General features: G+C 57.0%; 48 protein-coding genes and 3 tRNA genes (2 of these 51 only partly in view). 39 read left to right on the top strand and 12 right to left on the bottom strand.

Translation table 11 applies throughout. The features are described 5' to 3' along the window. The 9 genes from flgJ to secF form a co-directional block, all read left to right on the top strand. On the top strand, positions 1 to 772 hold the 3' portion of the coding sequence (gene flgJ / locus ACESMK_RS05045) for a flagellar assembly peptidoglycan hydrolase FlgJ (RefSeq protein ID WP_372995885.1). Its footprint begins 215 nt before the window's first position; only the last 772 of its 987 coding nucleotides appear in the window; its start codon lies beyond the left edge, outside the window; its stop codon occupies positions 770 to 772. Between the two features lie 5 nt (positions 773 to 777). Further along, a complete protein-coding gene (flgK, locus tag ACESMK_RS05040; RefSeq protein WP_372995883.1) occupies positions 778 to 2,808 on the top strand; it encodes a flagellar hook-associated protein FlgK in 2,031 nt (676 codons plus the stop codon). A gap of 18 nt (positions 2,809 to 2,826) precedes the next feature. Next, positions 2,827 to 4,050, top strand: coding sequence for a flagellar hook-associated protein FlgL (gene flgL, locus ACESMK_RS05035; protein ID WP_372995881.1), 1,224 nt, complete (start codon positions 2,827 to 2,829; stop codon positions 4,048 to 4,050). A gap of 82 nt (positions 4,051 to 4,132) precedes the next feature. Next, positions 4,133 to 4,219: transfer RNA gene (locus tag ACESMK_RS05030), tRNA-Leu, on the top strand. A gap of 35 nt (positions 4,220 to 4,254) precedes the next feature. Further along, the gene (queA, locus tag ACESMK_RS05025; protein ID WP_372995879.1) at positions 4,255 to 5,358 is read left to right on the top strand and encodes a tRNA preQ1(34) S-adenosylmethionine ribosyltransferase-isomerase QueA; all 1,104 of its coding nucleotides are present in this window, start codon (positions 4,255 to 4,257) and stop codon (positions 5,356 to 5,358) included. 14 nt (positions 5,359 to 5,372) lie between these two features. Then, positions 5,373 to 6,494: a tRNA guanosine(34) transglycosylase Tgt gene (gene tgt / locus ACESMK_RS05020; RefSeq protein ID WP_372996064.1), complete on the top strand. Its 1,122-nt coding sequence runs from the start codon at positions 5,373 to 5,375 to the stop codon at positions 6,492 to 6,494. An 86-nt stretch (positions 6,495 to 6,580) separates the two neighbouring features. Further along, positions 6,581 to 6,886, top strand: a complete 306-nt coding sequence (gene yajC / locus ACESMK_RS05015; RefSeq protein WP_241956430.1) for a preprotein translocase subunit YajC — start codon at positions 6,581 to 6,583, stop codon at positions 6,884 to 6,886. Between the two features lie 95 nt (positions 6,887 to 6,981). Continuing rightward, positions 6,982 to 8,856, top strand: coding sequence for a protein translocase subunit SecD (secD, locus tag ACESMK_RS05010; protein ID WP_372995877.1), 1,875 nt, complete (start codon positions 6,982 to 6,984; stop codon positions 8,854 to 8,856). Continuing rightward, positions 8,849 to 9,802: a protein translocase subunit SecF gene (gene secF / locus ACESMK_RS05005; protein ID WP_372995875.1), complete on the top strand. Its 954-nt coding sequence runs from the start codon at positions 8,849 to 8,851 to the stop codon at positions 9,800 to 9,802. The genes secD and secF overlap by 8 nt, the downstream gene beginning before the upstream one ends. Positions 9,803 to 9,884: 82 nt before the next feature. On the opposite strand, the gene ACESMK_RS05000 is transcribed toward secF, so the two are convergent. Then, a complete protein-coding gene (locus tag ACESMK_RS05000) occupies positions 9,885 to 10,685 on the bottom strand; it encodes an inositol monophosphatase family protein (protein ID WP_372995873.1) in 801 nt (266 codons plus the stop codon). A gap of 183 nt (positions 10,686 to 10,868) precedes the next feature. On the opposite strand from ACESMK_RS05000, the gene trmJ reads away from it, so the two are divergent. The 13 genes from trmJ to der all read left to right on the top strand — a co-directional run bounded on the left by trmJ (position 10,869) and on the right by der (position 23,583). After that, positions 10,869 to 11,732: a tRNA (cytosine(32)/uridine(32)-2'-O)-methyltransferase TrmJ gene (gene trmJ / locus ACESMK_RS04995; protein ID WP_372995871.1), complete on the top strand. Its 864-nt coding sequence runs from the start codon at positions 10,869 to 10,871 to the stop codon at positions 11,730 to 11,732. Beyond that, complete coding sequence (gene cysE, locus ACESMK_RS04990; RefSeq protein WP_372995869.1) at positions 11,725 to 12,498, top strand: serine O-acetyltransferase; 774 nt, start codon at positions 11,725 to 11,727, stop codon at positions 12,496 to 12,498. The genes trmJ and cysE overlap by 8 nt, the downstream gene beginning before the upstream one ends. Before the next feature lie 78 nt (positions 12,499 to 12,576). After that, positions 12,577 to 13,074, top strand: a complete 498-nt coding sequence (gene iscR, locus ACESMK_RS04985) for a Fe-S cluster assembly transcriptional regulator IscR (protein WP_372995867.1) — start codon at positions 12,577 to 12,579, stop codon at positions 13,072 to 13,074. 22 nt (positions 13,075 to 13,096) lie between these two features. Beyond that, positions 13,097 to 14,245 carry an IscS subfamily cysteine desulfurase gene (locus ACESMK_RS04980; RefSeq protein ID WP_372995865.1) on the top strand — a complete coding sequence of 383 codons (1,149 nt, stop codon included), beginning with the start codon at positions 13,097 to 13,099 and terminating at the stop codon, positions 14,243 to 14,245. Between the two features lie 68 nt (positions 14,246 to 14,313). After that, entirely contained in the window at positions 14,314 to 14,742 is a 429-nt protein-coding gene (ndk, locus tag ACESMK_RS04975; protein ID WP_069184985.1) for a nucleoside-diphosphate kinase, read from the top strand. 62 nt (positions 14,743 to 14,804) lie between these two features. Continuing rightward, on the top strand, positions 14,805 to 15,917 hold the full coding sequence (gene rlmN / locus ACESMK_RS04970) for a 23S rRNA (adenine(2503)-C(2))-methyltransferase RlmN (protein WP_372995863.1): 1,113 nt from the start codon (positions 14,805 to 14,807) through the stop codon (positions 15,915 to 15,917). A gap of 74 nt (positions 15,918 to 15,991) precedes the next feature. After that, positions 15,992 to 16,765: a type IV pilus biogenesis/stability protein PilW gene (gene pilW, locus ACESMK_RS04965; protein WP_372996062.1), complete on the top strand. Its 774-nt coding sequence runs from the start codon at positions 15,992 to 15,994 to the stop codon at positions 16,763 to 16,765. Continuing rightward, the gene (locus ACESMK_RS04960; protein ID WP_372995861.1) at positions 16,755 to 17,786 is read left to right on the top strand and encodes a RodZ domain-containing protein; all 1,032 of its coding nucleotides are present in this window, start codon (positions 16,755 to 16,757) and stop codon (positions 17,784 to 17,786) included. Before pilW ends, ACESMK_RS04960 begins: the two co-directional genes overlap by 11 nt. 35 nt (positions 17,787 to 17,821) lie before the next feature. Further along, positions 17,822 to 18,940 carry a flavodoxin-dependent (E)-4-hydroxy-3-methylbut-2-enyl-diphosphate synthase gene (ispG, locus tag ACESMK_RS04955; protein ID WP_372995859.1) on the top strand — a complete coding sequence of 373 codons (1,119 nt, stop codon included), beginning with the start codon at positions 17,822 to 17,824 and terminating at the stop codon, positions 18,938 to 18,940. A gap of 50 nt (positions 18,941 to 18,990) precedes the next feature. After that, on the top strand, positions 18,991 to 20,271 hold the full coding sequence (hisS, locus tag ACESMK_RS04950; protein ID WP_372995857.1) for a histidine--tRNA ligase: 1,281 nt from the start codon (positions 18,991 to 18,993) through the stop codon (positions 20,269 to 20,271). A 52-nt stretch (positions 20,272 to 20,323) separates the two neighbouring features. Next, a complete protein-coding gene (locus ACESMK_RS04945; protein WP_372995856.1) occupies positions 20,324 to 20,980 on the top strand; it encodes a YfgM family protein in 657 nt (218 codons plus the stop codon). Further along, positions 20,980 to 22,152, top strand: coding sequence for an outer membrane protein assembly factor BamB (gene bamB, locus ACESMK_RS04940; RefSeq protein ID WP_372995854.1), 1,173 nt, complete (start codon positions 20,980 to 20,982; stop codon positions 22,150 to 22,152). Before ACESMK_RS04945 ends, bamB begins: the two co-directional genes overlap by 1 nt. 9 nt (positions 22,153 to 22,161) lie before the next feature. Beyond that, positions 22,162 to 23,583: a ribosome biogenesis GTPase Der gene (gene der, locus ACESMK_RS04935; protein ID WP_372995852.1), complete on the top strand. Its 1,422-nt coding sequence runs from the start codon at positions 22,162 to 22,164 to the stop codon at positions 23,581 to 23,583. Positions 23,584 to 23,603: 20 nt separating this feature from the next. Here der and pta read toward each other — a convergent pair whose 3' ends face one another. From pta to ACESMK_RS04920, 3 genes are read right to left on the bottom strand one after another with little or no spacing between them, the layout of a single operon-like run. Beyond that, positions 23,604 to 25,760, bottom strand: coding sequence for a phosphate acetyltransferase (pta, locus tag ACESMK_RS04930; RefSeq protein ID WP_372995850.1), 2,157 nt, complete (start codon positions 25,758 to 25,760; stop codon positions 23,604 to 23,606). Between the two features lie 27 nt (positions 25,761 to 25,787). Beyond that, positions 25,788 to 26,984, bottom strand: coding sequence for an acetate/propionate family kinase (locus ACESMK_RS04925; protein ID WP_372995848.1), 1,197 nt, complete (start codon positions 26,982 to 26,984; stop codon positions 25,788 to 25,790). A gap of 27 nt (positions 26,985 to 27,011) precedes the next feature. Continuing rightward, positions 27,012 to 29,423 carry an EAL domain-containing protein gene (locus tag ACESMK_RS04920; RefSeq protein WP_372995846.1) on the bottom strand — a complete coding sequence of 804 codons (2,412 nt, stop codon included), beginning with the start codon at positions 29,421 to 29,423 and terminating at the stop codon, positions 27,012 to 27,014. Positions 29,424 to 29,668: 245 nt separating this feature from the next. Between ACESMK_RS04920 and ccoM the strand changes: the two genes are divergently transcribed. Further along, positions 29,669 to 29,815: a cytochrome c oxidase subunit CcoM gene (gene ccoM, locus ACESMK_RS04915; RefSeq protein ID WP_372995844.1), complete on the top strand. Its 147-nt coding sequence runs from the start codon at positions 29,669 to 29,671 to the stop codon at positions 29,813 to 29,815. A 46-nt stretch (positions 29,816 to 29,861) separates the two neighbouring features. On the opposite strand, the gene ACESMK_RS04910 is transcribed toward ccoM, so the two are convergent. The 4 genes from ACESMK_RS04910 to ACESMK_RS04895 all read right to left on the bottom strand — a co-directional run bounded on the left by ACESMK_RS04910 (position 29,862) and on the right by ACESMK_RS04895 (position 31,924). Then, a tRNA-Glu gene (locus tag ACESMK_RS04910) sits at positions 29,862 to 29,937 on the bottom strand. Between the two features lie 86 nt (positions 29,938 to 30,023). Further along, positions 30,024 to 30,581 (bottom strand): hypothetical protein, encoded by a 558-nt coding sequence (locus ACESMK_RS04905; protein ID WP_372995842.1) that lies wholly within the window; start codon positions 30,579 to 30,581, stop codon positions 30,024 to 30,026. Continuing rightward, complete coding sequence (locus ACESMK_RS04900; RefSeq protein ID WP_372995840.1) at positions 30,578 to 31,495, bottom strand: TIGR01777 family oxidoreductase; 918 nt, start codon at positions 31,493 to 31,495, stop codon at positions 30,578 to 30,580. Before ACESMK_RS04900 ends, ACESMK_RS04905 begins: the two co-directional genes overlap by 4 nt. A 54-nt stretch (positions 31,496 to 31,549) precedes the next feature. Then, entirely contained in the window at positions 31,550 to 31,924 is a 375-nt protein-coding gene (locus ACESMK_RS04895) for a sirohydrochlorin chelatase (protein ID WP_372995838.1), read from the bottom strand. Between the two features lie 101 nt (positions 31,925 to 32,025). On the opposite strand from ACESMK_RS04895, the gene ACESMK_RS04890 reads away from it, so the two are divergent. The 5 genes from ACESMK_RS04890 to ACESMK_RS04870 all read left to right on the top strand — a co-directional run bounded on the left by ACESMK_RS04890 (position 32,026) and on the right by ACESMK_RS04870 (position 36,423). Beyond that, a complete protein-coding gene (locus tag ACESMK_RS04890; protein ID WP_372995836.1) occupies positions 32,026 to 32,628 on the top strand; it encodes a DUF924 family protein in 603 nt (200 codons plus the stop codon). A gap of 163 nt (positions 32,629 to 32,791) precedes the next feature. Then, positions 32,792 to 32,867: transfer RNA gene (locus ACESMK_RS04885), tRNA-Gly, on the top strand. 135 nt (positions 32,868 to 33,002) lie between these two features. Beyond that, positions 33,003 to 33,797 carry an MOSC domain-containing protein gene (locus ACESMK_RS04880; protein ID WP_372995834.1) on the top strand — a complete coding sequence of 265 codons (795 nt, stop codon included), beginning with the start codon at positions 33,003 to 33,005 and terminating at the stop codon, positions 33,795 to 33,797. A gap of 8 nt (positions 33,798 to 33,805) precedes the next feature. Next, positions 33,806 to 35,758, top strand: a complete 1,953-nt coding sequence (locus ACESMK_RS04875; protein ID WP_372995832.1) for an ATP-binding cassette domain-containing protein — start codon at positions 33,806 to 33,808, stop codon at positions 35,756 to 35,758. Then, a complete protein-coding gene (locus ACESMK_RS04870; RefSeq protein WP_372995830.1) occupies positions 35,755 to 36,423 on the top strand; it encodes a DUF6901 family protein in 669 nt (222 codons plus the stop codon). The genes ACESMK_RS04875 and ACESMK_RS04870 overlap by 4 nt, the downstream gene beginning before the upstream one ends. 56 nt (positions 36,424 to 36,479) lie before the next feature. On the opposite strand, the gene ACESMK_RS04865 is transcribed toward ACESMK_RS04870, so the two are convergent. Together ACESMK_RS04865 and ACESMK_RS04860 are read right to left on the bottom strand one after the other, a co-directional pair. Next, complete coding sequence (locus ACESMK_RS04865; RefSeq protein WP_372995828.1) at positions 36,480 to 36,911, bottom strand: universal stress protein; 432 nt, start codon at positions 36,909 to 36,911, stop codon at positions 36,480 to 36,482. Between the two features lie 156 nt (positions 36,912 to 37,067). Continuing rightward, positions 37,068 to 37,886, bottom strand: a complete 819-nt coding sequence (locus tag ACESMK_RS04860) for a hypothetical protein (protein WP_372995826.1) — start codon at positions 37,884 to 37,886, stop codon at positions 37,068 to 37,070. 436 nt (positions 37,887 to 38,322) lie between these two features. Between ACESMK_RS04860 and fadB the strand changes: the two genes are divergently transcribed. The 3 genes from fadB to topA all read left to right on the top strand — a co-directional run bounded on the left by fadB (position 38,323) and on the right by topA (position 44,594). Further along, positions 38,323 to 40,470 (top strand): fatty acid oxidation complex subunit alpha FadB, encoded by a 2,148-nt coding sequence (gene fadB / locus ACESMK_RS04855; RefSeq protein ID WP_372995824.1) that lies wholly within the window; start codon positions 38,323 to 38,325, stop codon positions 40,468 to 40,470. A 33-nt stretch (positions 40,471 to 40,503) separates the two neighbouring features. Continuing rightward, a complete protein-coding gene (gene fadA, locus ACESMK_RS04850; RefSeq protein ID WP_372995822.1) occupies positions 40,504 to 41,679 on the top strand; it encodes an acetyl-CoA C-acyltransferase FadA in 1,176 nt (391 codons plus the stop codon). Positions 41,680 to 41,951: 272 nt separating this feature from the next. After that, on the top strand, positions 41,952 to 44,594 hold the full coding sequence (gene topA, locus ACESMK_RS04845; protein WP_372995820.1) for a type I DNA topoisomerase: 2,643 nt from the start codon (positions 41,952 to 41,954) through the stop codon (positions 44,592 to 44,594). 55 nt (positions 44,595 to 44,649) lie between these two features. Here the strand turns inward: topA and ACESMK_RS04840 are convergent, their stop codons facing one another. Together ACESMK_RS04840 and gltA are read right to left on the bottom strand one after the other, a co-directional pair. Then, positions 44,650 to 45,522, bottom strand: coding sequence for an NAD(P)-dependent oxidoreductase (locus tag ACESMK_RS04840; protein ID WP_372995818.1), 873 nt, complete (start codon positions 45,520 to 45,522; stop codon positions 44,650 to 44,652). Between the two features lie 118 nt (positions 45,523 to 45,640). Next, positions 45,641 to 46,915 (bottom strand): citrate synthase, encoded by a 1,275-nt coding sequence (gltA, locus tag ACESMK_RS04835; RefSeq protein ID WP_372995816.1) that lies wholly within the window; start codon positions 46,913 to 46,915, stop codon positions 45,641 to 45,643. Between the two features lie 477 nt (positions 46,916 to 47,392). Here gltA and sdhC point away from each other — a divergent pair, with 477 nt between their 5' ends. The 8 genes from sdhC to sucC all read left to right on the top strand — a co-directional run. After that, positions 47,393 to 47,767 carry a succinate dehydrogenase, cytochrome b556 subunit gene (sdhC, locus tag ACESMK_RS04830; RefSeq protein ID WP_148606774.1) on the top strand — a complete coding sequence of 125 codons (375 nt, stop codon included), beginning with the start codon at positions 47,393 to 47,395 and terminating at the stop codon, positions 47,765 to 47,767. Next, entirely contained in the window at positions 47,761 to 48,105 is a 345-nt protein-coding gene (gene sdhD, locus ACESMK_RS04825) for a succinate dehydrogenase, hydrophobic membrane anchor protein (RefSeq protein WP_008174380.1), read from the top strand. Before sdhC ends, sdhD begins: the two co-directional genes overlap by 7 nt. 3 nt (positions 48,106 to 48,108) lie before the next feature. Continuing rightward, positions 48,109 to 49,881: a succinate dehydrogenase flavoprotein subunit gene (sdhA, locus tag ACESMK_RS04820; protein WP_372995813.1), complete on the top strand. Its 1,773-nt coding sequence runs from the start codon at positions 48,109 to 48,111 to the stop codon at positions 49,879 to 49,881. A gap of 14 nt (positions 49,882 to 49,895) precedes the next feature. Beyond that, positions 49,896 to 50,600: a succinate dehydrogenase iron-sulfur subunit gene (locus ACESMK_RS04815; protein ID WP_372995811.1), complete on the top strand. Its 705-nt coding sequence runs from the start codon at positions 49,896 to 49,898 to the stop codon at positions 50,598 to 50,600. A 311-nt stretch (positions 50,601 to 50,911) separates the two neighbouring features. Then, entirely contained in the window at positions 50,912 to 53,749 is a 2,838-nt protein-coding gene (locus tag ACESMK_RS04810; protein WP_372995809.1) for a 2-oxoglutarate dehydrogenase E1 component, read from the top strand. A 25-nt stretch (positions 53,750 to 53,774) separates the two neighbouring features. Further along, positions 53,775 to 55,004: a 2-oxoglutarate dehydrogenase complex dihydrolipoyllysine-residue succinyltransferase gene (odhB, locus tag ACESMK_RS04805; protein ID WP_372995807.1), complete on the top strand. Its 1,230-nt coding sequence runs from the start codon at positions 53,775 to 53,777 to the stop codon at positions 55,002 to 55,004. Between the two features lie 35 nt (positions 55,005 to 55,039). Next, positions 55,040 to 56,482 (top strand): dihydrolipoyl dehydrogenase, encoded by a 1,443-nt coding sequence (gene lpdA, locus ACESMK_RS04800; protein ID WP_372995805.1) that lies wholly within the window; start codon positions 55,040 to 55,042, stop codon positions 56,480 to 56,482. A gap of 36 nt (positions 56,483 to 56,518) precedes the next feature. Further along, a protein-coding gene (gene sucC, locus ACESMK_RS04795; RefSeq protein ID WP_372995803.1) for an ADP-forming succinate--CoA ligase subunit beta crosses the window boundary here: on the top strand, positions 56,519 to 57,671 show its 5' portion. 14 nt of this gene lie beyond the right edge of the window; 1,153 of the gene's 1,167 nt are visible here — the first part of the coding sequence; its start codon is at positions 56,519 to 56,521; its stop codon lies beyond the right edge, outside the window.

Genomic DNA, 57,671 nt, shown 5'->3' with positions numbered 1-57,671 from the left:
GTACCGGGACATGTTCGACAGCCAGATAAGTCTGACCATGGCCGGCGGAAAAGGCAGTGGTCTTGCCGAGGCTCTTGTCCGGCAACTGGGCCAGAAGACTCCGGGAATGAACAGTGAAGGTGGCCGGCTGGCCGGCCACAAGGCGAGCCTGGCGGATTACGATCGGAGCCTGCCTGCCCTTAGTGCCCAGTTGCCTGAAGGGGTGCAGAAGGTGACTTCCGTGGCAGAGAAATCGGCTAACGCCGCCACTGCGACTCCGTCGGACTTGCCGGACCGGTTCGAATCTCCGGAGCATTTCGTGACGGAACTGTTGCCGGTGGCGGAGCGGATTGCGCGGGACTCGGGCATTGATCCGAAACTCATGGTGGCCCAGGCGGCCCTGGAAACCGGCTGGGGGCGGCATATGATCCGTGGAGAGCAGGGCGAACCCAGCTTTAATCTGTTCGGGATCAAGGCAGACAGCCGTTGGCAGGGCGATGCGGTTTCCATCACTACGACAGAATACCGGGAAGGGTTGCCCATGAAAGAACAGGCCAATTTCCGGGCGTACCGGGATTACGAATCCAGCTTCCGGGACTATGTCTCCTTCCTGGAATCCAACCCCCGTTACCGGGAGGTGTTGTCGGTAGCAGACCAGCCTGAAGTCTTTGCAGAGAAACTACAGGAGGCCGGCTATGCGACCGACCCGAATTATGGCAGCAAGATCCGCCAGATTATGAACCGTGACTCACTGATGACGCTGTCCATGGGCAGTGACGGGATGAAGGAGTAAACCTTATGGCAGGGCTCATAGGTATTGGTCTGACCGGCATCCTGAGTCATCAGACGGCACTGAACACCACTGGCAACAACATCACTAACGCCAACACCCCGGGCTACAGCCGGCAGGAAGTCCTGTTTGAGACCCAGGAAGGCCAGCGCACCGGCGCCGGAACCATTGGCAGCGGCGTGAATGTTTCGGACATCCGGCGCCTGGCGAACGAATACCTCGTCCAGCAGGTGCGGGAAGACAGCACACTTTACGGTGAGCAGGAAGCACTGAATTCCGAGCTCTCCCGGCTGGATAACCTGCTTGGTGGTGAATCCACCGGACTCAGCAATGCCCTGAACAACTTCTTTGCCAGTCTTCAGAATGCCGCCGAGGACCCAACCTCGTTGCCGCAGCGACAGTTGGTTCTGAGTGAGGCTCAGCAGGTGGTGAACCGGTTCCAGGCCCTGAATCAGGAATTCATTCAGCAGCGTGAATCCATCAAGACCCAGATGCAGCAGGGTGTGAAGGATGCCAACACACTGGTGAAAAGCATTGCGGAACTGAATCTGGCGATTTCCGAATCACCGGGTATTGCCCAGGGCAAAATGCCCAATGAGCTCCTGGACAAGCGCGACGAGAAACTGCGCGAGCTTTCCGAGTTGGTGAGCATCAAGGTGACTCCGACCGACGGAAGCCAGGTCAACGTGTCATTGTCCAACGGCCTTTCCCTGGTGGTTGGCAGCAATGCCTCCACCCTTGGTACTCGGGAGAACGCGGAGGATCCGACTCGCCTGGAATTCACCCTGAACAACGGCGGTCGCACGCTGAACATTGATGAGCAGATTACCGGCGGCAAACTGGGTGGGCTTCTGCGTTTCGATACCGAGGGGCTGAAGCCAGCTTTTGATGAACTGGGCCGGATTGCCATCGCCCTGTCCGACACCATGAACCATCAACATGAAATCGGGATGGATCTGGAGGGAGAGCTTGGCGGGCTGTTCTTTACCGATATCAATTCGCTTGAGGCGCAGCGCAGCCGGGTGGTCCCCAATGGCAACAATGCAACCGCCACGACCGGTCAGTTGGCGGTTGAAATAACCGACAGCTCCGCCCTTCCTGCAGGCCGCTGGACGCTGCAATTCAGTGGTGACGGCCGGAGTTACGAGTTAATTGATCAGGCCACCGGCAAAACCGTGAACCAGGGCCGGCTACCGGATCCGGCGCAGTCTGAAATTACCATGCCGGGTTTCAACATCCGGGTTGAAGGGGGCACTTTCAACGCCGGTGACAAATACCTGATTCAGCCCAGTCGTAACGCTGCAGAAGGCATTGGAATGGTGGTCAACCGCGAGGAGGATCTGGCCTTCGCCAGCCCGGTGCGGGCGTCAACCGGGGACGGCAACATCGGAACCGGCAAGATTGATCAGGGAACCATGTTGAATGTGAGGAATCCGTTCACTAATTCCCTGCTGCCAGGGTTCCAGTCTTCCGGGCAGTTGGCGAATGGCCCGATAACCGTGACCTTCGACGATCCGGGTACCGGGCTTGTTTTCACTGTCACAGACGGCAGTGGTAACACCATAGGCCCGGCCAATCGGCCTTACACGCCTGGCGTTGCCAATGAGTTGTTCAGCGACAATCCCGCCGACGGTGCGGAATACCAGGGCTTTCAGTTCAAGATAACCGGCCAGCCCGCCGACGGAGATACCTTCGAGATTGATTACAACACCAATGGCGTTTCGGACAACCGCAATGCGGAGCTTTTGGCGGCCCTGGGAACTGCCAACACCCTGAACGGCGGCAGCCAGAACTTTTCCGAGGGTTATGCCGGTCTCGTGGAAGACATAGGTGTGAAAACCCGCCAGAGCCAACTGGATGTGGATGCCGGCAAAACGCTGCTGGAGCAGTCCACCAATCAGCGGGAATCGGTATCCGGTGTCAATCTGGATGAGGAAGCCGGGCGGCTGATCCAGTACCAGGCGGCCTACAATGCCTCAGCCCAGGTGATGTCCGTGGCTCAGGATCTGTTCAATACCCTGTTACAGAGTTTCCGGTAACGGTTGAGGTGATGTGACATGATCAGAATTTCATCACAGCAGATTTTCTCGGGTGGTATAAATCGGCTCCAGGAGCTGAATACTAACCTGAACAACACCCAGCAACAGATTTCAACCGGCAAGCGGGTGAACAAACCGTCTGACGACCCTGTTGCTGCGGCCCGGATTCTGAAGCTGGACCAGGAATTGTCGCGAGTCGATACCTATCAGCGCAATGTCGACCTGGCAGAGAATCGCCTGAAGCAGGAAGAGAGCGCTCTGCAAAGTTCTGTTGACGTTATTCAGCGCATCCGCGAACTGACGGTTCAGGCGGGGAATGGCTCGCTTTCTGCCAATGATCGGCGTTCCATTTCCTCGGAGCTGGAAGAGCGCATTGGCCAACTGGCCAACATTGCCAACACCCGGGATGCCTCGGGTGAATACATCTTCAGTGGATTTCAGGGTTCGGTGAAAGCCTTTGAGCAGGATGCTTCGGGTAGCTGGAAGTATCAGGGCGATGAAGGCCAGAGAGTGCTCGAGATAGACGATGGCGTTACCGTGCCCATCAGCGATAACGGCAAGGATATCTTTGTAAGGGTTCCGGCTGCCATTACCGGCGAGCACAGCACCGTGAATACACCGGCCGCCTCCATTTCCGGGGTCAGCCTGGTAAACGAAGCCGATCTCGCTGCGGCCTATCCGAATGCCTTCCCCGATGACATCACGGTTGAGATTGATGCCGGTGGCACGATCATCGCCACGGACAGTCAGGGCAATGCGCTGCCGGTTGATCCTGCAACCTATCAGAGTGGCGAGCCGTTTGTTGTCGCCGGCGTCGAGGCCACCCTGACGGACGCGGTGCCGGGCGCCGGCGATGTATTTACCCTCAAGATCAACGAAAAACAGTCTGTATTCGGGACCATCGAAAACCTGATATTCGGCCTGAACAACATCGACAAGAGCAGCCCCGGCGGACAGGCCGAGTACGATGACCTGATTGCCAATTCCCTGATCAACCTGGACAACGCCCAGGAAAGTATCATCCTGAAGCAGACCGAGCTGGGCGGGCGGATGAATGCGGTTGAGTCCACCAAGACCTTTCTTGAGGATTCATCCGTTTATTCCAATGAAATCCGGTCCCAGTTACAGGATGTGGACTACGCAGAAGCGATCAGTAATCTGAGTTTTCAGAGCTTCGTGCTCCAGGCGGCCCAGCAGTCATTTGCGCAGGTTTCGCAGCTGTCCCTGTTCGACAGATTGTAAATATCAGAAGCTGCGGGCCATTGTGTCCGCTGGCTTATTGCTTTCGCGATTAAGCTCAGTATAATCCCCCACACTCTCCGATGGCGGCGTGGTGAAATTGGTAGACACGACGGATTCAAAATCCGTTGGGGTAAAACCCGTGGCGGTTCGAGTCCGCCCGCCGCTACCATCCTCTTTCCTTCGGCGTCGTTAACAGTCCACTCCATGAATGTCTCTGATTTTCATTTTGACCTGCCGGACGAGCTGATCGCCCGCTATCCGCTCAAAGAGCGAAGCGCGTCCCGTTTACTCTGTCTCGATGGCCCTTCCGGCAAGCTTGACCACCGGATTTTCAGTGAACTTCCCGATTTGCTTCAGCCTGGCGACCTGCTGGTGTTCAACAACACCCGGGTGATTCCTGCTCGCCTGTTTGGCAAGAAGGAAACCGGCGGCCAGGTGGAGGTGCTGGTTGAACGTGTGACCGGAGAGCACGAGATCATTGCCCACGTTCGCGCCTCGAAGGCGTTGAAAGATGGGCAGAGAGTCATCCTGGAGGACGGCACTTCGATGCGGATGTCCGGTCGGGATGAAGCTCTGTTTCACCTGGTGTGCGAGTCCGATGAGCCGGTGCTGGAGGTACTTGAACGTATTGGCCATATGCCGTTGCCGCCTTATGTCGACCGGCCGGACGAATCCACCGACCGGGAGCGATACCAGACTGTCTACGCCCGGGAGGCTGGGGCGGTTGCTGCACCAACCGCCGGCCTGCATTTCGATGAGGAACTGCTGGAAAGGCTGGCGGCCTGTGGTATTGAAAGTACCTTTGTAACCCTGCATGTAGGGGCGGGTACTTTCCAGCCCGTCAGGGTGGACAAGATTGAAGATCACACCATGCACAGCGAGGTTGTGCATGTTCCCCAGGACGCCGTGGATGCTGTCGAGCGTGCGCGTGCCAGGGGAGGGCGGGTAGTTGCCGTTGGCACCACCTCGGTCCGATCCCTCGAGTCTGCAAGCCGTGGTGGCCGTCTGAAGGCGTTCACCGGTGAAACCGACATTTTTATTTACCCCGGGTATCGTTTCCAGACGGTTGATGCCCTGGTTACCAATTTCCATTTGCCGGAATCCACGCTGATCATGTTGGTTAGCGCCTTTGCCGGATATGACAATGTAATGGCGGCCTATCGTGAGGCGGTGAAGCAACGCTACCGTTTTTTCAGTTATGGTGACGCCATGTTTATTACCGGACAGGAACCCAGTCGGGGCATGTGGCTGGGCTCTTCCGTGGAATCCAATGACACCGGTAACGAAAGCGCCGGGGAGGCTTTGTGACACAAACCTGTTTCATGTCGTTCGAAAAGCTGGGCGAGGACGGCCGAGCCCGTCGTGGCCGGCTGTCATTCCCGCGCGGCACCGTTGAAACCCCGGCGTTCATGCCCGTGGGCACCTACGGCACCGTCAAGGGCATGTTGCCCAGGGATATTCATGAGATCGGCGCCGAAATTATTCTGGGTAATACCTTTCACCTGATGCTGCGGCCGGGTACGGAAGTGGTAAAAGCCCATGGTGACCTTCATGACTTCACCCAGTGGCACGGGCCGATCCTGACCGATTCCGGTGGTTTCCAGGTTTTCAGCCTGGGCGAAATGCGCAAAATTACCGAAGAGGGTGTTACTTTCCGTTCACCGGTGGACGGTTCACCGGTGGAGCTTTCGCCGGAGATTGCGATTCAGGTCCAGCGTGATCTCGGCTCCGACATTGTCATGATTTTTGACGAGTGCACGCCGTATCCTGCTACGGAGCGTCAGGCCAGTGATTCCATGGAGTTGTCACTGCGCTGGGCCAAGCGAAGCAAGGATGCCCACACGGGGAATCCGGCGGCACTTTTCGGTATTGTTCAGGGCGGAATGTATGAGAGCCTGCGCGACCGTTCTCTGGAGGGGCTGACGGACATTGGCTTCGATGGTTATGCCATTGGCGGTCTTTCGGTTGGTGAGCCCAAGGAAGACATGATCCGGATTCTGGATCACCTTCCGCCGAAGATGCCGGAGGACAAGCCGCGGTACCTGATGGGTGTGGGGCGCCCAGAGGATATCGTTGAGGCCGTCCGGCGCGGTGTGGATATGTTTGACTGCGTGATGCCGACCCGGAACGCGAGGAACGGCTACCTTTTCACCTCGGGCGGGATCGTGAAAATCCGCAATGCCAGGCACCGCCATGACACGTCACCCCTGGATGAACGTTGTGACTGTTACACATGCAAGAACTTTTCGAGAAGTTACCTGCATCATCTCGATAAATGTGGAGAAATGCTCGGCTCCCAGTTGAATACCATCCACAACCTCCGGTTCTACCAGAACCTGATGGCTGGATTGCGTGGGGCCATTGAAGCAGGTACATTGTCGGACTTTGTAACCGACTTCTATGCTCTGCGCGGAGAGACAGTTCCGCCCCTGGGCAATGTTTGATCTATTCGCTAAACCAACGGAGATATTCAATGAAATCTATTAAAATGCTCGTTGCCGGCCTTTTGGCTCTGATGCCCGCTCTGGCCATGGCTCAGGACCCGGGTGCTCAGGGAATGGGTGTTATGGGCCAGGTGATCTTTTTCGCAGGCTTCATTCTGATTTTCTATTTCCTGATCTGGCGTCCGCAGTCCAAGCGCGCGAAAGAGCACAAGGCATTGATGTCCGGCCTGAACAAGGGTGACGAAGTTGTGACCTCCGGTGGTGTTGCCGGCAGGATCACCAAGGTAACCGACGATTTTATCGTTGTGGAAGTCGCCGATAATGTTGAGATCAAGGTCCAGAAAGTAGCCGTTGCTGCGGCCCTGCCGAAGGGCACGCTCAAGGACATCTGAGCGGGGGCCATTTAGCCGGCCATTCCTGGTGGCCGGTCTGAATCTTCCTGGCTGAAACACCAAGGCCGGCCACCAGGCTGGCTACAAGGGATCCCATGCTGAACAAGTATCCGCTTTGGAAAAACCTGGTTATCCTGGTCGCGCTTGTGATCGGGTTTATCTACGCTTTGCCGAACCTCTTTCCCGACGACTACGCCATCCAGATCACCGGCGCCCGCAGCAGCACCGAAGTCAATGCCGGTGTGCTCGACCGGGCGGTTGATCTTCTGGAGAACGAGGGTATTGAGGTTAAAAGCAGTACTCTTCAGGATCGGGACGCCCTGATCCGTCTCACTGACTCCGATGACCAGTTACGGGCGCGCCCCCTTGTGCAGGCCGCCTTGGGTAACGACTACCTCGTTGCGCTGAACATGGCTGCCTCAACGCCCGGCTGGCTGAAAAGTCTTGGCGCCGGCCCCATGAAGCTGGGTCTGGATCTTCGCGGCGGTGTTCATTTCCTGCTGGAAGTGGACATGGAAACTGCGGTCAGCCAGCGCCTGGAGGCTATGTCCGGCCAGGTCAAACGCGAACTTCGGGACGAGCGGATTCGCTACCGTGGCGGGGACGTGCGGGATAACCGGGAGATAGTCCTCAGCTTCCGGGATGAGGAATCCCGGACCGAAGCTTTCAATCTGGTTCGCGACCAGTACAACGAGTTCCTGCTGGATGAGCGTACCGACGGCGATGAGTTCCTGCTCGTGCTGACGCTCTCGGAAGCCGAAGTGACGTCTATTCAGGACTATGCCCTTGAACAGAACCTGACGACCATTCGCAACCGGGTGAACGAACTGGGTGTGGCAGAACCGCTGGTTCAGCAGCAGGGCGCCGACCGGATTATCGTTGAGCTGCCCGGTGTTCAGGACACCGCTCAGGCCAAGCGGGTTCTCGGTGCCACCGCGAACCTGGAGTTCCGGATGGAAGCCCGTCAGGATGCGCCGAAGAGTGAAACCGAGGAGTTTGAGTTCCGGGATCAAGCCCAGCGTACCGCACGCCTCGAGCAGGAGGTGATTGCCACCGGTAATAATGTAGCCAATGCCCAGCAGGCGTTCGACGAGAATGGTCAACCCCAGGTCAATATCACCATGGACTCTGTTGGTGGTGACTTGATGAATCGCGCCACCCGCAACGCTATTGGTCGCCGGATGGCGGTGCTCTTTATCGAGTATCGCACCGAAACCGAAACCAAAGTGGTTGATGGTGAGCCCGAGGAAGTCGAGAACCGCGTTGTTGAGAAGGGCATTATCAGTCTGGCCACCGTGCAATCAGCCCTGGGTAGCAGTTTCCGGATTACCGGGCTGGATTCCATCCCTGAAGCTGCCGAACTCGCGTTGTTGCTGCGCGCTGGCGCCCTGGCAGCGCCGATGTACTTTGTTCAGGAGAGGACCATCGGGCCAAGCCTTGGCCAGAAGAACATCGATGCCGGCATGATGTCCGTTGCGCTTGGCTTTGGTCTGGTTCTGATTTACATGCTGGTTTACTACCGTGGATTCGGGGTGGTGGCGAATATCGCACTGACTCTGAACCTGATGCTGCTTGTGGCCTGCATGTCGATCCTGTCGGCGACACTTACCCTGCCAGGCATTGCAGGTATCGTCCTGACGGTTGGTATGGCGGTGGATGCCAACGTGCTTATATTCGAGCGAATAAAGGAAGAGCTCAGAGCGGGTGTGCAGCCACAGACGGCCATCAACTCGGGCTATTCCCGGGCCTTCGTATCCATTTTTGATGCCAACATCACCACCTTGCTCGTTGCCGTGATCCTGTTTGCCATGGGCTCTGGTCCTGTGAAAGGGTTTGCAGTGACGCTGTGCATCGGGATCCTGACGTCGATGTTCTCTGGCCTGATGGTCAGCCGCAGCATCGTTAATCTTGTATACGGCGGCCGCAGGGTCGAGAAACTGTCGATCGGAGGAAAGCTCGCCAATGTCTGAAGATCAGAAGCAACCGTTTGATTTTATGGGATTGCGGAAGATTGCTTCCGTGATCTCCATTTCCCTGATCGTCGTGTCCATCGCGCTTCTGGCCACTCGAGGTCTGAACCTGGGCATGGATTTCACCGGGGGTACCTCGGTCGAGTTCGAGTATGCCGAGGCCCCGGAGCTGGATGATATCCGGTCCAGGTTGACCGCAGCCGGGTACGATCAGTTCTCGGTCCAGAATTTCGGAGCCGATACCACGGTGCTGGTGCGGATGGCCGAGGCTGATAACGACCAGTTGGCGCCGGAAGTCACCCGAGCCCTCAGAGAGGGGGGCGCAGAGTTGGAGCTGGTGAGTTCTGAGTTTGTTGGCTCCCAGGTCGGTAAGGAGCTCAAGGAAGATAGCGGTCTGGGTCTGCTGATTGCCCTGGCGGTAGTGCTGATTTACGTGGGCATGCGCTTCCAGTTCAAGTTCGGTATCGCTTCGGTGGTACCGCTGGCCCACGATGTCACTATCGTGCTCGGCGTATTTTCTCTGTTCCAGTGGACCTTCGATCTGACCGTGCTCGCGGCGTTGCTTGCGGTTATCGGTTACTCACTGAACGACACCATCGTCGTTGCTGACCGTATCCGGGAAAATTTCCGCAAGATGCGCGTGGGTGAACCCTGGGACATTATCAACGAGTCGATTCACCAGACCATTGCCCGTACGATCAACACATCTGGTACCACGTTGGTGGTGTTGTTTGCGCTGTATTTTCTGGGTGGGGAGGCCATCAACAACTTCGCCCTGGCGTTGATTATCGGTGTTATTGTCGGTACCTACTCGTCCATTTACGTGTCTGCCAATCTGCTGATGGTGATGGGGGTGTCCCGTGATGATCTGATTGTGCCGCCGAAAGAGGGCGCGGAGAACGCGGATGAGGAAGAGCAGCCGCCGGAATGGCTGAACAGGATGTAAAGCCCGTTGCTCCGCTTCGACGGACATAAAAAAAACCGCCATCCTGTGGCGGTTTTTTTTATGTCCGGAAGAACCGGAAGCCTCAACGAGGCAGGCGGCCCCGGAACGGGTGCAGTACTTTCAGGACTTCACGGAACAGCTTCGGATTTGCCACTACCAGCTGACGGGCGTTACCGGTAGACGGATTGCCGGAGAAGTCGCCGGTCAGTGCGCCGGATTCCATGGCCAGTGTGACACCAAGGTCCAGCTCGGCCGCTTCAGGGCGGAAAATGATCGCTGCATCCATCAGACCGGCGGAAACTCGTGCAATATCCAGGACCACACAGCCGGATGTCCGGAACATGCCGGAATCCCGTGCCAGCACGGCGGCCATTTCGCCCCAGAGCATCGGATCTTCGCTCTTGCGGGCCTGGTCGAGCAGGTTGGTGGCGATGGCTGCTTTCTCTGGCAGTTTGATTTCTGAAGCGCGAACCCGGCGGCTGTTCAGCGCTGCGCCGTGGCCACGGCTGGCGGAGTATTCCTCACCGGTCACAGGGTTTACCAGAAGAAGGTTTTCAGTGCGGTTATTTTTCTTCTGGGACAGCGCCAGGGCAAACTCCGGAATGCCCCGGAGGAAGTTCTCTCGGCCCAGTACAGGAAAAATGTGCCAGCTTTTCTCGCTGGTTCCGGCATTCGCTTCGTTCAGAGGGGCGATGCTGTGGTCCTTATAGGCCTTTTCGAGCTGTTCGGCAAAGTTGTCATAGATGGACTGCTCGACCCGTTCCAGCTGACGTCGACGCTCTGAGTCGTCTTTGCCGGTGGGTTCCTGGCGCTCGAAATGGGCTTTCAGATAATCGGACCCCTGACGCGCGACGCGCAGGGCCATTTTAATAGCTGGTTGCATCTGAGTGTTCATTATCCGGGTGTGTGAAGGCCGGGTATGATAGCAAAAGATCACCCCGCTTGTATGTTTTTTGACTCAGCAATAGCACGGATAACCAGAGGTTACGGGTTCTCCGGAGGGGCAGGGCGTTGGTGGTTTCTGCTATCATTGCCGGCCTGATCAATAACCTTGGGCCTGCTGACAATGCACAAAAGCGCACTTCCTCAGGAAGGGACGGAAACATTCCAGGATCAGATCCGGATTGTTCTGGTTGAGACCTCTCATTCTGGCAACATCGGAGCGGTTGCCCGTGCCATGAAAAACATGGGGCTGGGCAATCTCTGGCTGGTCAATCCCTGTTCCTTTCCGGATGAGGCTTCTTACGCGCGCGCCGCCGGTGCCTCGGACGTGCTGGATAGCGCGCAGGTGGTTTCTTCGCTGGATGAGGCTCTGGCCGATTGTGTGCTGGTTATGGGTACCAGCGCCAGGGGGCGAAAAGTGCCCTGGCCGGTCTGTGCGCCACCTGAGGCTGCCGCCGCGGCTGCAGGCCACGCTGAAAACGGCCCCGTAGCGCTGGTGTTCGGGCGAGAGAATCATGGTCTCAGCAACGATGAATTGCAGCGTTGCCATTACCACATCCACATTCCGTCCAATCCGGATTATAGCTCGCTCAACCTGGCCATGGCGGTGCAGGTCATGTGCTATGAATTGCGGATGTATTATCTGCGAAGCCTTGAAGGTGGCGAAGGAAGCCCATACCTAAAGTCGATGACCAGGCCGGGGGATGAAGGCTGGGATGTGCCGCCGGCCAAAGTGCAGGATGTGGAAGGATTTTTCGGGCATCTGGAGCAGGTGCTGATTGATGTCGATTTCCACCGGCGGGAGAACCCGAGGCAGCTGATGACGCGGTTGCGAAGGCTGTTCCAGAGAGCCAGACTGGATCAGATGGAAATCAACATTCTCCGGGGTATTCTTACTGCCGTACAGAAGGCGGCAGGCGCACGGAACAACAGCAAATCAACCGAGGCCGATACTGCGGCGACGGAACAGGACAATGGCCATGTTTGAGCGTTTGCGGGAAGACATTAACAGCGTGTTCCATCGGGACCCCGCCGCCAGGAACACCTTTGAGGTTCTCACCAACTACCCGGGTTTGCATGCACTGCTCTTCCATCGGTTTTCCCACTGGTTATGGAGTCTTGGCCTGAAGTGGCTGGCGCGTACTATTTCCACCATCGCCCGTTGGCTGACCGGCATTGAGATTCATCCAGGCGCGACCATCGGTCGTCGGTTCTTTATTGATCACGGTATGGGGGTGGTTATTGGCGAGACCACCATCATCGGCGATGACGTGACCCTGTACCAGGGCGTTACCCTTGGCGGAACCAGCTGGAACAAGGGTAAGCGCCACCCCACGATCGGCAACAATGTGGTGGTGGGTGCCGGAGCAAAGATCCTCGGTCCCTTCCAGGTGGGCGAGGGCTCCAAGATCGGTTCCAATTCGGTGGTTACCAAAGAGGTGCCTGCGGGGGCCACGGTGGTGGGTATACCCGGCCGGGTCATTATCAAGCGGCAAGGCGAAGATGACGCCCGTCGCAAGGAGATGGAAGAACGCATGGGCTTTGACGCCTATGGTGTAACGGAGGAAATGCCAGACCCGGTTGCCCGGGCCATGCGTTCGTTGCTTGATCACATGCACGCGGTGGATGACCGTATTGAGAATATGTGCAAGGCGCTCCGCAAGGTGAACAGCGAGTATCAGAACGGGGAGTTACCGCCGTTGCAGGAAGAGGACTTCGACTGTGTTCGTGACGACGACGAGGTGCGCCGCTGAATACTTGACTGAAATGGTGGGTCAATTCATACTCGGGTTTGATTTTTCGAGATTCAATCCCGTCACGGGGCTGACACTATGAAGTTGACCACCAAAGGCCGCTACGCCGTAACGGCAATGCTTGACCTGGCTCTGCACGGAGACCAGGGGCCGGTGAGTCTCGCCGATATTTCGGCCCGTCAGGAAATCTCACTGTCCTACCTGGAACAGCTTTTCTCCCGTCTGCGCCGCCAGAAATTGGTCGTCAGTATTCGTGGCCCCGGTGGTGGTTACAGGCTCAGTCGTCCGGCGGCTGACCTTTACATCGCCGAAGTTGTTGATGCCGTTAGCGAATCGCTGGACACCACGCGGTGTGGCAACAAGGGTGATTGCCAGAATGGCGAGAAATGCCTGACCCACCATCTCTGGTCTGATCTGAGCGATCAGATTCACCAGTTCCTCAGTGAGATCAGTCTCGGGGATCTGATGAGAAAACACGAAATCCGCCAGGTCGCTGACCGGCAGAATCGCCGCCAGTCTGACGACGGCTCTGAAACCATCAACACCGAACGCCTGTCTGATCAGGCGCCGGCCTGATACCAACAAGTTCCCGGAATCCATGAAAAAGCCCGTTTATATGGACTACGCGGCCACCACGCCCGTTGATCCAGCCGTTGCCGATGAAATGATGAAATACCTGACGCAGGAAGGTGTGTTCGGGAATCCTGCGTCCCGCTCCCACGCTTACGGTTGGCAGGCGGAAGCTGCCGTCGAGGCCGCGCGCAAGCAGGTGGCCAGCCTGATTCATGCCGACCCCCGTGAAATTGTATGGACCTCTGGCGCTACCGAGTCCGATAACCTCGCGATCAAGGGCGCGGTTGCAGGACGGCAGAATGCCCATGTTGTAACGTCCAGGATTGAGCACAAGGCGGTCGTGGATACCTGCAAGTGGCTGGAACGTCACGGTACCGAGGTTACCTGGCTCGACCCTGCGGCCGACGGCAGTATCAGTGTGGGGCAGGTTGTGAATGCCCTGAAAGACAATACCGTGCTGGTAAGCCTGATGCTGGTGAATAACGAGCTCGGAACCATTACGGATATTGCCGCTATCGGTAACGAATTGCGGAGCAGGGGCATTCTGTTCCACGTTGATGCTGCCCAGGCCGCCGGCAAGATGGAGGTTGACGTTTCCGCCATGCCGGTAGACCTGCTCGCGCTTTCCGGTCACAAGGTGTATGGGCCGAAAGGGGTCGGCGCTCTCTACGTGAGGCGCTCTCCGGACGTTCGCATTGAAGCGCAGATCCATGGCGGCGGGCACGAGAGAGGGATGCGGTCCGGAACGCTGCCAACCCACCAGATTGTCGGAATGGGAAAGGCCTTCGCCCTGGCTCAGTCCGGGCTTGAGGAAGAGGCCGGGAAGCTGGAGGCTCTTCGTGAGTCTTTTCTTGCCGGTCTTCAACCCCTTGGCGGCGTCAGCCTCAATGGCAGCGAAACCAGGCGTGTTCCGGGGATCGTGAATCTTTCCTTTGACGGTGTGGATGCCGAGTCCCTGATGCTGGGCCTCCGGGATCTGGCTGTTTCCTCCGGCTCGGCCTGTGCTTCTGCTACGGTAGAGCCCTCGTATGTCCTTCGCGGCATTGGACTGAGCGACGAGCAGGCCCATCGGGCACTGCGTTTCTCCCTCGGCCGTTATACCACCGATGAAGAAGTGGCCTTTGCCAGTTCGCAAATAGTTGATGTTGTTAGCCGCCTCCGTGCAGTGCGGTAGGAAGTTTGCCCCGGACTGCGTATAATCGCAGGCCAGAATTTTGACCATCCACAAACTGGAGAAAGACCATGGCAACTGAGCGCACGCTCTCTATTATCAAGCCCGATGCGGTAGCAAAAAACGTGATCGGCGAAATCTACAGCCGCTTCGAGAAAGCTGGCCTGAACATTGTTGCTGCCAAAATGATGCACCTGACCCAGGAGCAGGCAGAAGGCTTCTATGCAGAGCATAAAGAGCGTCCGTTCTTTAACGATCTGGTTGCTTTCATGACCTCTGGTCCGGTTGTTGTTCAGGTTCTGGAAGGCGAAGGCGCCATCCTGAAGAACCGCGACCTGATGGGTGCAACCAACCCGAAAGAAGCCGATGCCGGTACCATTCGGGCTGATTTCGCATCCTCCATCGACGCGAACGCCGTTCACGGCTCTGATTCCGCGGCTTCTGCCGAGCGCGAAATCGCTTATTTCTTCAATGACAACGAGATCTGCCCGCGCGGCTGATGGCGTTGATCGGAGGCGATCGTTGGTCGCCTCCGAATTGGTTATCTGATCGAGGTTATGAAATGACAGCGGCCGCTGAAAAAACCAATCTTCTGGGGATGCCGAAAGCAAAGCTTGAGGCTTTCTTTGAGTCCCTGGGGGAGAAGCGTTTTCGTGCCACTCAGGTTTTGCAGTGGATTCATCAGCGTGGCGCTGATGACTTCGATCAAATGACCAATATGAGTAAGGCCCTGCGGGAAAAACTCAAGCAGGTGGCCGAGATTCGTGGTCCTGAGGTGGTTTACGACGAAACGTCCAAAGACGGCACCCGCAAATGGGTGATGCGCATGGACAACGGCAACAGTGTTGAAACCGTTTTGATTCCGGATGGCGAACGGGGCACGCTCTGCGTTTCCTCCCAGATTGGCTGCAGTCTGGATTGCACCTTTTGCTCTACTGGAAAGCGCGGGTTCAATCGCAACCTCACCGCGGCGGAAGTCATCGGCCAGGTGTGGGTTGCGCGGAAAGCCTTTATGCCGTTCGAGCCGGGTCCGGATCGGCCAATCACCAATGTGGTGATGATGGGCATGGGGGAACCTCTGCTCAATTTCGAGAATGTCGTCGACGCCATGAACCTCATGATGGAGGATCTGGCCTACGGCATATCCAAACGTCGGGTTACTCTCAGCACGTCCGGCGTGGTTCCGGCCCTGGACCGGTTGGCGGAAGTTACCGATGTTTCACTGGCCATTTCCCTGCATGCCCCGAATGATGAACTGCGTAACAAGCTGGTTCCATTAAATAAAAAGTATCCGATCGCGGAACTGTTGGCGGCAACCAAGCGGTACTTTGCCCGGTTGCCGGACAAACGGAAGGCGACGATCGAGTACACGGTCATTGAAGGGATGAACGATCAGCCGGAGCACGCCCGTGAGCTTGCGGTGCTGTTGCGGGATTTGCCATGCAAGATCAACCTCATTCCCTTTAACCCGTTCCCGGAGAGTGATTTCCGGAGGCCGAGCATGAACGCGACGCGTCGCTTCCAGGCTGTTCTGAACGAGGCAGGTTACATCACCACCATAAGGACCACCCGGGGTGATGATATTGACGCCGCCTGCGGGCAGCTGGTGGGGCGGGTCGAGGACAGAACCCGGCGGAGCCAGAGATACATTCAGGTTCAGCAGGTTAATCCCTGAACCTGGGACGTCATGTAGCCGAATCGAGGAAGGGGACATCCGTGATATCAATTCCAGCAAACCGACGCTTTTTGATGTTGGCCGTTATGCTGCTGACCTTGCTGGTTACAGGTTGTGTTACCACCACTGACAGTCGGTTTTCCCGGGAAGCGGATCGCCAGAAGGCCCTTGATAATTATGTGAAGCTTGCCACCGCCTACATCGGCCAGGGCAATCTTGAGAGAGCCCGTCACCATCTCGACAGGGCGCTCAAGCTGGATTCGGACGCGCCGTCTGCGCGGGCTGCCATGGGGCTGGTCTACAACGCGGAAGGTGAGCCGGAGCTGGCCGAAAAAAACTTCAAGCGCGCCATTTCCGAAGACCCGGGTTTCACCCGCGCGAGGGTCTACTACGGTGCCTTCCTCTTTGGTGAAGGGCGGATGGAAGATGCTCGGGATCAGTTCCGGGCCGCCTCCCGGGATACCGGTTACCAGGACCGTGGCTCGGTGTTCTTTAACCTCGGCATGACCCAGGAACGACTTGGTGAGCTGGAGGCTGCAGTAACGTCCTATCGCCGGGCGGTGGAACTTACACGGGGGGACGCACGACCCTTGCTTTCCCTGTCCCGGGTTTCCGTTGAGACCGGCAACTACGATGATGCTGCCAGATATTACTCGCGCCTGATCTCCATGATGCAGAGAAACCCGCGGCTGGGCCATTCCCCGGAGAGCCTATTCACCGGGATACGAATTGCCCGCCATTACAGCGATAATGATCAGGAAGCGAGCCTTGCGCTTCAGCTCAAGAACAAATTTCCGGAGTCAGTCGAATACCAACAATATAGGGTGCTGATTTCTAATGGCAACTGAAGAAACTTCACAGCCGGCAATGAAGGAGCCCGTTGGGCAGCAGCTTCAGAGGGCGAGAGAAAAGGCCGGATTGAGTGCCGGTGATGTCGCAGCGGCGCAGCATCTGCGCCCTTCCGTGATTCAGGCGATAGAGTCAGGAGATTACAGCCAGATTGACAGTGAACTCTTTTTGAAAGGGTATGTCAGGGCTTATGCAAAGCAGGTTGGGCTGGACGCGGACGCGGTTATTGCCGACCTGGACCAGGAACTGGAACCGATTCGACAGCAGCGGGAACAGGAGCATGAAGCCAATCCGCTGGTTGATATAGAACGGCGCAGGCGCCAGAAGCGTCAATTTGCCAAGATCCTGTTTTTTCTGGTGGTTCTGGGGGTTGCCGGGTATCTGGCGTTTACCTTTCTGGTTCCCGAGCAGGACTCCGGTGTAGCGTCTTCCGAGGCGGTCACAGAGCCTGAAAGCGAGCCGGCGCAAAGTGACCCGGACCAGCCGGGGGATGAATCCGATTTGGCGCTCCCCGAGGCCGAGTCTGTGCAAGAGCTGGCCGCCGATGACGACGAGCCCGGGTCTGCAACCGTGGAATCGGAGTCCCTGGCAACAGAACAGCCGGAGCCGGTGTCAGAGGTCGAAACCGGGATAGCCGCAACCCAGTCTCCCGTGGAGACAGCGCCTGAGGACGCCCCGGCAGATGCCTCCGAGCCGGCAGAGCAGATTCCAGCGGTTGTCCAGACGCCCGAGCCGGTTCTGGAAAACCCGAACGGACTGTCGGATACCTCTGACACCGGACGGCTTCAGATCCGTTTCAGTGCTGACTGCTGGGTTCAGGTCAGTGATGCTGCGGGTAACCGATTGGTGAATTCGCTTCAACGGGACGGAGATCGGATTGATGTTTCCGGGCCCGCTCCACTGCGGGTTGTTATTGGTGCCGTTGATGCGGTTGAGTCCATCAGCTTCGAGGGTGAGCCGGTGGATATCGATGGCTTCCGGGTTGTCAACAATCGGTCAGAATTCACACTGACAATCTGAAATTTGATCAAATTTTCCATATCGGTCAGCAAGACATGAAACAGGATTCCCCGATTATCAGACGCAAGTCCCGCCAGATCATGGTGGGCAATGTACCTGTGGGCGGCGACGCACCGATTGCGGTGCAGAGCATGACCAACACCAATACCTGCGACGTCGAGGCGACGGTTGGCCAGATCAGGGCGCTGCAGGAGGCAGGTGCTGACATCGTGCGGGTTTCTGTGCCGTCCATGGACGCCGCCGAGGCGTTCGGGAAGATTCGCCAACAGGTGTCACTGCCACTGGTTGCGGACATCCACTTTGATTACAAGATCGCTCTACGGGTGGCAGAGCTGGGCGTGGACTGCCTGCGCATCAACCCCGGTAATATCGGCCGCGATGATCGTGTTAGCGCTGTCATCAGTGCGGCCCGGGACGGTAATATCCCGATCCGCATCGGGGTTAATGCGGGTTCCCTCGAGAAGTCTCTCCAGCGCAAGTATGGTGAGCCCACAGCGGATGCGCTGGTGGAATCCGCCATGCGCCACATCGATATTCTGGATCGTCATGATTTCCAGGATTTCAAGGTGAGCCTGAAAGCGTCGGAAGTGTTCATGACCGTGGATGCCTACCGCAAGATCGCCCGGCAGATTGAGCAGCCGCTTCACCTGGGTATCACCGAGGCCGGCGGTTTCCGTTCTGGTACGGTCAAATCTTCCATTGGCCTTGGCATGCTGCTGATGGACGGCATCGGTGACACGATACGCGTGTCTCTTGCTGCGGATCCGGTGCAGGAAATAAAGGTAGGCTTCGATATTCTGAAGAGTCTCCGTCTGAGAAGCCGCGGCATCAACTTCATCGCCTGCCCAAGCTGTTCCCGACAGAACTTTGATGTGATCCAGACCATGAACGATCTGGAAGCACGGCTTGAGGATGTAAACGAATCCCTGGATGTGGCCATAATCGGTTGCATCGTTAACGGCCCGGGCGAAGCCAAGGTTGCAGATCTGGGGCTCACTGGCGGCAGCCCGAGGAACCTTTTCTACATGGCGGGCAAGCCTAACCAGAAGCTGGACAACGCCACGCTGACCGACGATCTGGAGCGTCTGATTCGTGAGGAAGTTGCCCGTCGCAAGGAGCAGGAAGAGTCGATCATTGCCCGTTCGGACAACTGATCCGTTTCCGTACTCAGGCACAACCATCCAGACACAGTTAAGGGTTTAAATTGGCAAAGATTCAGGCAATTCGCGGGATGAACGATATCCTGCCGGAGCAGACGCCCGTTTGGCAGTTTGTGGAATCCACGGTGCGCAAAGTACTGGCCCAGTATGGCTATCAGGAAATCCGCATGCCGATTGTTGAGCAGACCGATCTGTTCAAGCGTTCCATCGGTGAAGTGACCGATATTGTCGAAAAGGAAATGTATACCTTTGAAGACCGGAACGGCGACAGCCTGACGCTGCGTCCGGAGGGCACAGCCGGCTGTGTTCGGGCGGCAGAGGAACACGGTCTGCTGTTCAACCAGACCCGGCGGCTCTGGTACACCGGCCCCATGTTCCGGCATGAGCGCCCACAAAAAGGTCGCTACCGTCAGTTCCACCAGATTGGCGTGGAATGTTTCGGTATGAACGGTCCGGACATCGATGCCGAGCTTCTGATCCTGACCGCAAGGCTTTGGAAGGAACTGGGCCTCGCAGAGCATACCCGGCTCGAAATCAATTCCATCGGCACATCCGAATCCCGGCGGGTTTACCGTTCTGCCCTGGTGGATTACCTGAGCCAGTTCAAGTCGGAACTGGATGCTGACAGCCAGCGCCGGCTGGAGTCCAACCCTCTGAGAATTCTGGACAGCAAGGACCCCTCCACAAGGAAAGTCCTGGAAAGCGCGCCCAGCCTCGACGATTATCTGGATGACGAATCCCGTGAGCATTTCGAGCGGCTGAAGCGGCTGTTGGTCGCTGCTGGTGTGAACTATTCTGTCAATCCGGCGCTGGTTCGGGGCCTGGATTATTACGGCAAAACCGTTTTCGAATGGATTACCGACAGTCTGGGCGCCCAGGGCACAGTGTGTGCCGGTGGCCGTTATGATGGTCTGGTGGAGCAGCTTGGCGGCAAGCCGACTTTCGCGGTTGGCTTTGCAATGGGCCTCGAGCGCCTTATCCTGCTGCTTGAAACGCTGGAACTGGTTCCGGAGCACGTGAACAGTAACGCGGATATCTACGTGACCGCGATGGGCGAAGGGGCGTTGGCGCCGGCACTGGTGTTGGCAGAAAAGCTGCGTGCAGCGCTGCCGGATCGGGTGATTGTTTCCCATTGTGGCGGCGGCAGTTTCAAGAGCCAGATGAAAAAGGCCGATCGGAGTGGCGCCAGGTATGCGGTGATTCTCGGCGAGAACGAGATTGCCAACGGCACCGCCGGTCTGAAGCCCTTGCGCGCTGATGAGCCCCAGACAGAAGTGGCCCAGGACGAGCTTGCAAAGAGTCTGGCAAACGCACTGGCCAACTGAATCTGATCAAATTTACTGATACAAAAGCAAAAATTCGACTACAGGAGTCCACATGGCAGAGTTGCGCACCGAAGAAGAACAGATCCAGGCGATCAAGGACTGGTGGAAGAAGAACGGCAGTTCTCTGCTTATCGGTATTGGTGCGGCCCTGGCCATTGTGTTCGGCTGGCAGGCCTGGCAGAACCATCAGGCCCAGCAGCGCACCGAGGCTGCCAACCAGTTTGCCAACCTTCTCAACGCGTTCGGTGATCAGTCTGATGAAACCAGCGGCGAAACGGTGGCCTTTGTGGCCGAGACGCTCAGGGAAGATTACACAGACAGCGCCTACGCGGTTTATGCCAACCTGATCCTCGCACGTCAGCAGCTGATGCAGCAGGGCGATGCCGAAGCGGCAGTCGATTCCCTGAAGTGGGCGCTGGAGAAAACCGGTGAACACCAGGCGCTCGCGCTCGTGGTACGCAATCGGCTGGCTCGTGCCCAGTTCTCTGCGGGCCAATACGAGGACGCGTTGGCGACTATCGATGGTGCAGGCAGCGCGGATGCGTTCGACGCGATCTTCACTGAACTCCGTGGTGACATATTACTCGCCCAGGGCGACCGGGACGGCGCCCGTGAGGCCTACCTTGCTGCCCGGGAGCAGAGCCAGCAGGGTCGTAGTGGTATCCTGGAACTGAAACTGGCAGACCTTGGTGTCGGGGAGGATGCCTGATGCCGGTTATCCGCGACAGGATTTTCAACCGCGGACTGTTTCTGGGGCTCGCGCTTCTGGCCGGGCTCTCTGGTTGCAGCACAACGGATACCTTCGAGCAACCTGTTCCGGTTCCTGACATTGAGGCATCAGCCGAATTCAAGAGGGTCTGGAGCATGTCCGTAGGCGACGGTCATGACGGAGATTTTCTCTACCTGTCCCCACTGAATACTGGCGAGCTGATCTACGCCGCATCTGCGGATGGCGAGCTTTACGCCGTGGAATCGGAATCCGGGAAGGTTGTCTGGGAGTCTGAATTCGATGAGCGCATTTTCTCCGGCCTCGGTGGCGACGGACAGAATCTGTACCTGACGACCGAGAATGCCGAGCTTGTGGCCCTGTCCCGTGAGGATGGCTCCGAACTGTGGCGGCAATCCCTGCCTACGGAGGTGCTGTCGTCGCCCCAATCCAATGGTTCCCTCGTGGTCGCCCAGACAACGGACGGCAAGGTGCTCGGATTCAGTGCCCGGGATGGTGAAAAGCTGTGGCAGTACGACGGTACCGTCCCGGTTCTGTCTGTGAGAGCCGCAGCAGCACCCCTGGTTGGTGGTGACGTGGTGATTGCTTCCTTTGCCAGTGGCAAGTTGATGGCGCTGGCTGCAGATACAGGTCAGCCCATGTGGCAGTACGACGTTGGGCAGGCTCAGGGCCGCACGGAGCTCGAGAGGCTGGTCGATGTTACCGGCCAGCCACTGGTGATCGAGACGGCCGTTATGGTTGTCGGTTACCAGGGCAAGCTCGCCCTGGTTGATATTCGCACAGGTCAGGAGATCTGGAGCCGGAAGGCCTCCAGCCTCTATTCGCCCATGATTGGTGGGGGGCAGATCTATCTTGCCTCCGCCAATGGCGACATTGTTGCGCTGAGAGGCTCCGACCGTCGGGAAGTCTGGAGCCAGGACCGCCTGGCGTGGCGCCAACTGACCCAGCCGATGGTGTATGAGGACTATCTGGTGGTCGGCGACTTTGAAGGCTACCTGCACGCGATAGATCGCGAGGATGGAAGCCTGGTTGGCCAGCTGGAATTCGACGATGAGGGTATCCGCGTACCCGCACAACGCCTCGCCAATGGTAACCTGCTGGTTTTTGGCAACAGCGGAAAGATGGCCGTATTCCAGGTTAAGCCGCAGGATTGATCCCCTATTATGACCCCAGTAATTGCCCTTGTCGGACGCCCTAACGTCGGCAAATCGACATTATTTAACCAGATGACCCGTTCCAGGGATGCCCTGGTTGCGGACTTTCCGGGTCTGACCCGTGACCGCAAATACGGTGAGGGCAGCTACGAGGGCCAGCGCTTCATCGTGATTGACACCGGTGGTCTTACCGGAGACGAGCAGGGTCTTGACCTTGAGATGGCCCGGCAGTCCATGCAAGCGATTGAGGAAGCCGACATCGTGCTGTTCCTGGTGGACGGCCGCGCCGGGCTGACCGCTGGCGATGAACTTATCGCGGACAGTCTTCGTCGGTCTGGCAAACAGGCCCACCTGGTGGTTAACAAGACCGATGGCCAGGACCCGGATATCGCGGCATCGGATTTTTACAGCCTTGGCTTCGAATCTACCTTTTTGATAGCGGCCTCCCACAACCGCGGAATCCGGTCAATGCTGGAAATTCTGCTGCCCTCCGAGGAGGATCGGGAAGAAGAGGATCGTGCGGACCGCTATCCTGGCATTCGCATCGGTGTGGTGGGGCGGCCGAACGTAGGCAAGTCAACGCTGGTAAACCGCATGCTCGGCGAGGAGCGCGTAGTGGTATACGACATGCCGGGTACCACCCGGGATAGCGTTTATATCCCGTACGAGCGCCAGGGCAGTCAATACACGCTGATTGATACCGCCGGTGTGCGTCGGCGCAAGAACGTCAGTGAGGTGGTCGAAAAGTTCTCTATCATCAAGACGCTGCAGGCGATTGATGACGCCCATGTCGTGATTCTGGTGATTGATGCCCGCGAAGGTCTGGTAGACCAGGATCTTCACCTGATCGGATTTGTCCTGGATGCCGGCCGGTCATTGGTCATCGCCGTCAACAAGTGGGACGGTATGGACCCTGAAGACCGTGCCCGGGTGAAAGAGCAGGTTCAGCGCCGTCTCGACTTCCTGGATTACGCCGACAAGCACTACATCTCCGCACTTCACGGTTCCGGTGTGGGTGTGATGTATGAATCCGTGCAGGCGTGCTACGAGTCCGCTATGGCCAAGTGGCCCACGAATCGCCTGACCGCCATTCTGCAGGATGCCATTGCCCAGCATCAGCCTCCCATGGTGCATGGCCGCCGGATCAAGCTGCGTTATGCCCACCAGGGTGGCTCCAATCCGCCGGTGATCGTGGTCCACGGTAATCAGGTGGATTCACTGCCGGGCGCGTACAAGCGTTACCTGGAAAACACCTTCCGAAAAGTCCTGAAAGTAACAGGGTCGCCGATCCGTTTTGAATTCAAATCAGGTGAGAATCCTTTCGCTGGCAAAGTAGATCGTCTGACGCCGCGCCAGAAGGTAAAGAAGGACAACGACGCCAAACAGGGGCGCCGCCCCAAGAAGCAGCGCCAGAAGAGCCTCAAGCGCTGATTCAAATGCCGGGGCTGGCTTCAGCCCGCCCCGGTGCTTTCAACCTGTTTCGCCTGTACTGCGGTGAGGGCAACGGTAAAGACAATATCCTCTACCAATGCACCCCGGGACAGATCGTTGACCGGCTTGCGCAAGCCCTGGAGCATCGGGCCGATACTGACCACATTGGCACTTCGCTGAACCGCCTTGTAGGTGGTGTTGCCGGTATTCAGATCCGGGAATACGAAGACCGTCGCCTTTCCGGCAACCTTGCTGTCCGGGGCCTTACTCCTGGCGACACTCTCAATAGCCGCAGCATCGTATTGCAGCGGTCCGTCTATCAGAAGATCTGGCCTGCGTTCACGGGCAATCCTGGTAGCTTCTCTCACCTTGTCGACATCCTGACCACTGCCTGACTCGCCGGTGCTGTAACTGATCATGGCAACCAGCGGCTCGATCCCGAAGGCTTCGGCCGATTCGGCGCTCTGAATAGCGATGTCTGCCAGTTCCTCGGCATTGGGGTCAGGATTAATGGCGCAGTCCCCGTAGACCACCACCTGTTGGGGAAGCAGCATGAAGAACACGGAAGACACAACCCTGGCATGATCATGGGTCTTGATCAGCTGAAGGGCAGGGCGAACTGTGTTAGCGGTGGTGTGAATGGCGCCCGACACCAGACCATCGGCTTCATCCAGAGCAACCATCATGGTACCCAGGACAACGTTGTCCTCCAGCATCGCTTCGGCCATTTCCGGGGTCAGACCCTTGTGTTTGCGCAGTTCCACCATCGGGTCGATATAGCGCTGGCGCACCTCTGCAGGATCGATGATTTCGATATCCTCGGGCAGCTCCAGATCCTGGGAATCCGCAACCCGCCGAATCTCAGACGCATTGCCAATCAGGGCGCATCGTGCCAGCTTGCGTTGATGACAGATGATGGCTGCCTGCACGGTTCGCGGTTCGCTGCCTTCAGGCAAAACGATGCGTTTGTTCGCTGCCCGGGCGCGTTCAGACAGCTGGTACCGGAATGCCGGAGGAGAAAGCCTGTCCTGCCGCGCAACCTTGAGGTGCTGCTGCAACCAGTCTGTGTCTATACGGGTGGCAACGGCTTCCATTGCCTTTTCGATCCGGTTGGGATCGTCGAGGGGGATGGCCGACGACAGATTGGCCAGCATGTGCGCCGTCTCGTAGGTATTGGCATCGGACCCGAGCACCGGCAGGCCGGTCTCCAGTGCCCTGTGGCACAGGTCGATCACGCGCTGGTCGGGCATCAGGCCACCGGTGAGCATCAGGCCCGCCAGTGGTACGCCATTAAGAGCGGCAACCGCCGTAGTGACCACAATGTCTTCACGGTCGCCCGGAGTCACCATCAGGGTGCCCGGTCTCAGGGTCTCGGTCATGTTGCGAATGCTTCGGGCGCACACCGATACCTTCTGAACCCGTCGGGAATGCATCTGGCCCTCGTTGAGAACCGGCAGCCCCAGCTCCCTGGCGATATCGGAAACTCTGGGCGCGAGCAGCTCGGGCTGCCAGGGAATCTCGGCGATCAGGCGAAACCGGCCTTCGCGGAACACGTTGCATTGGCTTTGATAATCAATGTTGGCCGGGGCCGGGTGGTTGCTGTTGGAGCGCGGTTCAAGCCTGGCCTGCTCAGGTTCCCCGACCTTATTCAGGATAACGCCAATGACATCCGGATCGCCCGGGCTGGCAAACAGGCGGGATGAGAAATCAAGCTCCTCATCCAGTTGCCGGGCGTCCAGATTTTTGGGTGTGCTCACGAGGATGACCTCAGAACCGAGGTTGCGGGCGACCTCTACGTTCAGTCTGGCAATATAGGCTTCGCTGCGGTCTGGCACCAGGCCCTCTATGATCACCACATCCACCTCTCTGGCAACCTTCTGGTATTCGCCAACCACCGTCTCGAGAAGGTAATCGGCTTTGCCCCTGTTGAGGAGTTGCTGGGCTTCTTTGAGCGGAATCGGGTCCGGCGGGTTCAGGTGGCTGCTGGCTCGCACGAAAGCCACGGACGAGTCCTGACCGGCATTGTGCATGGATTCGGCGCGATGGACGGACTGGCAGAAAGGTTTGTAGAAACCGACACTCACGCCCACTCTTTCGAGGGCGCGCAGCAGGCCGAGGCAAACGGAAGTAAGCCCTGAGTCCATGGATGTGGGTGCAAAAAAGAGACTCTTTGCCATGTTGGTATTCCTGATGTTGCGAATGGGTCAGGCCGGGTCTATTGGGCCGGCAAGCCGTGATGCCTCCCTGGCGATGACCAGTTCCTCATTGGTGGGAATTACCAGCACCGGGAACCTGGAGTCGGTGCTCTCGATCCGGCCGTCACTGAATTCGCCATGGTGTTTGTTGAGGTCTGTACTGAGCTCAAATCCCATGAGGTGGAGGTGGTTGATGGTTTCCTGTCTGATACGGGCGCTGTTTTCTCCAATACCCCCGGTGAAAACGAGCGCGTCCAGGTGATTCAGGGATGCCATCATGGCACCGACGTACCGGGCCAGACGGAAACAGAAAACATCAATGGCAGTTCGGGATGGTTCGTGGCCATGGTCTGCAAGTTCGCATAAGGAGCGCATGTCATTGGTCTGCCCAGACAAGCCAAACAGGCCGCTTTCCTGGTTCAGGACCCGATGGACTTCTTCGGCCGGGATACCTTTGCTGCGGAGGAAATCGAACAGGCCCGGATCGACGTCGCCACTGCGGGTTCCCATCACCAGACCTTCCAGTGGTGTCAGGCCCATGCTGGTATCCACACTGATTCCGTCCCGGATAGCGGTAATACTGCAACCATTGCCCAGATGGGCCGAGATGACGGAGGTGGTTGCCGGTGTTTTACCCAGCAAGCGGGCGGCTTCGGCGGCCATAAAGGCATGACTGGTGCCGTGGAATCCGTAACGGCGAATCCCCCAATCGCGATACCACGCTGCCGGTAACGCATAGAGGAATGCCCGTTTGGGCAGGGTCTGGTGAAAGGCGGTATCGAAAACTGCCGCTTGTGGGACCTCCGGAAACTGAGCCAGCGTGGCGCGAATCCCGGACAGGTTGACCGGATTGTGCAGGGGCGCCAGGCCAGCGCAGCTATCAATGGCACGGATGACGTCGTCATCAATAAGCACCGCTTCCCGGAAGGTCTCGCCACCATGAACAACCCGGTGCCCGATGGCTTTTGGGGACGATGCCATCAATCCCTGGTCCCTGAAGGCACTGACCAGTGCTTCCAACGCCTGATCGTGGCCGGCACCGGGTTTCAGGTCGATTGCTTCGTTGCGGTTCTCAACCCTGGCAAACGCATCATTCTGGCCAAGACGTTCAGCCAGAGCCGACGCCAGTTTTCGATACTGGCCGTCAAATAGTGCAAGTTTCAGGGATGAGCTGCCGCAGTTGACGACAAGTAGGGTATCTTCCATGGAAAAGGGGTTCCGACGGTTTGCAATCTATACACGATGATTGTTGGCCAGCCAGGCCTCGAAATCCGGCGCCGGCAGGGGGCGACTGTAGAAATAGCCCTGGGAAAAATCGCAGCCTTCCTTTTTCAGGAAATGGGTCTGGGCTTCCTCTTCCACCCCTTCGGCGATCACTCGCAGGCCCAGGCTATGGGCCATGTTGATGATGGCCCTGACAAGGGACGCATCCTCGGGCTCCTTCATAACATCCTGGACAAAGGATTTGTCGATTTTCAGGGTATCAAACGGGTAGCTCTTCAGATAGCTCAGCGCTGAGTAGCCGGTACCAAAATCGTCGACGGACAACCGTATCCCGGCCTTATCGAGTTGGCGCAGGATCTCGGCGGTTTCAATGGAGTTGTCCAGAATCAGGCGTTCGGTAATCTCAAGCTCCAGCTGCTCGGGTGCCAGGCCGCTGGCCGAGAGGGCGTGCATCACGGCGTCGGTAAAGCCGGGATCCCGGAACTGGCGAGGCGAAACATTCACGGAAATGCCAATATCTTTTCCAATGGCCTGTTTCCAGCCTACAGCGGCCCGACAGGCCTCCTCGAGAACCCATTCGCCGATGGGCGTGATCAGGCCGGTTTCCTCCGCCAGGGGAATGAAGCGATCGGGCATAACCATGCCCATGGCCGGATTGTTCCAGCGCAGCAGGGCTTCGACCGAGCAAAGCGTACCCGAGTCGGTGTTGACGATGGGCTGGAAATAGAGCTCGAATTCGTTCAGCTCCAGCGCCCGGCGCATGCTGGATTCCATCTTCAGGCGCTCGTGAGAGACCTCAGTCATTTCCGGTGCAAAATGCGCAAAGGAACTCTTGCCCTTGTGCTTGGCCTGGTACATGGCCGCGTCGGCGTGCTGCAGCAGTGTGCCACTGTTGTCAGAATCGGTCGGGAAAATCGAGATCCCGATACTGGTGGTTACGAACACTTCCTGGCCATTCAGTATGTAGGGTGGCGCAAAGGTCTTGAGGATGCGTTCAGCGACCTGTGAAGAAGCTTCCGGGCCGGTCAGGCCGGGCAGGATCACCAGAAATTCATCACCCCCCAGGCGGGCTACGGTGCTGGTACCCCGAAGACAGCTGGAAATCCGGCGAGCCGCTTCAATCAGCAGGTTGTCGCCGGCGTCGTGGCCGAGAGTGTCGTTGATGTGCTTGAAGTTGTCGAGGTCCAGGAACATCACGCCGACAAGCGTGCTTTCGCGACGCGCCTGGGCAAGTGCCAGTTTCAGTCGGTCCAGGGCCAGCATCCGGTTGGGCAGCCCGGTCAGGATATCGTAGTTGGCCTGGCGCAACAGCTGCTGCTCGTAACGTTTTCGGATGCTGATATCCTCACCGAGAATAAGGTATCCGGTGGTGCCGCCGGATTCATCCTTGATGGGTGTCACTATCAGTTGTTCCCAGAATCGCTCTCCGTTCCGGCGCACGCTGTTCACTTCACCCTGCCATACCCCGACACGCTGAACCTGCAGGCGAATGGATTGCCACAGGTGACGGCTCTCTCGATTTTCAATATCGTTCGCCCCGAGAGAGCCGGGGTGTTTGCCAATAATAGAGGCAGCTTCGTAACCGGTCAGTTGGGTGAATTTCTGGTTGGCAAATTCGATGCGCCATTGCCGGTCGCAGATCAGAACCGATGACGGGCTTTGTTCGATGGCCTTGGAGAACTTCCGGATTTCCGCCGCGTCTTTCTGTTGCCGTTCCATATCTGCATTCAGTCGCTCGCGCATCTGGTTGATGGCGTCGGTGACCCGGCCGAGTTCATCGTTGCGGTTCGATGGCGTATTGGGACGATCAAGGGTGAGGGGGCTGGAGTTTGTTTTGAGCGAGAAATCGCGGGCATAGTTCGCCATGGTGGTCAGATGGCGTGCCACGAAATGCTGGAAGATCCAGATGATCAGTATCGACACAAAGAACGTCTTTAAAAACTGGGTCAGCAGGATGACCCCCACCTTCCTTTTCAGCTCATCGTAAACCCGGTCCAGGTCTGCGGTAACGGTCAACTCCCCCAGCTTGAACATTTCATCGCCCTGGTGAACCAGGTTAAAGCTGTGGGAGGTGGTTGTTGCCTCCCTGGGAATATCGCCCATAACGAGCTCGGAATCCGGTTCTATACGTAGCCGCAGGTGGACCACATCGGGCAGGCTGAGAATGCCCTCCATCTGGGTTTGCAGCAGTTTCTGATCAAGCGCCCACAGACTTCGGGCCAGGCTGGATGCATAGCCCGCTTCAACGACCTGCATGCGATTATCAATCTGCGAGAGATCTTTACGATAGTCGGAATAGATCTGGATGGCGGACGCCACAAGGGTGAAGGCAGAGCTGAACAGAAGGATCCAGGCCAGCAGCCTGAAAGACAGGGGAGAGCCTGTGCGAAAACGTTGCAGACGCGTCGACAGTTTTGGCATGTCTTGAACTTCAGCCACCCAGACCGGTTAGGAGATCGGACACTTCCATTGTTCCCGACTATAGCAGCAGTTTCTTTCAAATGCCTTGCAAATGCAGGAAAAACCGAAGGAAATGTGTTGTGGTTCAGTATTTATGCCTACTTCAGCCGCAACTATTCCGTTGACCTGGATCAATACCGAGCAGGCGTGCCGGGCGTAACCTGAGTTTAATCAAGTTAATTGCCGGAAGGAGAAACAAAATGTATATGGACGCCGTTGTAATCGCGGGTATTGCCACTGTACTGCTGATGGTTGGCTTTTTCGTGGGTGTTGGCATCTTCGTGATGAAAGATCAGAAGGAGCACGGACACCAGGGCACAAAGGAGGGGAAACACGGTCAGAAGCCGGTCTGATGCGATTGGGAAACTGAGGTTTCCCTATAACATCAAGGGAAAAAATTGGCGTCCCCTAGGGGGTTCGAACCCCTGTTGCCGCCGTGAAAGGGCGGAGTCCTAGGCCACTAGACGAAGGGGACGCAACGTTTTCAACACCTTGCCTCGTCGAGGTGGCGCGTATATTAAGTAAGGCTCGGGGGAGTGTCAACGCCTTTTTTGAAAAAAGTCAGGGGCGCTGACTGATACACTCCTTCAGCTCGGTTGCCAGTTGATCAAGCATGGCTTCGGGGCTGGTTTGCTCGTTCATCGCGAAGATTGCTTCAGCTGCGTCCCTGTGAACCGGGCGCACCTGATCGATAACCTCCTGTTCTTCTGCCCCGATAGCGGCGGCCAGAATAATTTCATACCGGACCTTGTTTTCGCCTGCACAATAGTGGAAGTGCGCTTCTCGAGTGCCCTCAGCGGGTAGCCCCCGTTGATCAAAGACCTTTTTCGCGCAACGGGCGTACTCAGAATGAACGGCGGAGTATGCCTCCGCTATTCCTCGTTGTTGTGCCATTCCAACGAGTGTTTCCACTCTTTGCTTCGCTTTGGAACTGATTCCCGGAAGGCTTTGCTTCAGCGCCTCGGCATTGAGGCCCCGGCTGGCCAGTTGCAGGACGGTCAGGTACTCACTGGTGATTACGCTGCAGGACTCATAGCTTTGCGATGCGCTTTCACTGGTCCACGCAGCTGACGACGCCAGAAGCAGGGCGCCAGCCAGGCACGAGCGGAGCGGTTTCACCTGGCTGATCCCGGAGCAACGGATTGCGACAGTGCCTGGTCGAGATCAGGAAGCCGGAACCGGAACCCTTGCTTCGTCAGTTTCTCGGGAACCGCTTTTTGCCCGGTAAGCAGCAGGCGGGCCATCTCACCCAGAGCCACTTTAAGCACGGGTGCCGGCACTGGAAAGAGCGTGGGGCGGTGCAGAACCTTTCCCAGGCTTCGGGTGAATTCTGCGTTGGTGGCCGGGTTGGGGCTAACCACATTGAACGGGCCGGACGCATCGGCGGTTTCCATCATCCAGATCAGGGCGCCGACAACATCGTCTCTGTGGACCCAGGGCATGTACTGAGTGCCGCTGCCAATGCGTCCACCGAGGCCCAGCTTGAAGGGCAGTATCATCCGCTCAAGGAAGCCGCCGCCGGAACCCGCGACTACCCCGGTTCGGGAGAAGCATACTCTGACACCATCATCGGTGAGGGGCTTCGCCGCGTTTTCCCAGTCCCGGCAAAGGCGGTGGGTGAACTCGTCCTGGGGGCTGGTGTCTTCGGTTACCATCGCGGCACCCTGATCGCCATAAAAACCCACGGCCGAACCAGATACGACAACTTCCGGAGGCTGCTCCCAACTGCGGATTACCTCCACAAGCGTTTCGGTGACGCCTATCCGGCTGTCACGGAGTTCCTGCTTTCTGGACTCGGACCAACGTTTATCCGCGATGCCTTCTCCGGCCAGATTGATCACCGCATCAAAACCCGGGTGGGCGCGAAGTTGCTTGAGATCGCGAACGGCCTCGACCCGGCCGCAACTGGATTTGACGCTTTCTGCAGGTTGTCGGCTAAAGACCGCAAGCTCGTGGCCCCGTGCCAGAAGTTCACGGCAGAGGACATGGCCGATAAATCCGGTACCGCCGGTAATAAGAATCCTTTTTGGCATAGTAGTTACTCCTGTAGCCTGGTGGCACCCGAACCGGTTGCAAGCGAATCCGGCTCAGGCCGGCGTCTGTTCCAGTTGAAGCATAACAACATCCCGAATGGCTTGCCCCAGAAGAGGATTTTCTCCGATGGGTGGCGCAAGCTGGATGCTGGTGTCATAGGTTTTTTCGAGTTCTTCGATCATTGCCGGCACATCCTTGCGAAGATGGCGCCCGGCTGCGAGAAAAAGGGGGACGATGGTAAAGTGGGAGGCGCCTTCGGCCACGCCCTCTTTGATAACCGTATCCATGGAGGGTTCAGCGAGTTCCATGTAGGCGACGCGCGCGTTCTCGACAGACTGGAGGGTTGGCTCAGCGAGTTGTTCGAAGGTTTCACACCAGCGCTTGTCACTGCTTCCATGTGCCAACAGAATAATTCGGGGGCTGTTCATTGCCTCTCCTGAAATGGTCAATTTGATGGGGCCTGTCGTAAGTCGGGTGTGCCAGCCACGTATTGAGCCTGACAGTCTATAAAGTAACAGGGTGACGCTGAATGTTCGATTGGAAAGAGATTCTGGATTTCTGGTTTGGCGAACTTGATGAACATGGCCTTCCGGATAGTGATCATCGGAACAAATGGTTCCGGTCGGATCGCAGGTTCGATCAGGAGATCCGCCGGCGGTTTTTGTCCATGGTTCTGTTCGCCTCGGAGCAGGGGCTGGACCACTGGCGGCGCGAGGCCGGGGGCATTCTGGCCGAGATCATCCTCCTGGATCAGTTCTCCAGGAATATCTTTCGCGGCGCGGCCATGGCGTTTGATCAGGACCGCCAGGCCAGGAAGCTCTGTCGGCAAGCGATGCAGAAGGGGCAGGACATGATGCTTGCGCCGGTTCACAGGGCCTTTCTTTACATGCCACTGCAGCATTCCGAGCTCAAGGACGATCAGGACACGTCTGTGGAATGTTACGAGCAGCTGGCCCGGTCTACCGAGGGCATTCTTGCGGATTTCATGGCCAGTTTCCTTCAGTCCGCTCGGGATCATCGGGCCATCATTCAGGAATTCGGTCGTTTCCCTCATCGAAACAGGGCGTTGGGCAGAACATCGACGCCGGAAGAGCAAGCGTACCTTGAAGGTGGGCCCCGCTTTGGTCAGTAACCGGTGCCCACCGGGACTGAGCTTGAATGAAAATCTTGCCCGAAGATGCAATGGAATGAATGACCGAATGATTGGCTTGAGAAAAACCTGAAAAAAAGTGGTTGACGGTTCCGTCGGGATCCGTAGAATACGCCTCCGTTGTCGGTTACAGCCGATCAGCATTGCGGGAATAGCTCAGTTGGTAGAGCACAACCTTGCCAAGGTTGGGGTCGCGAGTTCGAATCTCGTTTCCCGCTCCAGATTCAGAAAACCCGGTCCTGAAAAGGACCGGGTTTTTTCGTTTACGGGCACCACAAACTCGGCGCCATGGCGTGTGGTCAGGTATACTCAGCAGCCTGTTTTGAATCCTGATTCTCTGGGGGAGGCTGCCTGCCATGAAGGTCCATTCGCTGTTCGTATACCCCGTAAAATCACTGTCCGGTATAGAAGTGGCCCACTTTGACACCGATGATTTCGGGCCGGTAGGAGACAGGCGCTGGATGATCGTCGATGACGAACGCCGGTTTGTCACCCAGAGGGAGCATCCGGAGCTGGCGAGGGTAGGCACCCGACTGGAGGCTGGTCAGGTCACACTCGGCATTCCTGGTGAGGGTGAGTTTACCCTGACGGCATCTGATGACGAGGTTCGGGTCCTGGTCTGGCGAGACTGGGTAAAGGCGAGGATCGGCTTGCAGGAGGCGAACGACGCCCTCAGCCGGTTCTGCGGCAAGCCCGTTCGACTTGTCTATATGCCAGACAGCTCGTTTCGCCGTGTTGATGCTGGTCGGGTGGATGAGTACCGGAGGGTAGGTTTCGCCGACGGTTTTCCCTTTCTGGTAACCAATACCGCCTCGCTGGCAGAGCTTAACAGTCGACTCGATGAGCCTGCGGAGATGCGCCGGTTTCGTCCCAATATCGTGATTGAGGGGGCCGCCCCCTGGGACGAGGATCATTGGCTGGGGTTGACCATTGGTGACAATCGCCTGAGCATCGTCAAGCCCTGTTCTCGCTGTGTCATGACGACCGTGGATCCCGCAACCGGGGTAAAGGACGCAGCTCTGCAGCCTCTCAGGACCCTGTCCGGGTACCGCAGAACCCGGGAAGGCGTCATCTTCGGCCAGAATGCCATTCATGAATCACCCGGAAGTATCCGGGTGGGTGATCCCGTCACTGTCAACAAATCGGAGTAACACCAAACGTGCCACTGTTAACCCTGGACTCAGTTTCCCTGGCTTATGGAATGCACCCGCTTCTGGACCAGGCCTCGCTGGTTATCGACGCCGGCGAGCGCGTGTGTTTGCTGGGCCGGAACGGCGAGGGCAAGTCGACTCTGCTCAAGATTGTCAGCGGGGAAGTGGTACCAGATGGGGGCGTGGTGCGCCTGGATGACGGTGCTGTACTGGCAGTGCTGCCCCAGAATTTGCCGTCTGAAGATACCCGCACCGCGTACGAGGTTGTTGCCGGTGCGTTTCCGGAAACCGGTAAATTATTGGCGGACTTTCATCAGCTTTCCCAGCAGGCCGATGAGGCCAGCCTGGACCGGTTGATGAAGGTTCAGGAACGCCTGGAGGCCCTGGACGGTTGGCGCCTCGACCAAAAGGTTACCACCATCCTTGGCCAGTACGGCATTGATCCGGACCAGACTCTGAATACCCTGTCTGGAGGATGGCAGCGTCGGGTTCTGCTTGCGAAGGCGCTGGTGGCCGATCCGGATATCCTGTTGCTGGACGAGCCGACCAACCATCTGGATGTTCCCGCCATCGCCTGGCTGGAAGAAGCACTGGGTCAGTTCCGTGGTGCCATGCTGTTTGTCAGCCACGATCGCGCGTTTATCCGCCGAATGGCGACCCGGATCGTCGAGCTTGACCGGGGCAAACTGGTGAGCTTTGCCGCTACCTACGATCGTTACCTGGACCTGAAAGAGAAAGCGCTGGAAGAGGAAGAGCGCCAAAACGCGTTGTTTGATAAAAGACTGAAGCAGGAAGAGGCCTGGATTCGTCAGGGTATCAAGGCCCGCAGGACCCGCAATATGGGCCGGGTTCGAGCCCTGAAAGCCATGCGCGAGGAGCACCGGCAGCGGCGAGTTCGGGGTGGGACAGCAAGCTTTGCGGTTGAGGACGCGGCACGTTCGGGCAAACTGGTGGTTGAGACCCGGGATGCCGGCTTCGCCTACCCGGATGGTACCCCGGTTATCCGGGATATGAATCTTACCATCCTCCGGGGCGACAAAATCGGGCTCGTTGGTGAGAACGGCACGGGCAAAACCACACTGGTTCGTCTTTTGCTCGGAGATCTGGAACCAACCGAGGGTTCTGTTCGTCTGGGTACCAATCTGCAGGTGGCCTATTTCGATCAACTGCGTGGTGAACTGGATCTGACCCGGAACGCACTGGACAACCTGTCCGAGGGCCGGGAGTTCATCGACATCAATGGTCAGAGCAAGCATGTGCTTGGCTATTTGCAGGAATTTCTGTTTACCCCGGAGCGGGCGAGATCCCCGGTCAGTGTCTTCTCTGGCGGTGAGCGAGCAAGGCTGCTGCTGGCAAAGCTGTTCAGCAAGCCAGCCAATATCCTGGTGCTCGACGAGCCAACCAATGACCTGGATGTGGAAACGCTGGAGTTGTTGGAAGAACAATTGGCGGAATTTGCCGGTACCGTGATCGTGATCAGTCACGACCGTGAGTTTCTTGATAATGTGATCACCGAAACGGTTTTCCTGGACGGATCGGGCAAAGTGCGTGAGTTTGTCGGGGGCTACACCGATTGGCGCCGTCAGGGCGGCTGTTTTCCGTCGGAAGCAACGGGCAATCGGCCGGACAAGCAGGACAAAACCACGAAATCCTCCAGGGAAACGGGCAGGGGAGGTGAACAGAAAGCCGTAGAGAACGTAAAAACAGGGGCGCAGGCTGGAAACAGCAAGCCCGTCAAACTGAGTTACAAGCTCAAGCTCGAGCTGGAACAGTTGCCGGGGCAGATTGAAGCGCTTGAGCAGGAAGTCGCCAGCCTGCAGGAGAAAATTTCCCAGGCTGATTTTTATTCAGGCCCACCGGATGAAGTCTCGGCCACTCTGGAGGCGTTGACGGAAAAGGAAAACCGTCTGGAGAAGGTGATCGAGCGGTGGATGGAGCTGGAAGAACAGGCAAATCAATGAATGTAAATTACGATTTCAGATTTCAGGACGGCCGCACCGTCGAGTTCAAGGTTACCGACAAACCGTCCAGGCCGTCAGGTCCCTTGCCCTCATGGACCAGACTTGAGCATTGCCAGTGTAGCAACTGCCCACTGAAGGCCCAGGAGTCCCCCCATTGCCCTGCGGCAACCGAAATACTGCCGGTGGTTGACGCGTTTCGGGATGAAGATGCCTACCAGAAGGTTGAGGTGAAAGTAACGGACGAGCGTCGCAGCTATGTGAAACAGACTGCACTGGAGGAGGCGCTCCGGTCACTGCTTGGCCTTAAAATGGCCACCAGTGGATGTCCGGTATTGTCAGAGCTCAAGCCGATGGCCGTTCATCATCTGCCCTTTGCCAATACCGATGAATTCATTATGCGCAGTGTTTCCCACTATCTCTTGCAACAATACTTCGCAAAGCGGAATCATCAGACTCCAGACTGGGACCTGAAGGGGCTTGTGGAAAGGAACCAGAGGTTGCAGCTGGTCAATCAAGCCCTCTGGCAGCGTATTCACTCGGTCTGTAAGGGTGACAGTAATCTGAAGGCGTTACTGAACTTTTTCTCGATGGCATCGAGCGTCAGCTTTTCCCTCGAAAGCCAACTGCGCAAACTTGAGGCAAAAATGGGCGGGGAGGGGGGCTGACGGGCCCTTTCTTTCACAGAAAGCCCGGGTCAGGACCCGGGCTTGTTGTTCCACATTCAGTGAATACGGACCGCGAGCACATCGCATTCAGTGCCATGCAAGACGCCGTTTGCGGTTGAGCCCAGCAAAAGCTGGAAGCCCTTGCGTCCGTGACTGCCGACAATGACCAGATCCACGTCCTGCTCCTTGGCAAGCCTGTGGATTTCCGACTCCGGTCGCCCCACCGTAACCACTTGATTGTTCCTGGCCACGCCGTATTGATCGCCGTAGGCGCCCAGTTGCTCGCGGGCCGCTTTGTCGAGCTGGTCCTGAAGCTCGGTCAGGTCCATCGGAATATCGCCGCCATAGGCGTAGCCAACCGGCTCAACCACATGAACCAGCATCAGCTCTGAACCGTGAGCCTCGCTCAGGGCTTTGGCCTTATCCAGTACCTGTGGGGCCTCCTCGGTAAGGTCAATGGCAACAAGCATCTTCTTGTAGGCAGACATCGTATCGCTCCTTCGCACACGGGGTAATGTTCTGAGGATAGTACCTTAAATCCGGTCGGGAAAGTGTAGCGCCAAACTGACGGGTATCAATAAAGGAGAGAGAAAAACGCTTTTCCGGCAGGCAATTAGGCCTGCCGGAAAAGCCGGGGAGGAGGATCAGGCGTTACCCTGGAGAAGCTCGATGGTGGTGGCCAGGCCCCTCAGGATACCCTTGGAGTACCGATCAATCACAAAGCCGACGTTGTTCTCGTTGTAGTTAATGTAGGATCCGCGAATGAACTGCCACTTGGAGGAAATATCGTCCAGCGCAGCTTTCAGCTCCGGCGTTCCCTCACCCTGCATGACCGAGGCAAGAAGTTCGTCCAGTTCCCGGGCCTGCTCATCCAGAGATTTCTCCGTGGATGAGCCCTGGAAGGTCTGGGCCACGGAAGAGTTGGTCCTCACCGAGTACTTGGCCATCATCTGGGCCATTTTCACGGCAGCTGAACGAGCCGCTTCCAGCCTTTGGTCTGTCTCGGTCTGGGAGCTTTCCTGGGCTGCCCGGTACAGCTCGGTGGCTTTTTCGTTCATGGTCAGCGCCTGGTTGGCCATATCCGAGACCAGGCGCAGGTCGGGATAGCCCTGATTGCGCACATCATTGATATTGTCACGCATCAGGCTCTTGAACTTGTCAAACTCCTGGTTGAGCACTTCGATTTCATCGGCAGACAGCACCCCGGCATCGCTGCCAGCGACAGAGTTCATGGAATCGTTCGCCGAGTTGATGCCTTGAACGATCTCGTTCAGGGTGTCGGTGTCGCCTGTTCCACTGAAGCGATAGTAGGCATCAAGAGCCATGTAGTTGCTGACCCGGAAATTGTGCAGGTCGGAGAGAAATCCGTCGGCGCTTTCCTGGGCGCGGGCACCCATGGACGTCAGTGCAAGAAGAATAAGCGCGGCTACGAGGGAACGTATCCGCAGGTTAGCGTCTTTCATCGGATGGGTCTCCGTAATGCGGTTTTATTATTGTGGACCAAAGTCGTAGATCGAAGGTAAAGTAACTGGGTCGGCCAATCAAGCAGTTTTGGCGACGTTCGTGCCGGTAAATGTAAATAACTATGAAATTTGCGTGACGAAGTTCCGGTTTTTCCTGAGCAGTGGCTTCCAGCCCGCTGAAACATAACAATTCCGCTCCAATTTTCTTCGGTTGCCCCCGTCTTCTTGGGGACTTTTGCAACCCTTCCGAAAGAAACAAATTGACAAATGCGCCGTTTTTTTTCATCGTGTGCCCTCACGATTCAAACGACTGTATGAATTTTTGGATCGGATGATCGGGCAGTGACCGAAATCTCGCTGCACAAACAGCCGTGCCGGTGAATCGAAAGCACCCTGCGGCTGGAAGCAGTTCCAAACACAGACTGGAGATCAGTTGATGATTTACGAAGGTAAAGCCATCACGGTTAAAGAGATCGAAGGCGGGATCGCTCAGTTGAACTTCGACTTGCAGGGCGAGTCAGTAAACAAGTTCAACCGTCTTACTATTGAAGAGCTCCGCGCCGCGACTGACGCACTTAAAGCGCAGAAGAACCTGAAGGGTCTGGTAGTAACCAGCTCCAAGGACAGCTTCATTGTTGGTGCCGATATTACCGAATTTACCGAGCTGTTTGCGGGCTCGGAAGAGGATCTGGTAGCCAACAACCTCAAGGCCAATGAAGTCTTCAACGCCGTTGAAGACCTGCCGTTCCCGACGGTTACCGCAATCAACGGTATGGCGCTGGGTGGTGGTTTCGAGATGTGCCTGGCAACCGACTACCGGGTTATGGACAAGAAGGCCAAGGTGGGTCTTCCGGAAGTGAAGCTCGGTATTTTCCCGGGGTTTGGCGGTACTGTGCGCCTGTCCCGTCTGGTGGGCGTCGACAATGCCGTTGAATGGATCAGTGGTGGCACCGAGAACCGTGCTGATGTCGCGCTGAAAGTCGGTGCGGTCGATGCTGTTGTCGAGTCCGACAAGCTGGTCGACGCTGCTGTTGCCATTATCAACCAGTGCAACGAAGGCAAGCTCGATCACGAAGCCCGCCGCGAAGAAAAGAAAGGCAAGATCAAGCTCAATGCCATGGAAAGCATGATGGCATTCGAGATCTCCAAGGCGTTCGTGGCCGGCAAGGCTGGCAAGAACTACCCGGCGCCGGTTGAGGCCATCAAGGTTATGCAGAAGCATGCCGGCATGACCCGCGACAAGGCGATCGAAGTGGAAGCCAAAGGCTTCGCCAAGATGGCCAAGACCAACGTTGCAGCTTGTCTGGTTGGCCTGTTCCTGAACGATCAGGAGCTGAAGAAGAAAGCCAAGGCCTGGGAAAAAGAAGCCAATGACGTGAATCTGGCTGCCGTTCTGGGCGCCGGTATCATGGGCGGTGGCGTCGCTTTCCAGTCTGCCCTGAAGGGTACGCCTATCATCATGAAGGACATCAACCAGGACGGTATCGCCCTGGGACTGAAAGAAGCCAAGAAGCTTCTGTCCAAACGTGTTGAAAAGGGCAAGATGAAGCCCGATCAGATGGCCGACGTGCTCAACAGCATCACGCCGACCCTCAACTATGGCGATTTCAAGAACGTCGACCTGGTGGTTGAAGCCGTTGTTGAGAACCCGAAGGTGAAAGATGCCGTTCTGCGCGAGACCGAAGATGCGGTTCGTGAAGACACCATCCTGACTTCCAACACCTCCACGATTTCCATCGACTTGCTGGCTAAAAACCTGAAGCGTCCGGAAAACTTCTGTGGCATGCATTTCTTCAACCCGGTGCACATGATGCCGCTGGTTGAGGTGATTCGTGGTGAGAAGACGTCTGATCGCGCGATTGCCACCACCGTGGCCTATGCCAAGGCGATGGGCAAGACCCCGATCGTTGTAAATGATTGCCCGGGCTTCCTGGTAAACCGCGTTCTGTTCCCGTACTTCGGCGGCTTTATCGGCCTGGTGCGTGACGGTGCTGACTTCCAGCACGTTGACAAGGTCATGGAGAAGTTTGGCTGGCCGATGGGCCCCGCCTATCTGCTGGACGTTGTCGGCATGGATACCGGTAAGCACGCCGGTGAAGTGATGGCAGACGGCTTCCCGGATCGCATGAAGCACGAAGGCACAACCGCCATTGACGTCATGTTCGATAACAACCGTTACGGACAGAAGAACGACAAGGGCTTCTACAAGTATGAACTGGACCGCAAGGGCAAGCAGAAGAAGGTCGTCGACGAAGAGACTTACAAGCTGCTCGAGCCGGTTGTTCAGGGTAAGAACGAATTCAGCGAAGAAGACATCATTGCCCGTATGATGATTCCTCTGTGCCTGGAAACCGTTCGCTGCCTGGAAGACGGCATTGTCGAAGATCCGGCAGATGCTGACATGGGCCTGATTTTCGGTATCGGCTTCCCGCCGTTCCGTGGTGGTGCCCTGCGCTATATCGACGACATGGGTGTAGACAAGTTCGTCGAACTGGCAGACAAGTTTGCAGACCTTGGTCCTCTTTATCATCCGACCGAGAAGCTGCGTGAAATGGCCAAGACTGGCAAAAAGTTCTTTGGCTAACCCTGAACGAGATTTCCGAACGGAGAAAGATCTATGAGCCTTAATCCGAGAGACGTTGTCGTCGTCGATTGCGTGCGGACTCCGATGGGTCGTGCCAAAAACGGTTGTTTCCGGAACGTGCGTGCAGAGACTCTGTCCGCCGCTCTGATCGAAGCACTGTTTGAGCGCAACCCGAAGCTCGACCCGAAAGAAGTTGAAGATGTTATCTGGGGCTGTGTAAACCAGACCAAGGAGCAGGGCTTCAACGTGGCGCGTCAGATTTCCCTGCTGACGCGCATTCCTCACGAGTCTGCGGCGCAGACCGTGAACCGTCTGTGTGGCTCCGCCATGAGTGCGATTCACACTGCGGCGCAGGCGATCATGACCGGCAACGGTGATGTGTTCTTTGTGGGTGGTGTCGAGCACATGGGGCACGTCCCCATGACTGAAGGCTTCGACCATAACCCGGCTGCGTCCAAGTACTCCGCCAAGGCCTCCAACATGATGGGCCTGACTGCGGAGATGCTGGCCAAGATGCACGGTATTACCCGTGAGCAGCAGGATGAGTTCGGCGCCCGGTCTCACCGCCTGGCCCACGAAGCGACGGTTGAAGGCCGTTTCAAGAACGAAATCGTGCCGATCGAAGGTCACGATGAGAATGGCTTCAAGGTATTGATCGAGCAGGACGAGACTATTCGTCCGGAGACCACTGCCGAGTCCCTGGGTCAGCTGAAGCCGGCATTTGATCCGAAAAACGGTACCGTGACTGCGGGCACCTCTTCCCAGCTGACCGACGGTGCCGCTGCGATGGTGCTGATGTCTGCAGAGCGCGCCGAAGCCCTTGGGCTGAAGCCGATTGCCAAGATCCGTAGCATGGCGGTTGCCGGTTGCGATCCCGCAATCATGGGCTATGGCCCGGTTCCTGCCACCAAGAAGGCTCTGAAACGCGCAGGCCTGAAAGTCGAAGACATCGACTTCTGGGAACTGAACGAAGCCTTTGCCGGCCAGTCGCTGCCGGTCCTCAAGGACCTGAAACTGCTGGGCGTTATGGAAGAGAAAGTGAACCTGAACGGCGGTGCGATTGCCCTGGGCCATCCGCTGGGCTGCTCCGGTGCACGTATCTCCACAACCCTGCTGAACGTGATGCAGGCCAAAGGCGGTAAGCTTGGTGTTTCTACCATGTGTATCGGCCTGGGCCAGGGCATTGCAACGGTCTGGGAGCGTTTGTAATCCGGCAAGCGGATTGCATTACGCGGTTTCAGAAGGCCCGGCAAATGCCGGGTCTTTCTGTTTAGGCAGGGCGCCCGCGCAGGGTTCCCGAATGTGAAAAAAAGCAGGATTGAAACCAAAGAATGGGTTGTCTTGCTATTCTTGACCCTGTAAAACAGTGAGCCTATACAGAATGGCGGCTCATGTGTGTTTTCTAGCCGACTGATTTTACAGCGAGTTTACGGTTTGCTGATTTATTGACCGATTTATCGCCAAGGATACAGAACTCCGATATGGGTAAAAGTCTCGTAATTGTCGAGTCACCAGCGAAAGCGAAGACCATCAACAAGTACCTGGGCTCTGACTTCATCGTCAAATCGAGCGTCGGGCACATTCGTGATCTTCCCGTCAGTGGCAGTGGATCCCAGTCCGATCCCAAGGAGCGTGCCAGGCAGGCTGCCGCCACCCGGAAGATGAGCCCGGACGAAAAGGCCGCCCATAAAAAGCGCAAGGCCCGGGAGCAGCTGGTGGCCCGCATGGGCGTTGACCCCGATCAGGACTGGAGCGCCCGCTACGAGATCCTTCCCGGCAAGGAAAAGGTGGTCAGCGAACTCAAGCGCCTGGCCAAGTCTGCAGATCATATTTATCTGGCAACGGATTTGGACCGCGAGGGGGAGGCCATCGCCTGGCACCTTCAGCAGACCATTGGCGGCGAACCGGAGAAATACCGGCGTGTGGTGTTTAACGAAATCACCAAGCGTGCCATTCAGGAAGCCTTCAAGGACCCCGGCAATCTCGACAACAACCGTGTGAATGCCCAGCAGGCCCGGCGCTTCCTGGATCGGGTCGTGGGTTACATGGTGTCGCCACTGCTGTGGGCCAAGATTGCCCGTGGCCTGTCTGCCGGCCGTGTGCAGTCGGTCGCGGTGCGGCTGATTGTGGAGCGGGAACGTGAAATCCGGAAATTTGTTCCCGAGGAATATTGGCAGTTACATGCCGATCTGGCGTCGACCAAGGCCGATCAGCCGGTCCGCTTTGAGGTCACACGTCATGACGACAAGCCCTACCGGCCGGTTAACGAACAGCAAAGCAGCGAGCATGTCAGCCGCCTGAAGGCAGGAACCTTCAAGGTTGCCAAGCGGGAGGACAAGCCGACACGCTCACGGCCGTCTGCCCCGTTCATTACCTCGACTCTGCAGCAGGCCGCCAGTAACCGGATGGGGTTTAGCGTCAAGAAGACCATGATGCTAGCCCAGCGTCTTTATGAGGCGGGTTATATAACGTATATGCGTACTGACTCAACGAACCTGAGTCAGGATGCGATTACCAGCTGTCGCGGTTTTATCCAGAAGCAGTTCGGCGACAAGTACCTGCCTGAGAAACCCCGTGTCTACGGCAGTAAAGAAGGTGCCCAGGAAGCCCATGAGGCCATTCGACCCACCGAAGTCAGCCGTCGTCCGGCGGACATCAGCGGTCTTGAGAAAGATGCCGAAAAGCTCTACGACCTGATCTGGCGCCAGTTCATAGCCTGTCAGATGTCCGATGCCGAGTTCCTGAGTACCTCCATCGTGGTCGCTAACGGTGATTACGAACTGAGAACTCGTGGCCGGATCATCAAGTTCGACGGTTTCCTGAAGGCAGCGCCACAAGCTGCCAAGAAAGACGAAGATATCGCCTTGCCAGATATCCAGGTGGATGAAGTTCTGGATCTGAAAAAGCTAGACCCCACCCAGCACTTCACCAAGCCCGCGCCCAGATACACTGAGGCCAGTCTGGTCAAAGAGCTTGAAAAACAGGGCATTGGCCGGCCTTCGACCTACGCCTCGATTATTTCCACGATTCAGGATCGTGGCTATGTGCGGCTCCAGAATCGTCGTTTCTACGCAGAAAAGATGGGAGAGATCGTCACCGAGCGGTTGTCTGAATCTTTCCCGAATCTGATGGATTTCGATTTTACCGCGAAGATGGAAGACGAACTCGACGAGATCGCCGAGGGCGATGTCGAGTGGAAAAAAGTTCTGAACGATTTTTATGGCCGATTCCGCCAACAGCTTGAAAAAGCCGAGAGTGCCGAAGACGGGGGCATGCGTGCCAATACGCCCACGGAAACGGACATTCCCTGCCCAAGCTGTGGCCGTAATATGCAGATTCGAGTGGCCAGCACCGGCGTGTTCCTCGGGTGCTCCGGTTATTCGTTGCCGCCGAAGGAGCGGTGCAAGACCACCATTAACCTGGTGTCCGGTGACGAGGTTGTCAGCGCTGACGATGATGTCGAGGGTGAGGGTGAAACCCGTCTGCTGCGCAAGAAGCGCCGCTGTCCCAAGTGCGGCACCGCCATGGACAGCTACCTGATCGACGAAACCCGCAAGCTGCACGTGTGTGGTAATAATCCGGACTGTTCCGGCTACGAAGTGGAGAAGGGCACTTTCCGCATCAAGGGCTACGACGGCCCGACGTTGGAGTGCGATAAATGCGGCTCTGAAATGCAGTTGAAGACCGGTCGGTTCGGCAAATATTTTGGTTGCACCAACACCGAGTGCAAGAACACCCGCAAGCTCCTCAAAAACGGCGAGCCTGCGCCACCCAAGATGGACCCGGTGCCGATGCCGGAGCTGCAATGCCAGAAGGTTGATGACACTTACGTTCTTCGGGACGGTGCGTCAGGGCTTTTCCTGGCCGCCAGTAAATTCCCGAAAAACCGGGAGACACGGCCGCCGCTGGTGATGGAAATCAAGCCGCACCGCAAGGAAATTGATCCCAAATACGATTACCTGATGGACGCGCCCGAGCGTGACCCTGAAGGCAATCCGACGGTGATTCGGTACAGCCGAAAGAGCAAGGAGCAGTACGTCATGTCCGAGAAGGACGGCAAGGCGACGGGCTGGTCTGCGTGGTATGTAAACGGGAAGTGGCAGCCACAGGACAAGAAAAAGTAAATCGATTGGGCTTGGGGTCAGATCAACGCGTTGATCTGACCCCCGGTGTCTGCTGTTACCGGAACTTTCTCAATCTCTGGATAAGAGATGAGGTGTCCCAGCGTTTCCCGCCCATGGACTGCACATCTGCATAGAACTGATCCACCAGGGCCGTCACCGGCAGCGAAGCGTTTACCTTGCGCGCTTCCTCGAGGCAGATGCCCAGATCCTTCCGCATCCAGTCAACGGCAAACCCGTGCTCGAATTCACCGGCAATCATGGTCCCTGAACGATTTTCCATCTGCCAAGACTGGGCCGCTCCCTTTGATATCACGTCGACCACTTTTGCTACATCCAATTCTGCCTGCTCGGCGAAGTGCAGCGCCTCCGACAGTCCCTGTACCAGGCCGGCAATGGCAATCTGGTTGACCATTTTGGTTTTCTGGCCGCTGCCAGCGGGGCCCATCAGGTTGAGCGCCCGGGCATAGTGCTTCATCACAGGCTCGGCTTTGGCGTAGTCCTGCTCGGAGCCGCCGCACATAATGGTCAGTTTGCCGTTCTCGGCGCCCTGCTGGCCTCCGGAAACAGGTGCGTCGACAAAGCCCATGTTCCTGCTGCGCGCAGTCTCGGCCAGATATTCGGCAATGCCGGCGGAAGCCGTGGTGTGATCCACAAGAACGGCGCCTTCCGGCGCATTGGCGAAAATGCCCTCATCGCCTTCATACACCGCTTTGAGGTCGGTATCGGCGCCAACGCAAGTCAGCACGATATCGGCCCCTTTAACGGCATCAGCGATGGTGCCGCAGTTGCTTCCGGGATATTCGCCGGCCCACTGGTTGGCTTTGGTGGAGGTCCGGTTCCAGACCCTGACAGTGAGCCCGGCGTTGGCGAGGTGGCCGGCCATCGGGTAGCCCATGACGCCAAGGCCGATAAATGCTGCGGTTGTCATTGCTTTCTCCTCTTATGTTTTTATCGGGTTAACTTAGCACAGAAGAGTAGGGCGGGACGGAATAAAAAAGGCCGCTGATTCAGCGGCCTTTGATTACGTCTTACCCGAAAAACCGGATTTACTTGGTCGGGTAATCCCGGGACTCCGAACCAGTGTACAACTGGCGCGGGCGACCGATACGATAGTCGCCGCTGACCATCTCGTTCCAGTGCGAGAACCAGCCAATGGTGCGAGACAGGGCGAAGATCACGGTGAACATCGAGGTCGGGATGCCGATGGCCTTGAGAATCAGGCCGGAGTAGAAATCCACGTTCGGGTAGAGCTTGCGCTTGACGAAGTACTCGTCTTCCAGCGCAATTTTCTCGAGACGCTGGGCGATCTTGAGCAGGGGATCGTTCTCCAGGCCCAGCTCTGTCAGAACCTCGTGAGCGGTTTCTGCCATGACCTTGGCCCGCGGGTCGAAGTTCTTGTAGACCCGGTGACCGAAGCCCATCAGGCGGAACGGATCGTCTTTGTCCTTGGCCTTGGCGATGAATTTCTCGATGTTGGATTCGTCGCCGATCTCGGCCAGCATATCGAGTACAGCTTCGTTGGCACCGCCGTGTGCGGGGCCCCACAGCGCAGCAATGCCGGAGGCGATACAGGCGTAGGGGTTTGCGCCGGTCGAACCAGCCAGGCGCACGGTGGAGGTCGACGCGTTCTGTTCGTGGTCCGCGTGCAGGATGAAGATCTTGTCCATGGCCTTGGCCAGGATCGGATTAGGCTTGTATTCCTCGCAGGGAACGCCAAACATCATCTGCAGGAAGTTCTCGGAGTACGAGAGGTCATTGCGCGGGTACATGAACGGCTGGCCAATGCTGTATTTGTAGCACCAGGCTGCAATGGTCGGCATTTTTGCGATCAGGCGGTGGGCAGTGATTTCCCGCTGTTGCTGGTTGGTCACGTCCATCTGGTCATGGTAGAACGCCGACAGGGCGCCTACGACGCCGCACATGATGGCCATCGGGTGTGCGTCACGACGGAAGCCCTGGAAGAAGTTCCGCATCTGGTCGTGCAGCATGGTGTGGTTCTTGATGGTGTCGTGGAACCGTTTGTTCTCTTCAGCGCTTGGAAGCTCGCCGTGGAGCAGGAGGTAGCAGACTTCAAGGTAGTCGGAATGTTCGGCCAGCTGTTCAATCGGGTAGCCGCGGTGCAGGAGAACGCCGTTTGCACCGTCGATGTAGGTAATGGCCGATTCGCAGGCTGCTGTGGATACGAATCCTGGATCGTATGTGAAAACGCCTTCCTGGACTAGGCCTCGTACGTCGATAACGTCAGGGCCGACGGTGCCGGAATAAACCGGTAGCTCAATGGACTTGTCCCCCACCGAGAGCGTGGCTTTCCTGTCGGTCATGGTGCTCTCCTATTTATCAGCTTTGACAGCTTTATCTACAGTTATGGATGCGCTAGAAGGCGCGTATTATCGCAAAACTGGCGGCAAAATATAGGGCGTTGGCTTTTTTTGTCAATGGAAGAGTCCGGAAAAGCCAGAATTTGACATTCGTTGTAAATGAGGGATATCCCGAATAACAACGGATTGGGGCAAGAAAAGGATTTGTCAATCATCCTTATAGCTTGCTTAACCCCCTGAAATACGCGGCCTGAGCGACGTTGCAGGTTTGTAATTGGTTAGGACACTCCTTATAATCCCTAGCCCGGAATCGGGGATAAACCTTTTCCCGCTGCCTGTAAATAGCGGGTTGCCGGTAAGGTTTCCTCCCTTCTGAGCCAATCGTGTGCCGGTTTCGTATCAGCACGCCGATCCTTACATACCAACCATCCGCACCCGGTTTTCCGGTCCCGCGGAACCAAGAGAGAGTGTGAGAGCGCTGTGAATAGCAAACGACCAGTAAATCTCGATCTCGGCAAGTTTCATTTTCCGCTGCCAGCCATTACGTCCATATTGCACCGTATCAGCGGCATCATCATTTTTGTTGGTGTTGCGTTCATGCTCTACGGACTTCAGCTTTCCCTGTCCGGGGAAGAGGGCTTCAGTCGGGTAAGTGAACTGCTGGACAGCTTCCTTGCCAAGCTGATTATCTGGGGCATCTTGTCTGCTCTGTTGTACCACCTGGTTGCGGGTATCAAGCACCTGTTCATGGATATGGGCATTGGTGAAGAGCTCGAGAGCGGCCGCCTCGCCTCGAAGATCACGATTGTGGTTTCCGTCATTCTCATCGTTCTGGCAGGAGTCTGGGTATGGTAAACAGCGTCACGAACCTGGGTCGCAGTGGTGTCTTCGACTGGCTGATCCAGAGGGTAACCGCCTACGTACTTGCTTTGTATACAATTTTCCTGCTTGGTTACATGTTGACGACCGATGTCAACTACGACACCTGGAACGCGTTGTTCGACCAGACCTGGTTCCGCATCTTTACCCTGATGGCACTGCTGTCTATTGGTGCGCACGCCTGGGTGGGGCTCTGGACAGTAACCACGGACTACATCAAGGCCATGGGTCCCAGGTTTATCGTGCAGGCAGCTTGTGGGCTGACCATGTTCGTATATGTGGTTTGGGGCATTCAGATTCTTTGGGGGCTTTAATCGATGGCTAATATCAAGACCATGTCCTTTGACGCGATTGTTATCGGCGGTGGCGGATCCGGCATGCGTGCCGCTCTTCAGCTGACTGAGTCAGGCGTCAATACCGCGTGTGTCACCAAGGTGTTTCCGACTCGCTCGCACACCGTATCTGCCCAGGGCGGTATTACCTGTGCGATCGCAAGCGCTGATCCGAATGACGACTGGCGCTGGCACATGTATGACACGGTAAAGGGTTCGGACTACATTGCCGACCAGGACGCCGTTGAGTATATGTGTTCTGTAGGTCCCCAGGCGGTATTCGAACTGGAGCACATGGGGCTGCCTTTCTCCCGTACCGAGCAGGGCCGCATCTACCAGCGTCCTTTCGGTGGTCAGTCCAAGGGGCCGGACAATCCGACCCAGGCTGCACGTACCTGTGCCGCGGCTGACCGTACCGGTCACGCGCTTCTTCACACGCTGTATCAGGCCAACATCAAGGGCGGAACCACCTTCCTCAATGAGTGGTACGCGGTAGATCTCGTCAAGAACAGCAAGGACGAGGTTGTTGGTGTTGTTGCGATCGAGGTGGAAACCGGTGAGGTCGCCTACATCAAGTCCAAGGCGACCGTGCTGGCGACCGGTGGTGCGGGTCGTATCTATGCCTCCACAACCAACGCCCTCATTAATACTGGTGATGGTATCGGTATGGCGCTGCGCGCTGGCTTCCCGATGCAGGATATGGAAATGTGGCAGTTCCATCCGACCGGAATTTACGGTGCCGGCACGCTGGTGACCGAGGGTTGCCGGGGTGAGGGTGGTTACCTGATCAACGCCGAAGGCGAGCGTTTCATGGAGCGTTATGCGCCGAACGCGAAAGACCTGGCGGGTCGCGACGTAGTCGCCCGTGCGATGGTTATCGAGATCCTGGAAGGCCGTGGCTGTGGTCCGGACAAGGATCACGTTCTGCTGAAGCTCGATCACCTTGGTGAAGAGACTCTGAACCTGCGTCTGCCGGGCATTTGTGAGCTGTCCCGTACCTTTGCTCACGTTGATCCTGTCAAGGAGCCGATTCCGGTTGTACCGACCTGTCACTATATGATGGGTGGCATTCCGACCAACGTCGGCGGTCAGGCTCTGACTCAGGATGAAAACGGAAACGACAAGCCCATTCCCGGTCTGTTTGCCTGCGGCGAAGCGGCCTGTGTATCGGTGCATGGTGCTAACCGTCTGGGCGGCAATTCTCTGCTGGACTTGGTGGTCTTTGGTCGTGCGGCTGGCCTGCACATCGAGGAGCAGCTGCGTGGCGGCTTTGAGGTTGATGGTGCCAGTGAAGAGGATATCAAGCGTGCCATGGCGCGGCTTGATCGTCTGAACAGTGCCTCCGAGGGCGAGAGCGTGGCAGAGGTTCGCAAGGATCTTCAGAACTGCATGCAGCTTTACTTCGGTGTATTCCGCGACGGCAAGAGCATGGAAGAAGGTCTCAAGAAGCTGGAAGCCATTGGCGAGCGTGTGCGTAACACCAAGCTGGCCGATACCAGTAACGCCTTCAACACCGCCCGAATCGAAGCGCTTGAGCTGGATAACCTTTATGAAGTGGCGCTGTCTACCGCTATTTCCGCGTTTGAGCGTAAGGAAAGCCGTGGCGCACACGCCAGGAACGATTTCACCGAGCGTGACGATGAGAACTGGCTGAAGCACTCCATGTACTTCCCGTTGGAAAAACGCGTGGGCAAGCGTGATGTGAACTTTGCACCGAAGACGGTGGCCACGTTTGAGCCGAAGGTCCGGACTTACTAAGGGGGACTCCGAAAATGTTAGTAAGCCTTTATCGTTATAACCCGGAAAGCGACAATGCGCCCTACATGCAGGACGTGGATGTCGAAATTCCGGAAGGCAAGGATCTGATGGTTCTTGATGTGCTGAACCTCATCAAGGAACGCGATCCTTCAATGGCCTACCGCCGGTCCTGTCGGGAGGGTGTTTGTGGCTCTGATGGCATGAACATGAACGGCAAGAACGGCCTGGCCTGCATTACGCCGGTTTCCCAGGTTGTGAAAAACAACAAGCTGGTGCTGCGCCCTCTGCCAGGACTGCCTGTCATTCGTGATCTGGTTGTTGATATGAGTCTTTTCTACAAACAGTACGAAAAGGTCATGCCTTACCTTATCAATGACAAGCCCGCACCGGCGATTGAGCGGCTGCAGTCTCCGGAAGACCGCGAGAAGCTGGATGGCCTGTACGAGTGTATTCTCTGTGCCTGCTGTTCAACTTCCTGTCCGTCGTTCTGGTGGAACCCGGACAAGTTCATCGGCCCCGCCGGTCTGTTGCAGGCCTACCGCTTCCTGGCCGACAGCCGGGACACGGCTCAGGCCGAGCGCCTTGCCAATCTTGATGACCCGTTCAGTGTATTCCGCTGCCGGGGCATCATGAACTGTGTCAGTGTCTGCCCGAAAGGTCTGAACCCCACAAGGGCTATCGGCCACATTCGGAATCTTTTGCTGCAAAGGGCGACTTAAGCAGCAGGATTTGCGCCAGACGCTATACTGTTCTGATCAGGTTAGTACCCGGAAGGCCTCGCAATTTGCGGGGCCTTCAACCAAAGGCTTATAGTCAAAAGTCTTACCCGGGTGCACACTACGCAAGCCGTGGCGGGAACTTATAAAGTTTTCTCCCTGTTTTGCTGAGTATAAAAACCACCGGGGAATGGAAAACATCCATGTCGGGTGTGGTGGCCAAAGTCGATCCCGTAAAAACCCGTATTGACTGAGAAATACCCCTGGCCGACCATATCGGGCTCCCCGCACCAGCCCAAGGTGAGCTATTCAAGATGCACGAAAGCATAATGGAGCAGTTATGGCAGACTTCCCACCTTCAGGGTGGAAATCTTGCCTATGTTGAACAGCTTTTTGAAACCTACCTGACAGACCCCAACGCCGTTCCCGAAGAGTGGCGCAGCTATTTCGACAAACTACCCAGTGTCGATGGCTATCAGGGCCGCGACATTGCCCACTCTTCCATCCGCGAACAGTTCGAACACATCTCCCGTAATCAGCGTTTCCTTGCCAGTGGCGGCGTTCCCGCCAGCGCAACGTCTGACGCCGACAAGAAACAGATTCGTGTTCTTCAGCTGATTAACGCTTATCGCTTTCGCGGCCATCAGGAAGCGAAGCTGGATCCGCTTGGCGTGTGGCAGCGTCCCAAGGTTGAAGACCTGGACCCCTCGTTCCACGAGCTGTTGGATTCCGATCGCGATCTCGAATTCCAGACCGGTTCCCTGAACCTCGGCTCCGAGACCATGAAACTCGGAGACATTGTCGATGGCCTGAGACAGACGTATTGCGAGAGCATCGGCGCTGAATACATGCACGTTGTTGATACCCGCATCAAGCGTTGGTTCCAGCAGCGTATGGAGCCGGTTCGCTCAAGGCCGGCCTACGAGGACAACACCCGCAAGCACATTCTCGAGCGTCTGACGGCAGCCGAAGGCCTTGAAAAGTACCTTGGGTCCCGCTACCCGGGCGTGAAACGATTCGGCCTTGAGGGCGGCGAGAGCCTGATTCCCTGCCTGGATGAACTGATCCAGCGGGCGGGCTCCTACGGCGCCAAGGAAATCGTTCTGGGTATGGCTCACCGTGGTCGGCTGAACGTTCTGGTCAATACGCTGGGCAAGAACCCGAGAGAGCTGTTTGATGAGTTCGAAGGCAAGAAGCTGGCTGATTCCGGTTCTGGTGACGTTAAATACCACCAGGGCTTCTCATCCAATGTGATGACCCCGGGTGGCGAAGTTCACCTGGCGATGGCGTTCAACCCTTCCCATCTGGAAATTGTTTCTCCGGTGGTCGAGGGCTCCGTTCGGGCCCGCCAAACCCGCCGCAATGATGACGAAGGCACCAAGGTTGTTCCGATCATCATGCACGGCGACGCGGCGTTTGCCGGCCAGGGCGTGGTGATGGAAACCTTCCAGATGTCCCAGACCCGTGGCTTTGGCGTTGGCGGCACCATCCATATCGTCATCAACAACCAGGTTGGTTTCACTACCAGCAAGCAGGAAGATGCGCGGTCTACGGAATACTGTACCGACGTGGCCAAAATGATCCAGGCGCCGATTCTGCACGTGAATGCGGACGACCCGGAGGCGGTCATGTTCGTCACCCAGATGGCCATGGACTACCGCAATGAGTTCAAGAATGACGTGGTGATCGATCTCGTCTGCTACCGTCGTCGTGGTCACAACGAAGCGGATGAGCCGGCGGCGACCCAGCCGGTCATGTACGAGAAGATCCGCAAGCTGAAAACCACCCGCAACCTTTATGCGGAGCAGCTGGTTGCAGCCGGAGTGATTACCGAGGAAGAAGCCAAGCAAATGGAGAACGACTATCGTGACGCCCTGGATAACGGCGAACACGTGGTCAAATCCCTGGTCAAGGAGCCCAACAAGGAGCTCTACGTCGACTGGACGCCTTACCTCGGACACGAGTGGACGGCCAAGTGCAAGTCCAGCGTGGCCCTGAAAACCATTCAGAAGCTTGGCAAGAAACTGACCTCTGTACCCGAAGGTTTCAGTATTCAGCGCCAGGTTTCCAAGATTGTTTCTGACCGCGAGAAAATGACCGCCGGTGCCTTGCCCATCAACTGGGGCTACGGCGAAGTCATGGCCTATGCGACCTTGCTCAATGAAGGTCATCCGATCCGCATCACCGGTCAGGACGTTGGTCGTGGTACTTTCTCGCACCGCCATGCGGTTCTCCACAACCAGAAAGACGGCTCTACCCATATTGCCCTTGAGCAGTTGTCAGAGAACCAGCCGAAATTCGAGATCTATGATTCGCTGCTCTCCGAAGAAGCGGTGATGGCATTTGAATACGGCTACTCGACCACGGCCCCCAACGGTCTGGTGGTCTGGGAAGCGCAATTCGGCGACTTTGCCAACGGTGCTCAGGTGGTGATCGACCAGTTCCTGACCAGTGGTGAGCACAAGTGGGGACGCCTTTGCGGTCTGACCCTCCTGTTGCCCCATGGTTATGAAGGGCAGGGGCCGGAGCACAGTTCCGCGCGCCTCGAGCGTTTCCTTCAGCTGTGTGCCGAGCACAACATCCAGGTGTGTGTGCCGACGACGCCGTCGCAGGTGTTCCACATGCTTCGTCGCCAGGTCAAGCGTCCGCTGCGCAAGCCGCTGGTGGCGATCACGCCGAAGAGCCTGCTGCGTCACAAGGAAGCGACCTCCGATCTGGATGATCTGACCTCCGGAACCTTCCAGACAGTTCTGCCCGAGAAGGAACCGTCAGATCCGAAGAAAGTAACGCGCCTGATTATGTGCAGTGGCAAGGTCTACTTCGATCTTCTGGAAAAGAAGAAGGCCGATGAGCGTGATGATGTCGCTATCGTCCGTATCGAACAGCTCTACCCGTTCCCGGGAGACGACCTCGATGAGCTGCTGAGCAACTACAGCAAGCTCAAGCATGTTGTCTGGTGTCAGGAAGAGCCGATGAATCAGGGTGCCTGGTATTGCAGCCAGCATCATATGCGTAACGCGCTGCACCGCCTGAATCCCAAGCTGTACCTTCAGTATGCCGGTCGTGACGCTTCCGCTGCTCCTGCCTGTGGCCATATGTCGGTCCACATTGAAGAGCAGAAGAAACTGGTTAACGACGCGTTTGAAATTTGACGAGCTACCGAACTAAGGATCTGTAATGTCTACTGAGATTAAAGCCCCCGTTTTCCCGGAGTCGGTCGCAGAGGGTACTGTCGCGACCTGGCACAAGCAGCCGGGTGAAGCCTGTTCACGCGATGAGCTGATTGTTGATATCGAGACCGACAAGGTTGTTCTTGAAGTTGTGGCGCCGGCGGATGGCGTTATTGAAGAAATTATCAAGAACGAAGGCGACACCGTTGAAAGCGGTGAGGTAGTTGGCAAGTTCAAGGAAGGCGCAGCGGGTGAGTCCAAGCCTGCAGAAAGCAAGAAGGAAGAAAGCAAGGAAGACGCTCCGAAAGAAGAAGCCAAGAGTGACGCTTCTTCCGGTGAAGCGATCCTGAGCCCGGCTGCCCGCAAGCTGGCCGAGGAAAACAACGTTGATCCGAACGCTGTCAAGGGTACCGGCAAAGACGGCCGTGTTACCAAGGAAGACGTTCAGAACCACGTGGACAGTGCCAAGTCATCCGGCGGCGCTTCTGCGCCCAAGCCTGCGGCGGACATGCCCGAGGTGAATGTCAGCCAGGGTGAGCGTCCTGAGAAGCGTGTGCCGATGACCCGTCTGCGTGCGAGCATCGCGAAGCGTCTGGTCAATGCGCAGCAGAGTGCTGCCATGCTGACCACCTTTAACGAGGTGAACATGGCGCCGATCATGGAGCTGCGCAAGCAGTACCAGGACAGCTTCGTGAAGCGTCACGGTATCAAACTGGGCTTCATGTCGTTCTTTACCAAGGCGGCTACCGAAGCGCTGAAGCGTTTCCCGGCGGTGAACGCCTCCATCGATGGAAACGACATGGTTTACCACGGCTACCAGGATATCGGTGTAGCGGTATCCACCGACCGGGGTCTGGTGGTTCCGGTACTTCGCGATTCCGATGCCATGGGCCTGGCCGACATCGAGAAGAAGATCGTCGAGTACGGCACCAAGGCGAAGGAAGGCAAGCTGGCGATTGAAGATATGACCGGCGGCACCTTCACCATTACCAACGGCGGCATTTTCGGCTCGTTGATTTCCACGCCGATCCTGAATCCGCCGCAGACTGCCATCCTGGGTATGCACAAGATCCAGGAGCGCCCCATGGCTGTGAACGGCAAGGTTGAGATTCTGCCGATGATGTATCTGGCGCTTTCTTACGACCACCGGATGATTGATGGCAAGGAAGCGGTGCAGTTCCTGGTTGCCATCAAGGAAATGCTTGAAGACCCGGCTCGTATTCTGCTGGACGTCTGAGCTGACATTTAACGAATCGGAAAACGGGATAAGCTATGTCTGATAAGTACGACGTCATTGTCATTGGTGCAGGCCCCGGGGGCTACGTAGCCGCCATCAAAGCGGCTCAGCTCGGTCTCAAGACCGCGTGTGTTGAATCCTGGACCGCTGAAGACGGCAAGGCTCAGGTGCTCGGTGGTACCTGCCTGAACGTTGGCTGCATTCCCTCCAAGGCGCTGCTGGAGATTTCTCACAAGTTTGAGGAGTCCAGCCACGACTTCGAGATGCAGGGCATTATCGCCAAGGATGTTAAAATGGACATCGGCAAGATGATGGAGCGCAAGCGCGGCATCGTTAAGCAACTGACAGGCGGCATTGCCGGTCTGTTCAAGTCCAATGGCGTTACCTCCATCCACGGCCACGGCAAACTGCTGGCAAACCGCAAGGTTGAAGTGACCGACAAGGACGGTAAGTCGAAGACTTACGAAGCCGAAAACATCATTCTGGCCACCGGCTCCAAGCCGATCCAGATTCCGCCCGCGCCATTCGATGGCGAATACATCGTGGATTCCGAGGGTGCTCTGGAGTTCACCGAAGTACCCAAGCGTCTTGGTGTTATCGGTGCCGGTGTCATCGGTCTTGAGCTCGGTAGCGTCTGGGCCCGCCTGGGTGCCGAGGTAACCGTTCTGGAAGCCCAGGACACCTTCCTGCCGGCTGTTGACCAGCAGGTAGCCAAGGATGCCCTGAAGCAGTTCCAGAAGCAGGGGCTGAACATTGTCATGGGTGCACGCATGACCGGCGCGGAAGTGAAGCGCAAGCTGGTCAACGTGAACTATGAAGATTCCAAAGGCAAGCATGAAGCCAAGTTCGACAAGCTGATTGTCGCGGTTGGCCGTCGGCCCTACACCGACAACCTGTTGTCTGAAGATTCTGGCGTCCAGATGGATGAGCGTGGCTTCATCTTTGTGGATGACAACTGTAAAACCGAAGCGCCGGGTGTCTGGGCGATCGGTGACGTGGTTCGTGGACCGATGCTGGCCCACAAAGCGTCTGAAGAAGGCATTATGGTTGCGGAGCGTATTGCCGGGCACAAGCCTCAGGTCAACTACGACTGCATCCCGAACGTTGTATACACCTTTCCGGAAGTTGCCTGGGTAGGCAAAACCGAAGAGCAGATGAAGGCCGAGGGTGAAGAATACAACGTGGGGACCTTCCCGTTTGCCGCTAATGGCCGTGCCATGGCTGCAAACTCGGCATCGGGCCTGGTCAAGATCATTGCTGATGCGAAAACCGACCGTATCGTTGGTTTCCATGTTGTTGGTCCCCAGGCTTCTGAAATCGTTGCCCAGGGCGTGATCGCCATGGAATTCGGTTCCAGTGCTGAAGATCTGGCCCTGACCTGCTTTGCACACCCGACTCTCTCCGAGTCCGTGCATGAGGCAGCTCTGGCCGTCGGTGGTGGCGCGATTCATATCGCCAACCGCCGCAAAAAGAAGTAACGCAAACCAGGAATTTTTTAATTCGGGACATTAACTATGAATTTGCATGAATATCAGGGCAAACAGCTTTTCGCTGAATATGGCCTGCCAGTATCCAAGGGCATTGCCTGTGATACTCCGAAGGAAGCAGTCGATGCTGCCGGCGAGATCGGCGGTGACGCATGGGTTGTCAAGGCTCAGGTTCACGCAGGTGGCCGTGGTAAGGCCGGCGGTGTAAAGCTGGTCAAGAGCAAAGAAGAGATCCGTGAGTTCGCCGAGAAGTGGCTGGGCAAGAACCTGGTAACCTATCAGACAGATGAAAACGGCCAGCCGGTCAGCAAGATTCTGGTTGAATCCCTCACCGACATCGACCAGGAACTGTACCTGGGCGCCGTTGTTGACCGCGGTACCCGTCGTATCGTGTTCATGGCCTCCACCGAAGGCGGTGTTGAGATCGAGAAGGTTGCTGAAGAGACTCCCGAGAAAATCCTGAAGGCAGAAGTTGACCCGCTGGTGGGCGCACAGCCATACCAGGGCCGCGAGCTGGCGTTCAAGCTCGGTCTTGAAGGCAAGCAGATCGGGCAGTTCACCAAGATCTTCCTGGGTCTGGCCAAGCTGTTTGAAGAGTGCGACCTGGCACTGGTTGAGATCAACCCGCTGGTGATCACCCCGGCCGGTGACCTGCACTGCCTGGACGCCAAGATTGGCGTTGACGGCAACGCCCTGTACCGTCAGAAGAAAATCCACGAGATGCACGATCCCTCCCAGGAAGATTCCCGGGAAGCGGAAGCAGCCAAGTGGGAACTCAACTACGTGGCTCTCGAAGGCAATATCGGCTGCATGGTTAACGGCGCAGGCCTGGCCATGGGCACCATGGACATCATCAAGCTGTCCGGCGGCCAGCCTGCCAACTTCCTGGACGTTGGTGGCGGTGCTACCAAAGAGCGCGTATCTGAAGCGTTCAAGATCATCCTGTCTGACTCCAACGTCAAGGCGGTTCTGGTCAACATCTTCGGCGGCATCGTTCGTTGCGACATGATCGCAGAGGGCATCATCGGTGCCGTGAAGGAAGTGGGCGTGAAGGTTCCTGTTGTGGTTCGCCTTGAAGGCAACAACGCGGAGAAGGGTACTCAGGTACTCGCCGACAGCGGCCTGAACATCATTGCCGCTACCAGTCTGTCGAATGCGGCAGAGCAAGTTGTCAAAGCCG

The organism is Marinobacter sp. (assembly GCF_041687235.1).
In the GTDB taxonomy this organism is placed as follows: domain Bacteria; phylum Pseudomonadota; class Gammaproteobacteria; order Pseudomonadales; family Oleiphilaceae; genus Marinobacter.
This window is presented reverse-complemented; position numbering and strand designations above follow the sequence as displayed.

Excerpts from the sequence above, each read along its gene's own strand:
- flgK (WP_372995883.1), top strand. The coding sequence starts at position 778 with ATGGCAGGGCTCATAGGTATTGGTCTGACCGGCATCCTGAGTCATCAG.
- flgL (WP_372995881.1), top strand. The coding sequence starts at position 2,827 with ATGATCAGAATTTCATCACAGCAGATTTTCTCGGGTGGTATAAATCGG.
- queA (WP_372995879.1), top strand. The coding sequence starts at position 4,255 with ATGAATGTCTCTGATTTTCATTTTGACCTGCCGGACGAGCTGATCGCC.
- tgt (WP_372996064.1), top strand. The coding sequence starts at position 5,373 with ATGTCGTTCGAAAAGCTGGGCGAGGACGGCCGAGCCCGTCGTGGCCGG.
- yajC (WP_241956430.1), top strand. The coding sequence starts at position 6,581 with ATGGCTCAGGACCCGGGTGCTCAGGGAATGGGTGTTATGGGCCAGGTG.
- secD (WP_372995877.1), top strand. The coding sequence starts at position 6,982 with ATGCTGAACAAGTATCCGCTTTGGAAAAACCTGGTTATCCTGGTCGCG.
- secF (WP_372995875.1), top strand. The coding sequence starts at position 8,849 with ATGTCTGAAGATCAGAAGCAACCGTTTGATTTTATGGGATTGCGGAAG.
- ACESMK_RS05000 (WP_372995873.1), bottom strand. The coding sequence starts at position 10,685 with ATGCAACCAGCTATTAAAATGGCCCTGCGCGTCGCGCGTCAGGGGTCC.
- trmJ (WP_372995871.1), top strand. The coding sequence starts at position 10,869 with ATGCACAAAAGCGCACTTCCTCAGGAAGGGACGGAAACATTCCAGGAT.
- cysE (WP_372995869.1), top strand. The coding sequence starts at position 11,725 with ATGTTTGAGCGTTTGCGGGAAGACATTAACAGCGTGTTCCATCGGGAC.
- iscR (WP_372995867.1), top strand. The coding sequence starts at position 12,577 with ATGAAGTTGACCACCAAAGGCCGCTACGCCGTAACGGCAATGCTTGAC.
- ACESMK_RS04980 (WP_372995865.1), top strand. The coding sequence starts at position 13,097 with ATGAAAAAGCCCGTTTATATGGACTACGCGGCCACCACGCCCGTTGAT.
- ndk (WP_069184985.1), top strand. The coding sequence starts at position 14,314 with ATGGCAACTGAGCGCACGCTCTCTATTATCAAGCCCGATGCGGTAGCA.
- rlmN (WP_372995863.1), top strand. The coding sequence starts at position 14,805 with ATGACAGCGGCCGCTGAAAAAACCAATCTTCTGGGGATGCCGAAAGCA.
- pilW (WP_372996062.1), top strand. The coding sequence starts at position 15,992 with ATGTTGGCCGTTATGCTGCTGACCTTGCTGGTTACAGGTTGTGTTACC.
- ACESMK_RS04960 (WP_372995861.1), top strand. The coding sequence starts at position 16,755 with ATGGCAACTGAAGAAACTTCACAGCCGGCAATGAAGGAGCCCGTTGGG.
- ispG (WP_372995859.1), top strand. The coding sequence starts at position 17,822 with ATGAAACAGGATTCCCCGATTATCAGACGCAAGTCCCGCCAGATCATG.
- ACESMK_RS04945 (WP_372995856.1), top strand. The coding sequence starts at position 20,324 with ATGGCAGAGTTGCGCACCGAAGAAGAACAGATCCAGGCGATCAAGGAC.
- bamB (WP_372995854.1), top strand. The coding sequence starts at position 20,980 with ATGCCGGTTATCCGCGACAGGATTTTCAACCGCGGACTGTTTCTGGGG.
- der (WP_372995852.1), top strand. The coding sequence starts at position 22,162 with ATGACCCCAGTAATTGCCCTTGTCGGACGCCCTAACGTCGGCAAATCG.
- pta (WP_372995850.1), bottom strand. The coding sequence starts at position 25,760 with ATGGCAAAGAGTCTCTTTTTTGCACCCACATCCATGGACTCAGGGCTT.
- ACESMK_RS04925 (WP_372995848.1), bottom strand. The coding sequence starts at position 26,984 with ATGGAAGATACCCTACTTGTCGTCAACTGCGGCAGCTCATCCCTGAAA.
- ACESMK_RS04920 (WP_372995846.1), bottom strand. The coding sequence starts at position 29,423 with ATGCCAAAACTGTCGACGCGTCTGCAACGTTTTCGCACAGGCTCTCCC.
- ccoM (WP_372995844.1), top strand. The coding sequence starts at position 29,669 with ATGGACGCCGTTGTAATCGCGGGTATTGCCACTGTACTGCTGATGGTT.
- ACESMK_RS04900 (WP_372995840.1), bottom strand. The coding sequence starts at position 31,495 with ATGCCAAAAAGGATTCTTATTACCGGCGGTACCGGATTTATCGGCCAT.
- ACESMK_RS04895 (WP_372995838.1), bottom strand. The coding sequence starts at position 31,924 with ATGAACAGCCCCCGAATTATTCTGTTGGCACATGGAAGCAGTGACAAG.
- ACESMK_RS04890 (WP_372995836.1), top strand. The coding sequence starts at position 32,026 with ATGTTCGATTGGAAAGAGATTCTGGATTTCTGGTTTGGCGAACTTGAT.
- ACESMK_RS04880 (WP_372995834.1), top strand. The coding sequence starts at position 33,003 with ATGAAGGTCCATTCGCTGTTCGTATACCCCGTAAAATCACTGTCCGGT.
- ACESMK_RS04870 (WP_372995830.1), top strand. The coding sequence starts at position 35,755 with ATGAATGTAAATTACGATTTCAGATTTCAGGACGGCCGCACCGTCGAG.
- ACESMK_RS04865 (WP_372995828.1), bottom strand. The coding sequence starts at position 36,911 with ATGTCTGCCTACAAGAAGATGCTTGTTGCCATTGACCTTACCGAGGAG.
- ACESMK_RS04860 (WP_372995826.1), bottom strand. The coding sequence starts at position 37,886 with ATGAAAGACGCTAACCTGCGGATACGTTCCCTCGTAGCCGCGCTTATT.
- fadB (WP_372995824.1), top strand. The coding sequence starts at position 38,323 with ATGATTTACGAAGGTAAAGCCATCACGGTTAAAGAGATCGAAGGCGGG.
- fadA (WP_372995822.1), top strand. The coding sequence starts at position 40,504 with ATGAGCCTTAATCCGAGAGACGTTGTCGTCGTCGATTGCGTGCGGACT.
- topA (WP_372995820.1), top strand. The coding sequence starts at position 41,952 with ATGGGTAAAAGTCTCGTAATTGTCGAGTCACCAGCGAAAGCGAAGACC.
- ACESMK_RS04840 (WP_372995818.1), bottom strand. The coding sequence starts at position 45,522 with ATGACAACCGCAGCATTTATCGGCCTTGGCGTCATGGGCTACCCGATG.
- gltA (WP_372995816.1), bottom strand. The coding sequence starts at position 46,915 with ATGACCGACAGGAAAGCCACGCTCTCGGTGGGGGACAAGTCCATTGAG.
- sdhD (WP_008174380.1), top strand. The coding sequence starts at position 47,761 with ATGGTAAACAGCGTCACGAACCTGGGTCGCAGTGGTGTCTTCGACTGG.
- sdhA (WP_372995813.1), top strand. The coding sequence starts at position 48,109 with ATGGCTAATATCAAGACCATGTCCTTTGACGCGATTGTTATCGGCGGT.
- ACESMK_RS04815 (WP_372995811.1), top strand. The coding sequence starts at position 49,896 with ATGTTAGTAAGCCTTTATCGTTATAACCCGGAAAGCGACAATGCGCCC.
- ACESMK_RS04810 (WP_372995809.1), top strand. The coding sequence starts at position 50,912 with ATGCACGAAAGCATAATGGAGCAGTTATGGCAGACTTCCCACCTTCAG.
- odhB (WP_372995807.1), top strand. The coding sequence starts at position 53,775 with ATGTCTACTGAGATTAAAGCCCCCGTTTTCCCGGAGTCGGTCGCAGAG.
- lpdA (WP_372995805.1), top strand. The coding sequence starts at position 55,040 with ATGTCTGATAAGTACGACGTCATTGTCATTGGTGCAGGCCCCGGGGGC.